This window comes from Micromonospora sp. NPDC051925 (assembly GCF_044548625.1).
In the GTDB taxonomy this organism is placed as follows: Bacteria; Actinomycetota; Actinomycetes; order Mycobacteriales; family Micromonosporaceae; genus Micromonospora.
In genome coordinates this window covers 1-42271 of record NZ_JBIUCH010000034.1, presented here as the reverse complement: position 1 = coordinate 42271, position 42271 = coordinate 1, and the positions used below count along the sequence as shown (strand labels likewise).

Here is a 42271-nt window from a genome sequence, read left to right as displayed (position 1 = left end):
CTCGCCCCATCGCCGCCGTCCAGTTAGCTCCTCGAGTAGCCCCCGAAACCCCGGTCAAACCCTCGGCGGACGAAACCTCTCGAATCAACCTCTCACGCCGTTACGCGGAAAGGCTCACTGCCATCCCGGCTACGCTGAGAGCCTGAAGTTTCGGGCCAGGGCCGCCGTGATTGTCAGGGCTGCGCTACCGAATGTAGCCGGTGCACCGGCTACATTCGGTAGCGCAGCCCTTCTGGTTACGGGGTCAGCACGCCCTCCCGCAGGGCACCAGTGAGGGCCCCCGTCACCGCGATCTGGCCACCCTGTGGGTTCTTGCTGTCCCGGACGAAGACCGCATCCTGGCGGGCGAGCAGGTTCGTCGCCACCTCGACGCAGTCTCCTCCGTTGCCGCTGCGGGTGCTCTTGCGCCACCTGGCGCCAGCCGAGTCAGCCACTCGCGTATCCCTTCTTCCGCGTTTCCTTACCGCTCTGGTCGACACCGCTCGGTTCAGGGCGTGCCTCTCCAGGTCGACCAACGCCAGCCAGTGGGACGAACGACTGGTCCCGCTACCGGCTGCTGCTGCCCAGGCTTGCGGTGAACGCCTGCCACGACGCAGGCGCGAACGCCAGGACCGGCCCGTTCGGGTCCTTGCTGTCCCGCACGGCCACCACACTGGGCAGGTTGTCGGCCACCTCGACGCAGTTTCCCTGGTTGCCGCTGCGGGTGCTCTTGCGCCAGCGGGCCGTCGTCATGTCAGCCACGGGTGAATACCTCCATCACTTCGGTGATCAACTTCCTCGACGAGTGCTCGTCGAGTGCTCGTGAGGTCACGTCGTTCCAGGCCAGCTCGTAGGCCGCAACCTCGGTCAGCTTGTTCAGATAGAGCGCGCCAGTGAGGCTGTCGACATAGACCAGCGGGGGTTCGAGGGGCTCCGAGCTGCCCGGCAGGGCCGGGAACTGCAGGATGGTGAACGCCGAGTTCATTCCACCGTGCACGCCCGCCTCGAAGGAGAGAACCCTGAGCGAAACGCTCGGTGACCGGGTTACGTCGAGCAGGTGCTGTAGCTGAGCACGCATCACCTCGGGACCGCCGACGGCTCGGCGGAGGACTGCCTCGCTCAGGACGATCGAGAGATGCGGCGGGCGGGGGTTGGACAGCAGGCGTTGACGCTCCACGCGGAAGTCGACCTGACGATCGACCTCCTGCTCGTCGATGAGCCCCTGCGGCACACCGGTCACCTCCCTGGCGTACGCGCGGGTCTGGAGGAGGCCGGGCACGGACTCCGGCTCGTAGTTCCGGATGCGGTCGGCGCTGGCTTCCAAGCGAACGAACAGGCCGAACCAGCTCGGCAGGCTGGTGTTGGTGTAGTCGTGCCACCAGGCACTCGCGCCATTGCTGCGAGTCTCGGCGGCGAGCGCGAGCAGGTCGGCGCGGTCGTCCGCGCTGGCCTCGTACAGCTCGCACATGGCCTTGACTTCGATGTCCCGAAACTTGACGCGGTGGTCACCGGCCTCGATCCGATGGATCGTCGCGGGGCTGCGCTGGAGAAGCGCAGCCGCCCTTTCCTGACTCAGCCCGGCCTCCTTGCGGAGCGCCGTCAACTTGCGCCCGATCCTCCGCCTCAACAGGGCTGATCCGTCCGTGTCAGGCACGGAGCCTCCTATCACCGATTTGCCAAACAGCAGCATACAAACGAGGGGCCACTTGATCACAGGGCGATGTTTGCCGCCCTGACCAGGACTAACATCCGGCGATCACCCGAAACATGCATCCTCTCTCACGATTTCCCTCATCATGATGCCTTGCATCCTGCCTAGTTGCATCACACGATGGCAATCAGCAAGCCGTTGCCGCAGCACCCCTCGACGCAGCAGCGGCACCTCGGGCAGGAGTGCGAAGTGCGTCCCGTGACCAGAGACCACTCTCCTGAGGATCTGCGGCGTGAAGAAGTCGGATGCGGCCCCGCGCGGGCGGTCCCTTCTCCCACCGTTCGAGCTGCACGGCCACTGCCGGAAGGCCCGGTCGCGCATCCACAGAGGAAGGTGAGGGCGTTGACCCGTGTCAAGTGGTTCGTTCCTCGGGACGGGCAGGCGTACCAGCCGTTCGGTATCGATCGGGAGGGCGCGGCCACCCTCTACGGTCACCGGGGCGGTTGGAGCCGAGCCGACGAGGCCACGGCCCAAGACGTGGCGCGGGACAACCGGCGCTTCTGGGCCGGCCTCGGCCGCCCGGCGCAGGCCCCGGCCCGCCCGAGGCGACTCCGCTGGCGTTGGTGGCCGCGCGCATGACCGGCAGCAACCTTCCCCCGCCCCGGGTCGCCCCGGGCACCCTGCTGCAACTCGACGGCGACGACTGGTCCTTCGGCCGCGACCTGATGCCCGGCACCCACGTCGATGTCGTCCTGGTGCGGTTGCGCACCGACCTCGCCCATCTCAGTGACGAGTGGATGTGGGTCCTCGGCCACCGTCCGCAGTGCGAGTACCCGCACGTGGAGCAGCACCCGCCCTGCCTGGAACTGCGGGTCCGCATCACCGCGCTGCGTCGTTACGGCAGCGCACGATGACCGGCGCCCACGAGAGCGCCCACCCCGCAGCCCGGTACGACTCGGCCCGCAGGACGGTCCTGGGCCACCTCGGCCGCACCTGCTTCGAGTGCCGCGACGACGGGTGCGCGCAGCACCGCTGGGCCATCGCGGAGCTGCGTCACCACCCGATCGGCCGTGGCCTCCTCGAACGTCACGGCCTCCTCGACCCCTCCGACGACGACCCATCCGACGACCCGACCCAGGAAGGCCAGCAGCGGTGAACACCTCCCCCGCCGTCGGCGACGAGCACACCCGGCCCGCCCACCAGCCGGTCCGTGCGGTCGCCACCGCCCACCGTCCGCCGCCGCTGATCGCCAACGACTTCTACCTCCTGGCCCACGACGATCAGACCGGGCAGCCTCGCCTGTTCCACACCGCGTTGTCCCTCGGGCTGGCCGCCGGGCTGCTCATGGAGCTGCACTACGCCGGCCGGATCAGCTTCTCCCGGGGCCGCGTCCATGTCTGGCGCGACGGCCCCACCCCGGCGGACTGGCTGCAACACAAGATCCTCGACCGGATGCTCACCGAGCCGCAGGACACCCCCGTCCGGGAGTGGCTGTCGTACCTCGCCACCACCGCCGGCGAACAGGTCGCCCACCGCATGACCCAGGCCGGTCTGCTCCGGGAGCAGACGACCGGCCGGAGGTGGCGACGGCGCACCGTCTACGTGCCGACGGACATCAACGCCGCCGCCTGGCCCTGGGCCCGACTGTCCCAACAGCTCCGCAACCGCCGCGACCTCCACGAGCACGACGTCCTGCTCGCCGGTCTGGTCCTGCACACCCAACTGGACACGGCGCTGCTCGACGGAGCCTCCTGGGCCGCCCGTGACTACCTGGGCCGCCTGGTCGGGCAGCTCTGGCCGCCCTGGCCGGAACTGCTCGGCGAACTCGGCGCCGCCGTCGGCGCAGCCGTGCTGAGCCACCGCACCTCCTGAGCGTGCGCGAACCACTGTCTGCTGCCGCCCGCCGGCAGCATCCTGCTCGTCGCCGCCGCCGTCAGCGGCAACGACCCGAGCGCGAACCTGGCCGGTGCGCCCTGGCAGCTCGCCGCCGCCCAGGCCATCGGCGTCCTCGCCTACACCTCCGTGACCCGCGTCCTGGCCGCCGTCGCACCCGCCGCCCTGTTCCCGCCCCACCCCACCGCCTAACCCCGTCCCGATCTCCCCACATACCTGCGCGGAAAGAGGCCCCATGTCCCCGACCCCACCCGACACCATCTCCGCGGCCCTGGCGCGTGGTCGACTCGGCATTCCCGCCGTGGTGTTCTTCGTGATCGCCGCCGCCGCGCCGCTGACCGTCGTCGCCGGCGGCGCGACCACCGGGTACGCCGTCACCGGCGTGACCGGCATCCCGGTGGCGTACCTCGTGGTCGCCGCCGTGCTCGCCTTGTTCGCGGTCGGCTACGTGGCGATGTCCCGACACATCGTCAACGCCGGAGCGTTCTACACCTACGTCACCCAGGGACTCGGCCGCCCGGCCGGCGTCGCCGCCGCAGCTGTCGCGTTGCTGGCGTACGCCGCCATGCAGATCGGCTTGTACGGAGGCTTCGGCGCGGTCCTCGCCCAGTTCCTCCACGACCGGTACGGGTGGGGCGTCACCTGGTGGCTGTGCGCCATGGCCGCCTGGGCGGCGGTGGCGGTCCTCGGGGTGCTGCGCATCGACCTCAACGGCGCGGTCCTGGCCGTCATGCTGATCGCCGAGTGCGCGGTGGTGGTCGTCTTCGACGCTGTCATGGTCACCCACCCCGCCGGCGGGACCGTCACCGTCGACACCCTCGCCCCGACGCACGTCTTCGCCGCCGGGATCGGCGCGGCGCTGGTCACCGCGATCACCGGGTTCGTCGGCTTCGAGGGGACGGTGGTGTTCTCCGAGGAGACGAAGGACCCGCGCCGCACCGTCGCCCGCGCCACCTACCTCGCCGTGACGGTCACCGGCCTGCTCTACGGCCTGTCCGCGTGGGCGATGTCCGTCGCCACCGGCCCGGACCGGATCGTCGACGCCGCCCGCACCGACGGCACCGACCTCATCTTCCACCTGGTCTCCCCGCACCTCGGCGGAAGCGTCGTGACCATCGGCCGGGTCCTCTTCGTCACCAGCCTGTTCGCCGCGCTGCTCAGCTTCCACCACACCGTGGCCCGGTACCTGTTCGCCCTCGGCCGGGAACGGGTCGCCCCCGCCGCCTTCGGCCGGACCAGCCGGCGCACCGGTGCGCCGAAGGTCGGCTCGATGACCCAGAGCGGCCTCGCGCTGGCCGTCCTCGTCGGCTACGCGGCGGCCGACGCCGACCCGATCGTGCACCTGTTCTTCTGGGTCACCGTCACCGGTGGGCTCGGCGTCCTGATCCTGATGACCGTCACCTCCGCCGCCGTCGTCGGCTACTTCGCCCGGACCAGCCACCACGAAGGCTGGTGGCGGGCCACGGTCGCGCCGCTGACCGCCACGCTGGCGCTGGGCGCGATCCTCACCGTCACCATCCGCGAGTTCGACACCCTGCTCGGCGTCGACCCGCACTCCCCGCTGCGCTGGCTCTTCCCCGCCGCCTACGCCGCCGCCGCGCTCCTCGGCGCGGTCTGGGCGCTGACCCTGCGCACCACCAACCCGCCCGTGTACGCCGCCATCGGCTTGGGCGCGGACAGCCACACCCGGCCCCTGCGCAACGACCCGATCCGCCAACCCGCCTGACCCAGCGAGGAGACACAATGACCCACACCGACACCGTACGTCGTGCGACACCCGAGAACGCGGGGCCGCTGATCGCCGTCCTCGCCGAGGCTTTCCACGACGGACCCGTCGCCGACTGGCTGATCCCCGACCCCGCCGACCGCCGCGTGGTCTTCTACCGCTACTTCAGAGACGTCTTCCACCACGGCCTGGCACACGGCCACGTCGACACCACCGCCGACCTGTCCGCCGTGGCGATCTGGTACCCCCGGCTCAACCCACCCCAGAGCCACGCCCGGGAACGCCAGGAAGCCCTGGAACGCGCCACCGGCCACTATGCGCCGAAGTTCACCCTGATGGAAGCCATGTTCGACGCCTTCCACCCCGACGAGCCACACCACTACCTCGCCTACGTCGCCGTCGACCCCGAGCAACAGAACCGGGGCATCGGCGCAGCCCTGCTCCACGACCACCACCGACACCTCGACAAGCTGGGCCTACCGGCGTACCTGGAAGCCAGCAACACCCGCAACCGCCAGCTCTACCGCCGACTCGGCTACACCGCCGGCCCACCGCTGATCCTGCCCACCGACGGCCTACCGATCTGGCGGATGTGGCGCGGCCGACAAACCCCCACCGGCCGATCACCATTCCCACCCGACCCGCAGCCCCGACAGCCGACCCGGTGAACCCGATGGCCGCGCTCCGACCCGCACAACCCGGCGACGTGCCCACGATCACCGCACTGCTCGTCGAGGCCATCACCGCCGACCCCGTCACCGAATGGTTGGTGCCCGACCCCGTCGAACGGCAGACGGTCTTCCACGGCCTGCTGGCCATGGAGATCGACCACGCCATCGAGTGGGGCCACATCGACGTCCCGCTCGACCTGACCGCAGTCGCGGTATGGCACCGCCACCCCGTCCCCGACACCGCCGTGCTCTCCGAACACCACCTGGACGTCTTCGCCGGCCGAGCGCTGACCCGGTTCCGGCAACTCCGCGCACTGACCGGCAGCTACCGAGCGGACGCGCCACACCACTGGCTGTCCTGGCTCCACGTCACCCCCACCCGACGGGGACAGGGCATCGGCGGACACCTGCTCGACCGACACCACCACCGTGCCGACCAGCTCGGCGACCCGTACGACACGGTCGTGACGACGGAGACGGCCCGGGATTTCCTGCGCGGCCACGGCTACCGCGCCGGCCTGCCCCTGCACCTGCCCAGCGGGCCCCGACTCTGGCCGCTCACCCGTAGCAGCAACCCGGCCAGCACCCGTCGGACCACACCCCACGCCGCCGGCTGATCGGACACCTGACCACCCGCGACGGTGACCGCCAACAGCGTCACGGCCACCGTCGGCGGATTCGACCCTGCCCCGCAAGGCCATCGCCCGTTGGCCCGGCACCTGATGACCGTTCCCTACAACCTCCGCAGAGGAAGCGAGAAGTCCGTGAGCAACACCTCCGTTCGTGCCGTAGTAAGACCTGGCAGCACCATCTGGATCGCGCCAGCCGACTATCACGGCGGTACCGACGGCCTGACCGTCGTCGTCGACGAAGTCCCAGAGGATCTCGGCAAGCTGGAGTGGGTCGAAGTCTCGGTCCGCAGCCCCGGGGACAAGCCGTCCGCCTCCCGCAGGTTGCTCGTCCGCAGCGATGCTCTTCGCTCGCCCCGCTCTCCCAGCACCTCCACCGAGCTACCAAAGCGCGGGGAGGACTTCTTCCGTGGCATCGCGTCCTACCCACCCCCGCAACGGCGAACCCAGGGGCCGGTGGCCGAGCGACTGACCCGCATCCCCCGACACCCCGGGCGTCAGCGAGGGCATCCCGCTTCCACGTCGAGCCAATGACCGCACGGCAGCCGGCAAAATCCGACAGAAGGCATCAACCATGACCGCGGCCCGAGCCCCCTCCACCCGCGCCTTGATCTTCGCTCTCGTTCTCGCAGCCACCGTGCCCACCGCCTGGGTCGCCGTCCGACCTTCCACGCCGTCCGCCGACATGGCCGTGCGGCCGTCTGTCTCGCCGACGCCGACGAACGAGCCGCGTACGGCGCAAGATCGGCTGCGTCTCCTGGCCGACGCGATCACCCCGGTCGCGGCCGACGCCGAGCCCGGCCCGCACACCTACCTGCACATTCAGTCGTGGTCCCGAGCGACGACGCTCGTCAGCCGGTGGGACACCCGTCGCTGGAGCCAGCCGGCCGGGTCCGGTCGGGTCATCGAACGCCGGCTGCCCGACCGGGGAAACCTCACCCGGCTACCTGACGGCAGCGACCGGGATGCCCTCGCGGCGGCACCCGTGGTCTCCGACGAGACGTACAGACGCGGCGGCCTCGTGCGCCCCGGCTCCGAACCGATTCACGGCGACCGTGCTGGTCTGGAACAGCAACTCAGCACCATATCCCCGCCCGAGAACGGCCCCGACTCGATCATCGCCGGCGTGGTGAGTCTGAACAACGAGCACTACCTCGGCCACCACCAGCGCCAAGCGATCCTGCTGATCCTGGCCGACCTGCCCGGCATCACGATCGACACCACCGCCACCGACATCGCCGGCCGTACCGGAATCGCCGTGAGCCTCAACCGCGACGGGTCCACCAAGCGCCTGATCGTCCACCCGACGAGCGGGGAACTCCTCGCTTTCCAGGAGACCTTCAACGCCTGCCACCCGCCCCGAGGCGGCAAGCCATGCCCCCGGCCCGGACTGTTCGATTACCGGCTCTACCTCGAACGCAGCCGCACCGCACCGGCCGACGTATCAACCACAAACACAGCGCTGAACCCGGCACCGGGAAGCCGTCGACACCACCTCGCGGTGATGCGCGCCCCGGTATCCCTCAGTCTCCCCGCGTTCGTCGCGGCGATCCCTGCGACACGGTGCCGGAGGGGAACGAGAGAGAACCCATGAAGATCACCCTGTACCGGCCGATCGCCACCGGCGCGACCCTGCTCGGCCTGCTGGCCAGCGCCGTGCCAGCCTCGGCAGCACCGCACGATCAGCAGCCCTCGCCCGCGGAGGTCACGCCGTCCGTCGTCGGTGGACACGACGCCACCGAGGACTACCCGGGCATGGCGACGTTGCAATACAGCCGCAACGGACCTGATCGAGTCCGGGAGCCACGACGAACTCGTCTCCGCCACTGGGCGGTACGCCGAGCTGTTCGCGATGCAGGCCGCCGGCCGCGCGCGACCCGAACATGTCGCCGGCCGGCGACGCGCTGGGGCTCACATGGGTGACGAAACAACAGTCGAGTTGGTACTGAGTCCCCGCGACGAGGCCGTGCAGAGCGGGCTTTCCGACGCGCCGGGGTGGAGTGCCTTCGTCACCCAACTGCGGGACACTCTCCGGGAAGTCATGGTGGCAAACAGGGTCGACTCCCTAGAGGTAGACGAGTTGCTGGTGAGCCAACCCCTTCCCGATCGGTATTCGCATCTGCGCAACGGCGTGCAGGTAGGCCCGGGGAAAGCGATCGACCTCATCGTGGGCATGGTCGACGGCCGTGGGCCCTACTGCCGGTTGTCGAACGCCGAGGGGCTTCGGGTCGACGTCGGGTGGGACGGCGCCATGCACCTGTCCATGACGCAGGAGGCGGCCAGGAGCCTGACTGACCTCGCCGGGGGGCAGGTCCAGGTGGAGTGGCGTCGGGTGCGGCCGGAACCGCCGAACGATTCGCGGCCGGTGCGGGCCGCCGCTGACGAGGAGTTCTGGAACGCGGTGCGGTCGGCGGCGGAGGCCGAGTTGACGCTGCTGTGCGAGCGTTGGGCACACGGGGCCCACGGCAACACATGGTTCAGGGTGACACCGGATAACCTCACCCAGGTAGCCGGCTCCATCCGACCCAGGTCCCTCGTCTCCATTGTCGTGAACCCGGATCTGCGGCTCAAGGTGGAGATCATCGACGACGGCTTCGCCGCTTTCAAGGCCCCTCTCCGGCCCGGCGAGTTGGATTCCCGCTCCTATTTCGGTGGGGCGGACAGCCTCGATGAGGTGACGAGTCAGGGCTATTCGTTGATGCTCGGCGACTCGGTGCTCTCTCGCTGGTGCGCCGTGGTGCCCGACCCCGACGGTGAAGTGCGCGGCTCCTGGAAGGACCGCGAGGACAGTTGTGCCCTGGGTCCGCTGTCGATCGCGGCCTGGGCCTGAGGAGTTGAGGAAGGCGAGATCTCTCGCTGTAAGCGATCAGGGTGTGCCAGCCGTAGGGATCACACCGCGAACAGCGGAGTGGGTGTGAGGGGTCGGACTGCTGGCGGGCTCATCGGCGGAGCGAGCTTCGGTTTCCAGGAGACCTTCAACGCCTGCCCGGCCCGAGGCAAGCCATGCCCCCGGCCTGGCCTGTTTGACTACCGGCTCTACCTCGAACGCAGCCGCACCGCACCGGCCGACCTATCAACCGCAACACAGCGTTGAACCCGGCACCGGGAAGCCGTCGACACCACCTCGCGGTGATGCGCGCCCCGGTGACCCTCAGTCTCGCCGCGTTCGTCGCGGCGTCCCCTCCGGCACGGTGCCGGAGGGGACGAGAAAGGAACCCATGAAGATCACCCTGTACCGGCCGATCGCCGCAGGCGCGGCCGTGCTCGGCCTGCTGGCCAGCGCCGTGCCAGCCTCGGCAGCGCCGCACGATCAGCAGCCCTCGCCCGCGGAGGTCACGCCGTCCGTCGTCGGTGGACACGACGCCACCGAGGACTATCCGGGCATGGCGACGTTGCAGTACCGCCGCAACGGAGTGTTCGGGCATCAGTGTGGTGCGATCCCCGTCGAGGGCCGTCACGTCGTCACCAACGCGCACTGCGTGACCGAACCCGACTCCACCGCCGTCGACCCAGCGCTGTTGTAGGTCCGGATCGGCTCAACCGATCGGACCAGCGGCGGCGTGGTCGTCGGCATCGATCGGGTCCTCCCCCACGCCGAGTGGGACTGGGGCACCGGTACCGACCGGATCGCGGAAGTGGCCGTGCTGCGCCTGAACAACCGTGTCAACCTCAAGCCCTTCACCATCGCCCCTCGTGTCACCGACCGAGGTACGGTCACCCGCATCCTCGGCTGGGGATCGACCACGGCATCGGGCGAGGGACCGCTCCCGGTCACCCTCCAGGAGCTGGACACCACCATCACGGGCAAGACGGCGTGCACGGCAGCGGGCATCACCGCTGGTGAGATCTGCATCGCGAACGTCAACGGCACCAACGGTGTGTGCTACGGCGACAGCGGCGGCCCCGCCCTCCAACGGCTGACCCCACGCACGTGGGTCGTCATCGGCGGCGCGAGCCGCGAAACCGATCCCGTCTGCGGAACTGGCGCAACCGTCTACACCTCCCTGCCCTACTACGCGGGCTGGATCAACCGGGTGATCACCACCGGCAAGGTCCCGCCACGCACCACCCCCGCCGACAACACCCCCTCGGCAGCCACCCGATCGCTGCGCTGGAGCAGCGCGGCGTAAACACCTGCGGCCCGGCCCGCCCCGGCAACCCCTCGCCGGGGCGGGCTGGCAGCAGCGAACCTCGAACCCAGGAGGCAGACCGTGATCGACCCTCGTGATGTCCGTGTTCCACCGAACCGTTCCGACCGATGGCCGAGCACCGTCTCCAACCTGGAGCATGCCCCTGATGCCGCTGCGATGAGCGGAGGCTCGTCGTGATCGAGCTGGTCACCGCTGCCCTCCCCGAACGGGCCGAGTTCTTGGTGGTGCTCGATCGGGACGGTGTGATCAACGAGCACGTTCCCGACCCGGCGGGCGGTCTACCCGAAGGCCCGTTGGCACCGGAGCAGGTCCGGTTGTGCCCCGGCGCGGCGGACGCAGTGCGGGCAATCACCACATACGGTGGCGTGGTCGTCGTGGCATCAAACCAGCCCGGCGTCGGGATGGGTCAGGTGACCGTCCGGACCCTGACCCGTGTACACGCGGCCGTAGACCGGCAACTCGCTGCACACCGCGCCACCGTGCCGCGCTACCTCTACTGCCCGGACCACCCCGATGCCCCGCCCGCGCTCCTGCGGCAATGGTGCTACTGCCGCAAGCCGAGGCCGGCCATGCTACGCCGGGCGTCCCAGGTGACGGCCCGGCTCGGTGTCCGCTCCCGCTGGATGGTCGGCGACTCGGACACCGACATCCAGGCCGCCGACGCCGCCGGATTTCGGAGTGCGCTCGTGCTCAACCCCGACTCGGCACACCGCCGCCACGGAAGCGTGCACCCCACCACATCGGTCAAATCTCTCGCCGAAGCCATCGATCACATCCTCCGAGCCGAGGCACGGTAGGCGACACGGTAGGCGACACGGCAGGCATGTCGAGGGAACACCCCAATGTGCGTGGGGGAGGACCACCGCATCAAGACCACGTACGCGCACGGCGACGGAACACCCCCACCTGCGTAGGGAGGACGCGCCGAAACAACGCCCGAGGCGCAGCGTCAACGGAGTACCCCCACGTGCGTGGGAAGGAATCCTGCTCGGTGGCGTTCGGCTTGGTGGTGACCGGAACACCCCCACGTGCGTGGGGAGGACATCATGGAGGACCCGACCAGGGTCGCCGCACACCGGAACACCCCCACCTGTGTGGGGAGGACGCGGACGTGGCCACCTCGGGCATCGAGGACACCGGAACACCCCCACGTGCGTGGGGAGGACTGGGTGGCCGAGTACGGGTTGACCCCGGACGACGGAGCACCCCCACGTGCGTGGGGAGGACACCCTCCGCGCGGCCGCCGCGAAACGGCGCATCGGAACACCCCCACGTGCGTGGGGAGGACGCCCCCGGCGCGGGCGGCGGAGCCCCGGCATGCGGAACACCCCCACGTACGTGGGGAGGACGGCCCGTCCGGGGCGGGCGAGTACTTGTCGGACGGAACACCCCCACGTGCGTGGGGAGGACAAGCCCAGCACCGGGTTCGGCCCCGCCGGCCCCGGAACACCCCCACGTGCGTGGGGAGGACACCCGGAAGGTGGTGCTCGCCCGCTCACGAGTCGGAACACCCCCACGTGCGTGGGGAGGACAGGCCCTCGACCTGCTCGCCCGTGGTGGTCGACGGAACACCCCCACGTGCGTGGGGAGGACAACCCGCCGCCGCCGATGAGGGTCGGCAGGGCCGGAACACCCCCACGTGCGTGGGGAGGACGGCCCGGTTCCTGTTCAACCTCCGGCGTCGGGCGGAACACCCCCACGTGCGTGGGGAGGACCTGCTCGACAAGGGCGTACATGCGGTGATCACCGGAACACCCCCACGTGCGTGGGGAGGACAGGTTGCCTAACCGCTCGACCTCGCGCAGGGTCGTAACACCCCCACGTGCGTGGGGAGGACGCCACCCGCCACAGCGCCGACCAGGGGTTGTCCGGAACACCCCCACGTGCGTGGGGAGGACCACCACCGACGCGGAGCAGGCGGCAGGGTTGCCGGAACACCCCCACGTGCGTGGGGAGGACCCGTCCGGTACCGGCCGCACCGACTCTCGGGCCGGAACACCCCCACGTGCGTGGGGAGGACATCTCCATCGACCCCGCGCCCGAGCTGGTCGACGGAACACCCCCACGTGCGTGGGGAGGACGTGGTGACGAGGACGTCGACCGATCCGGCGGTCGGAACACCCCCACGTGCGTGGGGAGGACCCGGAGCTGTCGGAGAACAGCTGGGCGGCGAACGGAACACCCCCACGTGCGTGGGGAGGACATCACCGGCACCTGCAACTCCATCGCCAGCAACGGAACACCCCCACGTGCGTGGGGAGGACGGCGGCCTCGTCGGCGGCGGCCCGCTGGGCGGCGGAACACCCCCACGTGCGTGGGGAGGACGTCGACTGGTCCGACTTCGAGTACGAGCGCGGCGGAACACCCCCACGTGCGTGGGGAGGACGTCGACTGGTCCGACTTCGAGTACGAGCGCGGCGGAACACCCCCACGTGCGTGGGGAGGACTACATGGTGCTGCCGCCGGCTGTAGCAGACCACGGAACACCCCCACGTGCGTGGGGAGGACCGAACCGGTGGCAGCCGCACCAGGTGTTCAGCCGGAACACCCCCACGTGCGTGGGGAGGACTGGATCGAGGGCTACGCCTACCGCATCCACGCCGGAACACCCCCACGTGCGTGGGGAGGACGCAGCCTGAACAGAAACAACGCCCGGTCGGGCCGGAACACCCCCACGTGCGTGGGGAGGACGAGCAGCCGAGCGGGGCGCGGTGGGCTCACGGCGGAACACCCCCACGTGCGTGGGGAGGACCTCTGGGCGTCCCGCCGTCGTGCTGGGTTCTCCGGAACACCCCCACGTGCGTGGGGAGGACAGGTCACCGGGGCGGGTGATGACGTCGACCTGCGGAACACCCCCACGTGCGTGGGGAGGACCCGCCACCGCCACCACCGGGTCCGTGTTGGAGCGGAACACCCCCACGTGCGTGGGGAGGACCGGCTCAACGACTGGACGAAGTACGTCAACGCCGGAACACCCCCACGTGCGTGGGGAGGACACTTCGCGACCTGCGGGTTTATCGGGTCTGGGTGCAGTTTCTGGCGGGTCGGCTGGGAGTGTCGTATGGCTGTGGTTGCATGCGGTCGCCGTTGTTGTCGGGGGTGTGGTGGGGGGCATCGAGGTGAGTGTCGATCAGGTGCGTGTCGATGCGGGGCTTTGGGGGAAGTCTAGGGGTCTTCCGCTGGCGTATCCGCTGCTGTGGCACTTGATTGATGCGGCTGCGGTTGCTGGTGTGTTGTGGAGTCGGTACCTGGCTCCAAACCAGCGCAGGATCATCGCGGAGGGTCTGGCCGTCGATGAGGGGCATGCCCGGTTGTTGATCATGTTCTGGGCTGGGTTGCATGATGTCGGTAAGGCGAGTCCTGGTTTCCAGAAGCAGGACGGGCGTGCGTTCGCCGCGCTACGCCGTGGTGGCTCGTATGAGGATGTGTCTGGCGGCTGCTCGTTGGGGCATGACATCGCTGGTCAGTTGGCGCTGCCGGAGCTTCTGGGCGCTCTCGGGTATCCGCAGCTGGGTCGGCGTGCCAGTAGTCGTGTGGCGTATCGGGTGGCGCAGATCGCTGGTGGTCACCATGGGCGTTTCCAGCAGAGCAGCGGCCCTCACGGTGGTCGTCTGCAACTGGGTGGGGGTGCCTGGGCTGGGCAGCGTGAGGCCCTGGTGGGGGTGGTTTATGGCGCGGTGGGTTCGCCGCGGCCACCTGTGGCGGTGGATGCTGCGGCTTGTGTCCTGATCACGGGCGTGGTGATCTTGGCGGACTGGTTGGCCAGCCAGGAGCATTTCCTGCGTGAGCAGCTGTCGCGTGTGCCGCGGTCGATGTCGGTGGAGTCTGCTGCGGCGCATCTGTCGGCCTTGGCGGGACCGGCTGCGGCTCTGCTTGACGAGGCGGGGCTGGTGGCGCCGTCGTACCGTGCGGCTGGCTTCGAGGACCTGTTTCCGCATTCTCCGAACGCGCTGCAACGGTCGCTTATCGACGAGTTGTTGCCGGTGGTGGATGGTCCGGGGTTGTTGGTGGTGACGGCGGCGACGGGGGATGGGAAGACCGAAGCGGGGCTGGTGACGGCTTGTAGGTTGGCCGAGGTCTGCGGGGCGAGTGGCTTCTTCTTCGCTTTGCCGACGATGGCGACTTCCGACGAGATGTATCGCCGGGTCCGGAAGTTCGTTGTCAAGCTCGCCGACGGACCGGCTCCGGTGACGCTGTTGCACAGCATGTCGTGGCTGAACGCCGAGTATGAAGCACGGGCGGTTGCCGGGGTGGGTGAGCAGATCGGGGTGTTGTCGGACGGCCCGGCCGGGGATGTGGTGGCTCCGGATTGGTTGCGCGGCCGTAAGCGTGGGCTGTTGGCGCCGATGGCGGTCGGTACTGTCGATCAGGCGCTGCTGGCGGCCTTGACCACCAGGCACAATGCGTTGCGGTTGCTCGGCCTGTCCGGGAAGGTGTTCATCGTCGATGAGGCGCACGCCTACGACGAGTACATGACTGCTCTGTTGCGGCGGCTGATGGGCTGGCTGGGACGGTACGGATGTCCCGTGGTGTTGCTGTCGGCGACGTTGCCGTCGTCGCAGGCATCGGCTCTCGTGCGGGCCTATCAGGAGGGTGCCGGAGCGGAGCCGACCCGGGTGTCGGTGCCGTATCCGGGCTGGATGTTCGTGCCGGCCACGGACAAGGGTGCGGTCACGATCTCACCGGCGGCGCGCGAGCGGGTCGTGGCGGGCAGGAGGATGCGGTTTCAGCTCGACGTGCGTCCGGTCCGTCACCTGTCGGGACCGGAAGTCGACCCGATGGACCGTCGGACTGTTGTGCGGCAGGTGTTGGCGCCGCTGGTGCAGGGCGGTGGCTGCGCCGCGGTGGTGTGCAACACGGTCAACGATGCCCAGCAGACCTATCGCCTCGTTCGTGACTCGGCGCCGGCCGGGGTGGACGTGCTGTTACTGCATTCCCGGTTCCCGGCGCGTCGCCGGGAGGAGATCACCGCCGAGATCACTGGCAGGCTGGGCAGGGACGGTGACCGGTCGGTTCCGCTGATCGTGGTCGCGACCCAGGTCATCGAACAATCACTGGACCTAGATGCGGACCTGCTGGTGACGGATCTTGCGCCGATGGCGCAGCTGTTGCAGCGGGCGGGCCGGTGCCAGCGTCACCGTCGGACGAGGCCGTCGTGGGCTGAGCGGCCGCGGGTGGTGGTCCTCGACCCGAGAGGCGGCACATCCGGAGATGAGCACGTGCGCCCGAAAGCGTGGGGGGACGTGTATGCCCGCTATCTGCTGCGGGCAACGCACCTTCGCCTGGCGGGAATCGACACCATCGCCGTGCCGCAGTCGGTGCAGGAGCATGTGGAAGCGGTCTATGTGCCGGGATTGATCTGCGACGACCCTGTGCTGAGTGCGGAGTATGACGAGTACCGGGCTCAGGGGATGGCGGTGCGGGGAGCGGCCGAGCTGGGCGTCATTCCTGACCCGGCGGAGGTGGCCGACCTGGCGGTGTTGAGCCACAACGACACCCCGGAGTGGCAGGCGACCACACGTTTAGGAGCGGACTCCGACCGTGTCCTGTGCTGTTACCTCGACGCCGACGGCCAGCAGTGGTTGGACCCGAACCGGCACACGCCGCTGCCTCAGCGTGGCTCAGGCGCTGGCGGTCGGTTCCGGCAGAGTGAGGTAAGGGCGATCCTGCAAGAGACGATCCCGGTACGTGCGGACCTCTTGAAGGGATATGACCCGCCCCGGGAGTTACCGGCGAGCTGGGGTGACAACAGCTGGCTCAAGGACCTACGACCACTGTGGTTTCCCCTCAAGGCAGCCGGCCCGGAACCCGCCGTGTGGGGTGGCAGGACGGCCCGCCTTGACCACGAGCTCGGTCTTGAGGTGCTGTCGACTGGGGGAGCGTCGTAGCTCCGCTTCGGTCATCCATCCGACACGAGGCTTTGCGTCGAGCTGTGGGTTCGGCAGCCTCAGGCCGGCCTGTTCTCAGGGAGTGTCATTTCATGACGATATCGTTCGATTTAGTTGATCGGCCGTGGATACCGGTGGTGGCCGGAGGTGAGTCCGTGCGGGTCGGGCTCCGGGAGTTGTTCGTACGGGCGGTGGAGTTCGACGATCTGGTTCTGCCGGTGCCGCCGGCGGCGTCGGGGTTGTGGCGGATCCTGTATGCGATCACCGCCCGGGTGACCGGGCTGGACGCTGTGACTGGGCTGCGGTGGCGGGAGCGCCAGGAGCAGTTGCTGGATTGTGGGGCGTTCGTTGCGTCTGATGTGGACGCCTATTTCGCGAGGTATCAGGGGCGGTTCGACTTGTTCGATCCTATCCGTCCGTGGATGCAGGATCCTCGGTTGGCGGTGGAGTGTCCCAAGTCGTCGGGGGTGAACAAGCTGGTGTTCGACCGGCCGGCCGGCAACACGCAGGTGTGGTTCGGTCACCACACGGATGCTGGTGCGGTGGCTGTGGCGGCCGGTGAGGCGGCCTGGTATCTGATTGCGCAGTTGTATTACGGCGCGTCGGGTCGGTGTAGCAGCCGTGAGGTGGGCGGGCAGAAGTTCGCCAACAGCAACGCCGGCCCGTTGCGGGGCGCCATGTCGTACCACCCGCTGGGGGAGAATCTGTTCGAGTCGCTGGTCGTGGGCGTTCCGCGGCGGGCGTCGGGGCAGGACGAGGGACCTGACCTGTGTCCCTGGGAGCGCGATGAGCTGCCGGATCCGCTGGGCGTGCCGTGGTCGGCGTCGGGGCCGTGTGGTGCGTTGACCGGCCGGGCCCGGCATGCGGTGCTGTTGGTTCCCGACGCGACGGGTGAGGCCGTGACCGACGCCTACGTCACGTGGGCGTGGCGGCTTCCTAGCCCGGAGCAGGTCGACCCGTACGTGGTGCGTCGGCAGAACAAGGAGGGCGGCTGGTACCAGCTTCCGGCCGACGGTTCCCGTGCTCTGTGGCGTGATGTGGATGCCCTGTTGGGTGGTAACACGGAGGTCACGGCCCACCGTCCGGACATCATGATCGCTGCGGTCGACCTTGAGTTGGGTGGTCGGGTGCGGGCGTACGGGTTCGACCAGGACGGGCAGGCCAAGGACCGGCAGTGGTTCACCGCGGTGACCCCCCCGGTGCTGGGTTGGCTGCGGGAACGCGATCCGGTGACGGCTAACGGGGTGGCACTGCTGACCCGGTCGGCCGAGAGGACCGGTCGACGGATGGGTGCGGCGTTGCGGCAGGCGTGGCGGGACGTGGCGAACGTCAGGGACCGGGATGGTCCGTGGGCGCGGGCGGGTGAGGCGTACTACTGGGCGCGCGCGGAGGCGGTGTTCTGGGAGTGCGTCCGCGAGGGCCAGTTCACCGAGGGCGGCCGGGCCTTCGCGCGGCTCGGGCATGAGGCTATCGACTACGCCGCGGACGGGGAGGCCAGCCCGCCTCGGATGGTCCGGGCCGTGCAGACGGCGCACCGGTTGCTGTCCGCTCCCACTCCGGCGAAGAAGGGATCTACCCCGTGACGTCTGCGGATATCGCACAGAGGCATTCCGACTGGTTCGTCGGGCGGGTCGCCGAGCAGTGTCGGCGTGATCGCGGCCGGCGGGCGGCTCTGCGTCGCGGCCTGCGTCGTCCTCCTGAGCAGGCGTACACGATGCATGCCGTCGTGGCGCCAATGCTCCCGGCTGAGGTGTCCAGGGATCGCGAGTACGCCTACTACGCCGTGGCGGCGATGATCGCGGCGGCCACCCGTGACCGGCCGGACGCCGGCACGAGCGACGAGGCGCCCGAAGAGGCGGCGGTCGAGGACACGACCGGGCCGGGCGCCGACGGTGAGCCGACCGCCCGGCCCAACCTGGGGGCATCCCTGGCTTGGGCGGTATGCCGACCGGGCAAGGGCCGCCGGGCGATGAACCGGGCCACTGCGGAGAAGCGGCTTCACCTGCTGGTCCGGCAGGGCTACCCGGGCGTGTACCAGCAGCTTGCCGGGGTCGTGCGGCATCTGGGCGCCGTGGAGGTCCCGGTGAGCTGGGGACAACTTCTCGACGATCTCTGCCAGTGGCGGCACCGGCGCGACCGGGTCGCCAAACAGTGGCTCCAGTCGTACTACCGCATCCTGCACGACGCCGACCGCCGTGCCGAGAAGCACCACCAGAACCTGGAGGAATCCGCATGACCGCCCGTTACGTCGAGATTCACCTGCTGCAGACGATCCCGTACGCCAATCTCAACCGCGACGACCTGGGCTCACCCAAGTCGGTACGTTTCGGTTACGCCGACCGTACCCGCGTGTCCAGCCAATGCTGGAAACGCGCTGTGCGGCAGGAGGTCGAAACCTCTACCGGTGACACGGCCAAGCGCACCCGGCGGCTTCCCCAGGCCATCCAGGGCCGCCTGACCCACCGGGGATGGGAGTCCGAGCTGGCGACCTACGCGGCGGCGCAGGTCATGGCCACGCTCGCCACGATCGCGGGTAGAGCCGACGGTTTCAAGGTCGACAAGGAGACCGGCGAGGCGCAGGTGCTGTTCTACCTTCCCGAGCGGGCCTTCGACGAACTGGCCGACCTCTGCGTCGTGCAGCGTGAGCGGCTCATCGGTCTGCGGTCGGGAACCGTCAAGCTCAAGAAGGGCGAGGCGCCGCTGCCGGCCGACGGCGTACGCGAGGTGATGGGTCGACGCAACGACGTGATCAACCTGTTCGGGCGGATGCTGGCCGAGTTGCCCGGCACCAACGTCGACGGCGCGGTCCAGGTCGCCCACGCCTTCACCACCCACGCCACCGACCCGCAGGTCGACTTCTTCACCGCCGTCGACGACCTCAAGGCCGACGCCGACCAGACCGGCAGCGGACACATGAACAGCGCCGAGTTCAGCACCGGCACGTTCTACCGGTACGCCAGCGTCAACCTCGACGACCTGAGCAACAACCTCGGCGACCCCGCCACCGCGGTCGAGCTCACCACCGCGTTCCTGTCGGCGTTCATCACCGCCATGCCGCAGGCCAAGAAGAACTCCACCGCACCCTTCACCGTCCCCGACCTGGCCTACGTCACGGTCCGCGCCGACCGGCCGGTCTCCCTGGCCAGCGCCTTCGAAACCCCGGTACGCGCACCCTTGGACAGCGGCTACGCCGAACCCTCGCGGCAGCGGCTCGCCGACTACGCCGGCCGGATCCACCGGCTCCTCGGCGACCGGGGCCTCATCTTCCACGGGCACGCCACGATCGACGACAAGGGCCTGGAGCAACTCGGTGACGCGTGCCAGAGCTTCGACAGCCTGATCGCCGCAGCCGTCGACCACGTGAGGACGCGGTGACCGGTCTGTTGCTGCGGCTGGCCGGGCCGATGCAGTCCTGGGGGGACCACAGCACCTTCAGCGTCCGGGACACCGCCACGGTTCCGACCCGATCGGCGATGATCGGCCTCATCGCCGCGGCCCTGGGACGACGTCGCGGCGAGTCCCTCCACGATTTCGCCGCGATGGGCTTCACGGTCCGCGTCGACCGGCCCGGCACGCTCATGTACGACTTCCACACCGTCGGCGGCGGCCTCCCCGCCGACCGGACCGTGCCGACCGCCGAGGGCAAACGACGCCCATCCGGCGCCGCGACGATCGTCTCACGCCGGTTCTACCTGGCGGATGCGGTGTTCACCGTGGCCGTCACCGGACCCGACGACCTCATCCTGCGAGCGCACGAGGCGTTGACCACGCCCGTCTGGGCCCCCTACCTCGGACGCCGATCCTGCCCGGTGGAGCACCCCTTCCTGCTGACCGGCCCGACCAGCGACACGGTCGACCACCTGGACCACCTCCCGCTGCACCGGCGTCGCCCCGCCGGCGAGAACGCCACGGTCACGGTCGACTTCGTGACCGAGGCACCCGGCGACGACGGCGCCGCACACCGGATGACCCTCAACGACGTACCCGTGGACCTGCACCCGAACCGGCGGCGCTACCTCACCCGCCACGTCCACGTCACCACCCGTACCCTGCCGGCCGACCTGTGCGCCGGCACCGGAACCGACTACCTGGACGCCCTCGACAAGTACCTGCAAGGAGCCGGAACGTGACCGCCTGGCTGACCCGGATCTCACCCGACCTCCGACACCCGGCGGCACGACGCGACCTACGCGACATCACCGCCGTGCACCGCCGGGTGATGTCACTGCTCCCCGACGACCTGGGCGAACAACCACGCCACCAGGCAGGCGTGCTGTTCCGACTCGACCACACCACCACCGGCCCTGCACTGCTGATCCAAACCACCATGCCCCCCGACCCCAGCCGGCTGCCCGACGGCTACGGCACCGTCCAGACCCGCGACATTCTTCCGCTACTCACCGCCCTGACCAGCGGGATGACCGTGCACTACCGCATCGCCGCCAACGCCTCCAAACGCGCCTGGAAAGGCGACAACGCCGGCAAGGTCGTCGCCCTCTCCGGCCCACACGCCGAACAATGGTGGCAACGCAAAGCCGACGCCAGCGGCCTGCGCCTCCGCCACCTGCACACCCAGCCACAACCCGCCGCGATCGGACGCGTCACCCCCGTACGCCACGCCATCACCCTCTTCGAAGGCCAAGCGGTGATCAACGACCCGGACCAGGCACGCACCGCCATCCTGTCCGGGATCGGCCGCGGACGATCCTTCGGCTGCGGCCTACTCAGCCTCGCTCCCGCCCGATGACATCCCCCGCACGACGGCGACTCGCCGCCCCCACCCTGGCCATGCTCCCCCGCATAGCGGACTCACTCAGCTTCCTCTACGCCGACATCGTCCGCATTGTCCAAGACGACACCGGAGTCCTCGCCCAAGTCGACACCCCCAAAGGCACCGAACGCGTCTACCTCCCCACCGCCGCCATCAACTGCCTCCTCCTCGGCCCCGGCACCTCCATCACCCACCGCGCCATGTCCACCCTCGCCCGACACGGCACCACCATCGTCTGCGTCGGCTCCGGCGCCGTACGCTGCTACGCCGGCATCACCCCCACCTCCCTCACCACCACCTGGCTGGAAAAGCAGGTCCGCTGCTGGGCCGACGACGACAAGCGACTCCAGGTCGCCACCCGCATGTACGAACGCCGCTTCGGAGAACCCGTCCCCGACGGCACCACCCTGGCACAACTCCGCGGCATGGAAGGCCAGCGGATGAAAACCCTCTACCGACTCCTGGCGCAGAAATACCGCACCGGCAAATTCCGCCGCAACTACGACCCCGACGCCTGGGACACCCAAGACCCCGTCAACCTGGCCCTATCATCAGCCAGCGCCTGCCTCTACGGAGTGGTCCACGCGGTGATCCTGGCCCTCGGCTGCTCACCAGCCCTCGGCTTCGTCCACACCGGCACACAACACGCCTTCGTCTACGACGTCGCCGACCTCTACAAAGCGAAAGTCACCGCGCCACTCGCCTTCTCCATGAGCACCTCCGCACAACCCGAACGCGACGTCCGACGCAAACTCCGCGAAGAGTTCCGCCTACTGAAACTCATGCCCACCATCGTCACCGACATCCAACACCTGCTCGACCCTGACAGCACACCCCAGCAACGCCAACCCGCAGCCGAGATCACCTCCCTGTGGGACCCCGACACCGGCACCATGCCCTCCGGCATCAACTACAGCTCAGACTCCTGGGACTGAACCATGGCCTCAATGGTCGTCCTCACCACCACCGCCGTACCCGACCACCTACGAGGCGCACTCAGCCGCTGGATGATCGAAGTCACGCCCGGCACGTTCGTCGGCACCCTCTCAGCGAAAGTCCGCGACGAACTCTGGAACGCCGCGAGCGCCGTCGTCGGCGACGGCGCCGCCGTCCTCATCCACCCCGACAACACCGAACAAGGCTTCACCCTGCGCACCGCAGGCCAACGCCGACGACGCCCCATCGACTTCGACGGACTCACCCTCGTAGCCATGAGCCCCCTCGAACCCCAAGAGCCCGACACCACAACCCCCGAGAGAATCTGGCCAGACGGCTGGTAAACCCGCAGGTCGCGAAGTGTCCTCCCCACGCACGTGGGGGTGTTCCGGGTTTCCGCTCCGCTCTAACCCTGAATCCCTTGTCCTCCCCACGCACGTGGGGGTGTTCCGATGGCGGCGAACGCGGCGGCGGTCATGATGGGGTCCTCCCCACGCACGTGGGGGTGTTCCGCTCCACGGGCCACCCTCGTCGCCCTGGGCGGCGTCCTCCCCACGCACGTGGGGGTGTTCCGACTGCGGGCACCCAGATGCTCCCCTGGGGAGCGTCCTCCCCACGCACGTGGGGGTGTTCCGATGCTGGTGTCGGTCCACCAGACGCTGCGCCGGTCCTCCCCACGCACGTGGGGGTGTTCCGTTGCCCGACCCTGACAGCCGTGCGATGGCGGTGTCCTCCCCACGCACGTGGGGGTGTTCCGGTGCCCGACGTGCCAGTGCCCGGCGACCAGGTGTCCTCCCCACGCACGTGGGGGTGTTCCCCCCTGACCAGCGCGGACGCCGATCAGGGGCGCGTCCTCCCCACGCACGTGGGGGTGTTCCGACCGGCATCCCCCTGACGGGGTCGGTGAGCTAGTCCTCCCCACGCACGTGGGGGTGTTCCGGTCCGTGAATTGTTTCGACAACTGCCGGGAATGTCCTCCCCACGCACGTGGGGGTGTTCCGCCTGTCGGGTGGTTCAGGGTGTCGCGCGTGACGTCCTCCCCACGCACGTGGGGGTGTTCCGGCGGCCGACAACCGCAGCCCGGCGGAGCAGCAGTCCTCCCCACGCACGTGGGGGTGTTCCGCACGATGTCGATCTCGCCGCCACTGGCGTCCCGTCCTCCCCACGCACGTGGGGGTGTTCCGACGTGGGCGGGTCGGGCAGGGGCGGCGGGGCAGTCCTCCCCACGCACGTGGGGGTGTTCCGCCCAGCTCTTCGAGGTCGTCGCGGCCGGACCAGTCCTCCCCACGCACGTGGGGGTGTTCCGCCCATCGGGATCTGCACCAGGCCCAGGTCGATGTCTTCCCCACGCACGTGGGGGTGTTCCGTGGTGGATCGACCAAGCCCGGGAGATGTGACCGTCCTCCCCACGCACGTGGGGGTGTTCCGGCCACCGGGCGTAACGGCGCTGTCCGCATCCCGTCCTCCCCATGCACGTGGGGGTGTTCCGGTCACCACCAAGCCGAACGCCACCGAGCAGGAGTCCTTCCCACGCACGTGGGGGTGTTCCGAACCTGGACCGGGCGGAGTCGGATGCTGCCAGGTCCTCCCCACGCACGTCTCCTCTGTTTCGGTTGGGCGTGTTTTCCGTTCTATGCCACCAATGTTGTCGGCAGCGGTCCGCTGGTGTGCGGCGGGACCGGGCGGGCTGTTCGGTCGAGGGCCCGTGATGCGGGCGTGCGGTGCGGGTCGACCCTTCCGTGTTGTCCGCGCGGCGAGCGTCGGTCGGAAGGGAATTGCCCAGCCGTTGCCGCTGTGAAGCGGCGGGTAGCGGGGCGTATCAGCTCACCGCCTGGCACGCGCATTGGCGGATCAGCCGACGTCGGCATGTACGGGGGGCAAGCTTCGCGGCCCGCTTGGCTGACCACGATCGTGTTCGAGGTCAGCCTCTGCGTAGGGCTTGCGCGATCTGCCGCGCCGCCTTGGGAGCGACGACCGTCACGGCCACAGCAGCTGCGGTGATGGCGACTCCGCCGATAACCACCATCTTGTTGGACAGCTTGTCGGAGAGCGAGCTGAGCAGGTTCCTGCTCTCGGTGTCCTTTGCGCCTTCCATCTGCACAAGCTGCATCAGAAGGTCGAGCACATGCCGCTGCTGCGCCCATTCCAGATCTTGCATGAGCACAACTCGGAAGATGTCCCGAGTGTCCTGGCAGGCGCGGTGGAACCGCTCCTGACTTTGGCTGTTGGCCCCGAGCGTTGCGTGGTGATGCCGTTCCAGAACGTCGAGCGCGTCAGTGGCAAGTTCCCTGAAGTTGTCCATTCCCCCGACGCGCCGGCGTACCACGTCGATGTCCGCGTCCTGCATCGTGGACGCAATGTGCAGCAGTTCGTTGCCCTCGTACGGGTTCGCTCCGGGACCGGGGACTGCCGCCTTGACTCTCTCTTCGTCCTCTTCGCCCACGCAGCTTCCCCGATCTAACAGACAGCACCGATTCAACAACAGTGCGCGAGCTAGGTGATCTGGCTCCTCGCAGGACAGAGTGTACGTAGAGCAAACCAGGCCACACGAAGCGAGACCGCCCGTACGGGTCCGCGATCGTGGAGTTTAGCGTTGCTATCCGCCCGTCGAGGAAGGCCGCCGCGCCGTCGGCCGGCAGCGGCGTGACCGTCGCGGCCCTGGCGATGGAAGCGGAGATGCGGGCATGACGCTCTGGGCTCTTACCCGGCTCGCCGGGCTCTTGGTCGCCGCCGGGTGCCGACACCCGGAGTAGACCTCTGGTGGTCCGGCAAGCACGACAACCACGGCGGGAACGTGCAGGTCATCACCGCACCGGACGGCTGGCCGCTGTGGACCTCACCCGTATGTCCCGGCCGGGAGCACGACACCACCGCACTGAGCCGCCACAACATCCTGCCTCTGCTGGCGGCCTGGACCGACGCTGATCTACGTGTGCTCGGGGATCTGGGCTACGAAGGCGAGCAGAGCATCATCACCGTCGCGTTCAAGGAACCGAAAAAGACGGGCCTGCACCCCCCCGTCGAGCAGCAGTTCAACCGAGCCCACAAGTGGTCCGGGCAATCGGCGAGCGCGGAAACCCGCTACTCAAGACCACCTCCAAGGCCCTACGCAACGTCAGCCTCTGCCGATGGACCATCGGCCGGATCACCGCCGCAGCCCCCGTGATCCTGCACCCACACTCGGCATTGCTGTCTTCGCCAGCGTGCACCCGGACCCCGAGATGCGCCAGGACTCCCGAGCCATGGTTGATCGACTGCGGCCCCTCGTGCCTCTTCTTTCGTTCTTCGGCCAACACGGATGCCCCCGCCGATCCGATCGTGGGGGATTGCCCTCCAGTTGGTCTATACCCATCTCCTCGACGTTCAGTGCCCGTGACCGCTCGAACGGGGTGACGGAGGATTCCAACGCGAGGTGGCGGCGTATGCCTAAGAATTTGTTCCCCGTCGCGTGTGCTTGTGACCCTCAAGATAGGCGGCAACGACTGGTACGCCTTGGTGCGGTGTGAGTCGTTCGGCAAGCTCGTCAAGCCGTTGATCGAGTCGCTGCGATTTAATCCCGGGGGCGATCTGCTGGATCGGCCCCGCTGTTTCGACGGCCCCATCCAGGTTGCCGCGCTCCGCTTGAACAGAGGCGTGTAGTACGGAGTGAAGGGCACGGGTGCGAATGTTGGTGACAGGGAGGTTCAGAGCGCCTGTTGCATAGGTTTCGGCAGTCTTGAAGTCGCCCAAGTCGCGTAGGGCGTGCATGACACTTCCGTGAAAATGGGCTGGCGTGAACACGCCAAGCCAGTCGGGGTCGGTGGCGGGGTTGGAGCGGTCCATGGCTCTATCCGCAGCGATGAGGGCGCGGTGGGTTTCGTGCACGTCGCCGATCAACGCATGAGCGCGGGCCTCGGTGGTGATAATTCGGGCGGTAAGGGTAGGCGTGATCGCCCGGCCACCGGTGTTTCGAGCAGCACGGGCAAGACGGACAGAGGTTCGAGCCTGGCCGACGAAGAGGGCCTGGGTGGCGAGGTTGCCGAGCACATACGCCCCGTAAGCCGAGTCTCCCGCGTGTTTTGCTAAGGCTGTTGCCTGCGTGTAGCACCGCTGGGCGAGTCCCTGGTGGCCGGCGTCCATTGCCATCCATCCGGCCATGTCGGTAAGGGTGGCTGCCACAACGAACAGGTCCGCACCGACCGCATTGGTGTATCGGCCGCGGAGCAGCGGCGCGACCTCCGTGTCGAGGTACTGCGTCAGCCATGGCAGCGCGTATCCGCCCCCATGGAGGTGATCCAGCCGGCCGAAGTCCTCCCGAACCTCATACAGCCTTTCGACATCAGCAGTGGTAACGGTGCGCGTCCCCGTCTCACGATGCACCGATCCCTCGGCTGGAACGTCGCGCCAGTCTAGCGCCGCCTCGACGGCCAGCGCGCTGACGAAGATGTCTTGCAGGAAGGTGCGGCGCTCCACGCTGGCTCTCCAGAGTTCGGTGACCGTCTCGACGCTGTTGGCGGGGCTTGTTGGTATGGCGAGAGTGCGTCGGATCATGTCGCCGTGATCGAAGCCGAGATCGCGTGTGGTGACCGACCTGTTTAGTATCCGGGAGAAGACCGTGGCGAGCACGGCGGGAGCTGGTGGTTCGGGGACTGATCCGCGGACCCAGCGGCCGATTGATCGGTAGTCGTAGGCGAACCGCATGCCGTGCTCAGTCCAGCCGATGTGCACGACTTGGCGGGCGAGGGCCGCGTGGGAGCGTCCCGACTCGGCGATGAGCGCGGTCAACGCGTGGTTCGTATGCCGGACCACCTTCGCTCCAGCCCTCCGGATCGGTTGAAACCTCGGATCAGAGTATGCCGGTCAGGTCTCTCAACGTAGGTCCGTCGATGCGCGCACACGGGGGTTGCACCCCCGGTACTTGCGGCACCGGGATGCGACAGGCACACACGTTCATGCCAACGGCAGAAGAGCCCACCCTGGGGTCAAGACGGCTCGCCGACCGCCCCTCGCGGTTCGTTACGGGCGGGCCGTGGTTGCGCCCCGCACGCGAGGCACCCTCAGGGGAGGTCAGGATGCAGGCTGGAACACAGGTAATCGCCCGATCGATCGTGGGTGACCATGATGATCAGAGCGAGGATCGGTCACGTCGACCGGTAGATCGGCAGGCCGCAGAGACGGCCGTCGCCGCGTTGCTCACTGCACTCGGCGTTCAACCGGGCAGCGAGGTCGCTTTGAACACGCCGCGCAGAGTAGCGGCGGCGTTCGAGGAGATGCTGACGGCACCAAAGTTCAACCCGACGACCTTTGCGGTCGATCAGGTGCAGCAGGACCTGGTGTTGGCGCGCAACGTGCCCTTCAGATCGGTATGCGCCCACCACCTGCTGCCGTTCGTCGGTATGGCTCAGGTTGGGTACCTGCCGGGCAGCCGGATTCTCGGCCTGTCGAAGTTCGCCCGGGTGGTGGACATGTTCGCGCGTGGGTTGCAGGTTCAGGAGGAACTGACGCGACAGGTCGCCGACTGGGTGGACGCCGAGCTGGGAGCCCGAGGCGCGGCCGTCGTGATTACTGCCGAACACCTGTGCATGACTGCGCGGGGGGTTCGCGCAGCCGGCACCTCGGCGTCCACAGTGGCGTGGCGCGGGGCGTTTCGTCATGATGCCGCAGCTCGTGCCGAGTTCCTGGCCGCCATCCAGACGGGTACTCCGGCATGACACCCGAACTGACGAGGTCTGAGGAATCCGTGCTGGACCTGGCGGTGGTTCCGCGCCGGGCCGTCCTCTCAGTCAGCGGTGGCCTCGACAGCACGGTGATGGCCTATCTCCTGCACTCTCGGGGATCAGAACTAGTGATCTTGTCGGTCGACTACGGACAGCGGCACGTACGTGAGTTGGAGTCGGCGACCGCGACCGCGCTGGCGCTGGGTGCGCGCCAGCACCGGATCGACCTGCGTGGGATCGGCGCGCTCCTGGCAGGGTCCGCTCTGACCGATGAGCAGGTGGCAGTTCCGGATGGGCACTACACCGACGAGTCGATGAGGGCGACAGTTGTCCCCAACCGCAACGCGCTGCTGCTCGACCTGGCGGTGGGTGTGGCCGTATCGGTGGAAGCCGACGCTGTGGTCTTCGGCGTCCACGCCGGTGACCACACCGTCTACCCGGATTGCCGGCCGGACTTCGTGCGGGCCTACTCGGCAATGGCGCTGGTGGCGAACGAGGGGTTCCTGCCGGACGGGTTTCGGGTCATGGCTCCGTTCCTCCACGCCACCAAGACGCAGATCGTCTCCCTGGGTGCCGAGCTGGGTGTGCCGCTTGAGCGCACATGGTCGTGCTACCGGGGCGGAAAGCTGCACTGCGGTGTCTGCGGGACCTGCGTCGAGCGACGCGAGGCGTTCGTGCTGGCCGGAGTCGTCGATCCGACGGAGTATGCCGTCGCCGGGCAGGAGGGCTGATGTACCGGATTGGGAAGACGTTCGCCTTCGAGGCGGCGCACCGGTTGCCGTTGCCGAGTACGCACAAGTGCTCTCGTCTGCATGGGCACTCGTACCAGGTCGAGGTGGTGCTGAGCGCGCAGACGCTGGTCGAGCCGGGGTTCGTGGTCGACTTCGCCGAGTTGGCCCCGCTGAGAGGACGTCTGATTCACGTATTTTGTGTGTGTTGTGGTTGTAGGGGTTCTCGCCAGGTTGGGGTGGTTTCGGTGGTGAGGCGTTTGGCGATGTTGTCGATCATGGCGAGGGTGATCATGCTGGCGGAGTTGTCGGGTCGGGTTTCGTAGTCGCGGACGAGTCGGCGGTGGTGCATGAGCCAGCCGATGGTGCGTTCGACGACCCATCTGCGTTTGACGACGCTGAAGCCCTTGATCTGTGGGTCTTTGGTGACGATCTCGACGTCGACGCCGAGGTGTGCGCCGTGTTCGACGACGCGGTTTTTGAAGCCGGCGTCGACCCAGGTCTTGGCCAGGGTGGGGTAGGTGGCGGTGGCCTGGTCGAGCAGGTCCATGCCGATGGTGTTGTCGCTGGCGCTTGCGGCGCAGACGGTGACGGCGAGGAGCAGGCCCAGGGTGTCGGTGATGATGCCGCGTTTGCGGCCGACGATCTTCTTCCCCGCATCGGTGCCCTGTGTGGACAGTGGGACGTTGGTGGAGGTCTTCACGCTCTGGCTGTCCATGATGGACGCGGTCGGTGCGATGGCACGGCCGTGGTGATCACGAACGAGGCCGGTGAGCTGGTAGTTCAGCTCGGTGAAGATGCCTTCCTTGCTCCAGGCGGCGAAGTAGCCGTAGACCGTCGGGTGGGGTGGGAAGTCGTGGGGCAGGTAGCGCCAGGCGATGCCGGTGCGGTTGACGTAGAGGATGGCGTTGAAGATCTCGCGTAGGTCGTGGCTGGGGGTGCGGCCGCTGACGCCGGCGTCGGTGCGGGCCTGCCGCCACGCGGTCAGGCGGGGTGCAATCAGGGCCCATCGGGCGTCGGACAGGTCGGATGGATAGGCTCGCCGCGCGGTCATGATTCAGGGGTACGGCGTCTGGAGGCCGGATCGACGGACCTCATGTACGTCGATGTCGGATGAAAGTGAATAAGACACGATCGCAGGCTGAAATACTCTGATTCTGGTCAACTGGAGCTGGCCACGATATGCGCCTTCCGGGTCAGGTCCGACATATTGCCCTGACGAGGCCGAGGCGTAAATCGGTCGCTACTAACGCGAACGCGAAACAAACGTCCAGTGAGGGCGTATCTGGCGGAGCGGTTCGACCACCGCGACGTCGGGGAGGTTGTGGCGGTGCCGTCGAGCGAGAACATCGCTCGGCACCTTTTCGACTGGTGCAGCGGAGGCGGCTTGCATCTTCGCGAGGGTGTGCGGGTCGAGGCGGTCCGGGTAGGGGAGACGGGGTCGACCTGGGCGGAGTACGCCCCTGGCGATAGGGCCAACCCGTGAGCGCTGCGGTGGTACGGCCGCTGCTGGTCGCGGAGATGTTCACCTCGACGGTTCAGGGCGAGGGGCCGTCGACGGGCAGGCAGGCGACCTTTGTGCGGCTGTCGCGGTGCAACCTGGCCTGCCCTTCGTGCGACACCCCCTTCACATGGGACACCCCTCGATACGATCTTCGGGCCGAGACGCGTCACCTGACGCCGGTCGAGGTCATCGAATGGGTCCTGTCGATGCCGGCCGACCTCGTCGTGATCACCGGTGGCGAACCGCTGTTGCAGCACGAGACCCTGACGCCGGTCGTGGTGGCGCTGACGGCCGCCGGCCGGCGGGTCGAGGTCGAGACCAACGGCACCGTCGCTCCACCCAGCGAACTCACCGCCGCCGTAGCGACATTCAACGTGTCACCGAAACTGATGTCGTTCGCGGCGTCCAACGACGCTGCCCAGCGCATCAATCCGGCGGCGCTGACCACGCTGAACGCGACAGGCAAGGCGGCGTTCAAGTTCGTGGCCACCTCCGTCGATGACCTTGATGAAATCGCGGCTCTGGTCGAGAGGTTCGGGCTCGCGCCGGTGTGGGTGATGCCGGAAGGCGCGACCGCTGAGGTCATCCTGGAGCGGCTTCGGCTGCTGGCCGACCCGGTGATCGCCCGAGGCTGGAACCTGTCCGCCCGGCTGCACATCCTGCTGTGGGAGGACGAACGTGGCCGCTGACGCTCATGGGACGGGGCCTGGACAGGGCCGTCGTTTCCCGCCGCTCAGCCCGCGCGTGTCGGATAGCGAGCCATGTAACAAGCCGGGAATCGTTCCTGCTGCCCAGGCAACCGCCAGCATACTCGCGGATCCGCACCTGTGGATACCGGTCGAGGGAGGGCTGCTGCCCGGCACTCGGTGGCGTCCGGACACACAGGTGGCCGACCTGTTGTGGTTGCCAACGCCCGTCACGGCGGCGATGGCCGCAGGCGGCCGGTGGAAAACCGCGGCACCATCACCGACTCCTCGAACGCCCGAGGGCGACAGGTGCCCGGTGACGGGGCTGACGTGGACACAGGCCACGAGCCTCGCGCGAGCCCTCGGCGGCCGGCTGCCGACCGCACCGGAGTGGGAGTGGATGGCTGGCCGGGGCGTGCGGCGCTACCCCTGGGGCGACGGCGACCCCGCACCAGGTCACGCCAACCTGCGGGACCTCGGCCCTGGGGCACCGACCCCGGTAGGCGAACATCCCGCCGGCGCAACCCCGGAGGGTCTTCATGACGTGGCCGGCAACGTCTGGGAGTGGACGGCCACGACGGTCCCGGGCAGCGGCGCGGTCGTCCGCGGCGGCTCGTACCAGTCCATCAGCCTCTACGCCCGCTGCATCTTCGACAACGAGGTACCTCAAGCACTCGCGTCGCCGGGAATCGGACTCCGGGTGGTGAGGTCGCCATGATCGGGCACATCGTGCACGGGCCTAACTCCGGCGAGGTGGACCGAGGCCGGTTGGTGATCGTCGGTTGCTGCAAGAGCAAGACGATCACGGCTGTCCCGGTGCCGGCGCTGGACCTGTACTTGAGTGGCCCGGTGCCGACGTTGCGGGCACACCTCGGGCATCAGCCCGACCGGCGGTCGCGGATTCGGATCCTGTCCGCCGAGCACGGCATCGTCACCGCCGACACCCCACTGCTGCCCTACGACCGACCCCTCGACCCCGATCGGGCTGCCGCACTGCGACCTGTGGTGGCCCACGCCATGCGACAGGAGATGGACGCCAACGGCGTGCCGAGCGAGGTGCTCGTTGTCGTCGAACCGCTGTACCTGGTGCTGGTCGCGGACCTGCTCGCCGTTCCCGGGATCCGGGTCCGGTGGGTCCCAGACCCGGTGGCTGGTTGGCCGGAAGCCGAGAACATCTTGAAGGAGTGGAAATGGTGACGTCCAGGACCTTCCTCGGCGCGCAGACCTGGGCGATGCCCCGAGGTGCGTTCGCGTCGGCGGCAGCTCTGATCGCGCAGGCGGAGGCACCTCACGCGCCCGAGGTTGCGGTGGGAATCGAGCGCGGCGGCCGGGAACTGGCCTCCCGGGTCGCCGGCCTGCTGAACATACCGGCGGCGTTCGTGCCCGCGCGGCACAACGACAGTGACCAGGTCGGCATCCAGGCCAGCGGCCGGGTCCGCGTCGAGGCGAGGGCTATCGAGCAACTGCCCACCGCCGGTCGGCTCCTGCTGCTCGACGATATCTGCGGCAGCGGTGCCACCCTCCGCACGCTCATCGCCGTGATCACCGGGTTGCGTGCCCCGACGTCGATACGTACCGCAGTCCTGTGCCGCAACGTCGGCGCCGGGTTCACCCCCGACTCCTGGGTGTGGGACGTCTCGGACTGGGTCTGTTTCCCGTGGGAGGACCAGCCCACGCATCGGACCGAGCCGCTACCGGCCCCGAGGTTGGTGCACCACCCATGAACATCGCCTTCGTGCTATTGACCTATCGGCCCGACGCCCCGGCCGGTATCGAACGCAGCATCGCCGCGCTCGCGACCGGGCTGCGCCTCCTCGGTCACCGCGCGCTCATCCTGACCGCCACCCTTCCTCCCGACGTGGACGCCGCCCGAATCGAACCGGACATGATCCGACTGCGCGGCGTCCGGCTGCCGGACCCGGCGACCGAGGCTGATCTCCTCGCTGCCCTTGCCGATCCTGCCTCGGTCCAGGCCGAGGTCACCGACCTACTGGGCCACCACCAGGTCGACCTGGTCTGCTGGGCGGACGCCTCGTGGGGCCTGGGCTACCTCGCATCCGCCCCGCCAAGGGTTCGGACCGCGCTGATGGTGCGGGTGCCGCGATCGGACGAGCTGTTTGATCAGGCCCTACGCAGCCCCGATGTGGTGCTCACCAACAGCCGGTTCATGGTCGATGAGTGTGCTCGTCTGGGGTACGACATCGGTGGCTGGGAGGTCATACCAAATGGTCTGCTCGCGCTCGGCACTCCCGCCCCGTCCGAGGTTCGGGAGGCCCTGCGACGTGCGGGACCGGTGCGGGTGGTGGCCAGGGCGGAACCGCACAAGGGAGTCCGCGAGCTGGTCGACGCCATGCCCGCATCGCTGGGCAGGCCGTTGGAAGTGGTGCTCGCGGCGGCGAGCTTCGAGTATTGGCCGGGCATGCAGGCCCAGGTTCTCGATGAGTGCCGGCACGCTGCCACGCTGTCGGCGGGCGAGGTGCGGATCCTGCCGCCGCTGCCGTGGCGCGAGGTCTCCCCGTTCCTCGGTGGCGCGGCGCTGACCCTCGTCGGCAGCACCAGCCCGGAAACATTCGGCAACGCGGCAGCGGAGGCGTTGGCGGTTGGTACGCCGGTCGTCGCGTACGGCATCGGGCATGTGCCCGAGTTGGCCGGGCCAGCGGGTGTCATGGTCCCCCTTGAGAGTGGCCCCGGCCAGCTGTGGGAGGCAGCTCAGGAGCTGCTCGCGGATCCGCGTGCCTACCACCGTGCCGCTGCCAGTGCCCCGGCCCGGATCGCCGGCCACACCCCGCAGGCCGCGGCGAGGGCATTCCTGGCCGCCGTCACGCCGGGGAGTGGCGATGCTTGATCAGCACCGGGTGCGAGTGGCCCTTGTCATCGCGCCCCATCCCGACGACGAGACCCTCGGTGCCGGCGGCACCATCGCGAAACTCGCGGCCAGCGGCACTACGGTGCACGTCCTGGCCGTCACCTGTCGAACCGCGCAGATGCGGCAGGGGCACAGCGATCCGCAGCTACGCGTGAAGGAGTTCGAAGCCGCCTGCGACGCGTTGGGCGTGACCGGGCGCCAGGTCGCCTGGATTGACGACGACCGGGCACTGAACCCCGGTCGGCACCCTCGGGAGCTGGTCGAACTCATCGAATCGGGAGCGAAGATCTCCCTGGCACGCACTCGTCCCGATCTACTGTTCATTCCCGCCGAGCAGGGGTTTCACCAGGATCACCGTGCCGCGTATCACGCCGGGATCGCCGCCGCCCGGCTCGGCGGGACTCCCTACCCCGCACCGCACATCGTCCTCGGCTACAGCGGGCCGGAGGAGCAATGGACAACCGGCACCGACCGGTTGGTCTACGTCGACACCAGCGACCGGTGGAACGCCAAACGGGAAGCCCTTTCGGCCTACCGGTCCCAGCTACGAGAGGCCCCGCATCCCCGCAGCATCGCGGTCATCGACACCTTCGACACCGCCACCGGGCACAAGGTCGGGGTCACCAGGGCCGAAGCATTCGTCCCCTACCGGATGGTGTGCTGATGCGCTCGGACGTTCTCGTCGCGCACCAGCCGGCCTACCTACCCTGGCCGGGCTACTTCGCCCGCCTGCTCGACGTCGACCGCCTGGTGCTGCTCGACCATGTGCAGCTCGCCGAGCGTGGCCGTCAGCACCGTAACGTCATCCTCGCCCCCACCGGCGGGGAACTGCGGCTCACGGTGCCGGTTCGTCACCGCTTCGGCCAGCCCATCAACGCGGTCCAGATCGCCGAGAACGACGGGTGGGCCGATAGGCACTGGCGCGCAATCGAGCATTCCTACCGCCGCGCACCCTACTGGCAGCACTACGAACCGCTGCTCCGGGTGATCTACGACCACCCCTGGACGCTCCTGGTCGACCTGAACATCGCGCTCATCCAGCTCGTTCTCAGCGCGCTCGGGCTGCCCGCCACGCTGCTCCGGTCCTCGACGATTCAGCCGGACGGCGCGAAGACCGCCATGCTGGTCGACCTCTGCCAACGGCTGGGGGCCACCACGCTCCGTATCGGCATGGGCGGCTCCCAGCGCTACCTCGACATCGAACTCCTCCACTCCGCCGGCGTCACCGTCGAGTCTGCGGCCTACACACAACCGGTCTACCGGCAGAGACGCGGCCCGTTCACACCGAACCTCGCCGCGCTCGACCTGCTTCTCTGGTGCGGTCCACACCACGCCCTCCAAGTCCTCCACCGCGGTACCCATCTGCGGCCAGGGCTGGCGGAAGTGCGCTGATGAGACACCCGGCCAGTCACACCCTTATGCCGCTGATCGCAGACCCCCACCGGCTCAAACACGCCGCCCGCGCACTCATGCGACGTCCCGGGGCGCCAGGCGCCGACAAGATCACCTGGGGGGAGTACCGGCGCGATCTCGATGAACGCCTCAACAGCCTGGCCGAGCGGCTGTGCACCGGCGTCTGGCAACCAGGACCGACACAGGCCAGAAGCTGGCCGTCCTGGGGCAAGGTCATGACCGTCTACGTGTCCACGGTCGAAGACCGCATCGTCCACCGGGCCATCCGTGCGGCGATCGAACCTGTGCTCGATCACGACGCCTACCCACCCTGGCTCTACGGCTGGCGGCCCCGCGCCGGCCGCGTGGAAGCGATCACCGCTGCGACTCGGCACCTCGACGCCGGCCGCACCGCCGTGGCCGATCTCGACGTCGCCGCAGCCACCAACGGCGCCACCACCCGCGGCCTTATTGACCAGCTCGCCCGCTGGGTTCACGACGGCACCCTGCTCGCACTTACTCAGCGCATCCTGGACGCCCTACCCATGCCCCTTGCCCCCGGCAGCGGACTTACCCCGATGCTCACCAACCTGAGGCTGGTCCCGGTCGACGAACAGCTCGCCGAGCTGACGCTGATCCGCGTCACCGACAACTACACCGCCTTCTGCCACAACCCGGAAGCCGCCGAGGAAGCTGCCTGTCGCATCAGCACCGCCCTTGCCATGTACGGGATGCGCGCCAACCCGACCAAGTCGAAGGTGTGGCACCCCAACCCCGAAGACCTCTACCTAGCCGGGTAGCAAAGGAGAGCCGAAGATGCGCCGCGCCCTGCTCTACGCCACCTTCAACGGCGTAGCGAACTGCACCAACGGCATCGGCCGGCAGACCCAGACACTGCTGTCGACCATCGCCCACCGCTGGGACGAACTCACCACCGAGACAGGTCCGATCACCCCATACATCGCCACCCCCACCCCCGGTTTCCACACCTGGGCCTACGAACCAGACCGGCTCCGCACCACCACCCGCATCGTGGAGGAAAGGGAAGGCCGGGTCCTGCACCTACCCCACGACACAAACAGCCCGTTCTGGTCCCCGCCGGTCTGGGACCAACTGTCTACGGCAGCAGCTCAAGCTGCCGTCACCATCGCAGACGACCATGACCAAGTCCTGGTGATCGCCGTCGACACCCCGTTCCTCGGCACGGGCCGGGTCTACCACGCCCTTGACGCAGACCCTGCCGGGAAGATCCAGACACTGCTCACCCCGTACGGCACCAGCTACATCCACAACCGGCCCCCCGACGACCAGCGGCTCGCTTGGGAACGCGCCGGCCTCGCCGCCGCTCACGGCCGCGTCCACGTCGCCGACATCGGCCACTACCTCACCCGCCACCTCATTGAACGCTTCGCCGTCGACCCGACCCGCTTCATCCCCTGGCGGTCCAGCCTCGACCTGACCGCGCCCGACCTCGCCCCGATGCACGTCGACCAGGCCATCGCCACGATCGCCCGCTTCGGCATCCCGGTCGACCGGCCGATCGTGCTGTTCGTGGGCCGAACGGACCCCACGAAGGGATTCGACCTGCTCATCGATGCCCTACGCCCCATCGCTGACGACGTGCATCTGGTAGCCATCATCGTGCCCAACGATGGATACGACCCGCTGTTGCAGACCTACCGTGACGGCATAACGTCCGCCGGACTCCGCGCAACCCTCATCGCCCGATTCGAGCGCGACCTACCCCGCGCGCTGGCCGGTCACCCCGCCACCCGGGTCGCTGTCTGCCCCTCCCGAGGCGAGACTCTGGCCAACCTCCCCTTCGAGATCAGCCTCTGGGCACGTCACGCCGGCCCGGTCCTGCTCGTGCCCAACCACGACGGATTTCCCGAGCAGGTAGACGACGGCGTGAACGGGCTGGTCTACCACGCCGATCAGATGACTGGTCTGACCGACGGCATCCGGCGTGCGATGACCCTGACCACGGACGCCGCCGCTGCGTTGCGCGCAGCCGCCTACCAGCGGGTCATCAAGCACCGCGACGTTGTGCCCAATCTCGCCGACACCCTGCGCCGGTGCTACCACTCCTGGCCTGCCGACGGGTAACCTGCTCCCGTTCGTGAAACGAGCACCCGGCCGCCGCGGTCACTGGCGATCATCCCCAAGGGGAGGTCAACGGGTGGCCCCACCTCTGTTCGTGGTCGACGGACACAACGTGATGTACCGGGCATGGTTTGGCTTCCCGGCCCGGATCACCAGCCGGGACAAGATCCGCGACCTCACCGGCGTATTCGGCTTCCTGGCGCTTGTCCGCAAGGCGCATCTGCTCCGCGCTCCAGACAGCGAGATGCTCGTCGTCTTCGACGGCGAGAACGCCACCGCAACCCGCACCAACGCCGACCCCGACTACAAAGCCAACCGGGCCGACGCCGACCACAGCCCGATCAAGTCGCTGCCGTGGATCAAGCAGGCGCTGGATGCCGTTGACATTCGCTGGATCGAACTTGAAGACCACGAAGCCGACGACGTCATCGCCTCCGCGACCACTCACGCGGTGGGACGGGGCCGGGCAGTCGTCTGCTGCTCCGGTGACCGCGACTTCTACCAGATGCTCGACCATCCCACCGTCAGCATCCTCACGCCGAACCGCGCCGAAGTGGCCGGAGCCGACGTACACCGCCGATTCGGTGTCCTGCCTCGTCAGTGGCCCGACTACCGGGCCTTGACCGGTGATCCCGCCGACAACATCCCAGGTATCCGCGGAGTCGGCCCCAAAACCGCCGCGGGACTACTCGCCGACGGCTGGCACCTCGACGACCTCAAAGGCTCGCCACGCCTGCGCAACACCCGCGCCGCGGCGGTCACCGAAAACTGGGAACGCCTCCTCGTCTGGCGCGACCTCATCCGCCTGCAACGCAACGTCGCCCTGCCCCCGGATCTCCTCACCGAACGGATGACTCCGCCCCTGCCGCTCGCTTCGAAGATCCTGGATCAAATCGATCTCTGGTAGCAGGAAGAACCCTTTCATTCGGCGAGCAGCAAACACTTTCGCACAAGGGGCACTTTCGTGACGACAACCACGTCTGCTGATGGCACAACCTCCAGGAAAACGGACACTTTCGATCGGGTCGTGGGTGTGCCTTCGACTGAGTCTGTGCTGCCGGAACTTCGGACTACTTGGTGGGAGACCGGCATCCGGGCACGTGCCGACGCTGGTCTGTTGGCCGTGTTCGCCGAACTGCCCCGCCTGGTCGGCAGGGCACTCAGGATTAGCTGGCGCGCGGACCGGATCCGTACCTCCGTCGTCGCCGCCGCGACGGTCGGCGCCGGGGTGATGGCAGCCTTCGGACTGCTGGCTACCCAGCGCGCCCTGGTGGAACTGTTTGCCGGGGGCCCAACGCCCGACCGGGTGACCGCCGCCCTGCCCGCGCTCGCGGTCCTCGCGGCGGCCACCGCCGTGCGCGCTGGCCTGGGCATCGCCACCGGATACGCCCAAAACGGCCTTACCCCTCGTGTAAGCCGGGAGGTCGAGCGCAGCCTGTTCGAGGTGACCACAGTCGTCAGGCTGGACGCCTTCGACCAGGACGCGTTCGCCGACGATATGGAACGAGCCTCGCGAGGCACCGACTCGGCGATCGAACTCGTGCAGGGGGCAATGAACCTGGTGGCCGGACTGGTCAGCCTGCTCGCCGTGACCGTCGCGGTCATCGTGATCCACCCCCTTTTGCTGATCGCGCTGCTAGTCGCGACCCTGCCCACCGGCTGGGGTTCCCTGCACGCCGGCCACCAGCGCTACCAGACCTACATCGCCGGCTCGGTACGCCGACGCCGGCTGTGGATCCTGCACCGGCTGATGGCCGAACGCGCCTCCGCCCCGGAACTCCGCTCGTACGGGCTGCGCCGCTTCCTGCTCGACCAATACGACCGCATCATGGCCGTCGAAACCGACATCCAGATCGCCCTGGCCCGGAAGGTAACCACCACCACCAGCATCGGATCAGCAATCGGCGGAGTCGCGACCGGCATGGTGTATGTCCTGCTCGGTGTGCTGCTCCTCGACGACCAGATTCCGCTGGCCGCAGCGGCGACATGCGTGCTCGCGGTGCAGGCGGCACAGCGCTCGCTGACCACGGTCACCTTCCAGATCGACAGGATCTACACCGATGGCCAGCACTTCGGCGACTACACCGGGTTCATGAAGCGGGCTGCCGCCTACCTCCCGGCTGGCGGAGGCACCGCCGCCGTCACACCACTGGAAGAACTCGTCGTGCGCGCAGTGAGCCTGCGCTACCCCGAGCGCGACACCCCAGCGGTCGACAACGTCACGCTCACCATCCGCGCCGGGGAGACAGTCGCGTTCGTCGGAGAGAACGGATCGGGCAAGACCACCCTCGCCGCCATGATCGCCTCCCTACGGACACCGAGCCAGGGCCGAATCGAGTGGAACGGGCGGGCGCTCGACCAGTGGGACCCCGACGAGTTACGAGCGCGCATCGCCGTAGTGACCCAGGAATACCACAAATGGCCGTTCACAGCGGCGACCAACATCGCCATCGGCGACACCGACACCGAGCCACGGCAGGACCGCATCGAACTCGCAGCCGAGCGCGCCGTCGCCCACGAAATGATCCGGGACCTGCCACACGGCTACGAAACCCTCCTGGACCGCACCTTCGCCAACGGCCAAGACCTCTCAGGCGGCCAGTGGCAACGAATCACCGCAGCCCGTGGATTCCTGCGCGACGCCGAACTGCTGATCATGGACGAACCATCCTCGGCGCTGGACCCACGCGCCGAAGACGCGCTCTTTCAAACGATACGGGACCGCCAGGGCAAGGCGACCACAATCCTGATCACCCACAGGCTCGCCAACGTCCGCCACGCCGACCGGATCTTCGTCATGGACAACGGCTCCCTCATCGAATCCGGCAACCACGAAGAACTCGTCTCCGCCGCTGGCCGGTACGCCGAACTGTTCGCGATGCAGGCCGCCGGCTACGCGAACAGACCCGAACGCGAACTTCGCACAACACCTATCGACCAAATAGGAAGGATGGATCCACGTGGAGACCATCACAGAGCAACCCCTGATCGGCCCGAACTCCCGGTTCCGTGCGCTGTTCAACGAGACGGAGTTCGAGGCCCTGCACCTCGGCAGTCAGCGCCAGTACACGCAGGCGCTACCGGCGATCGACCGATGGCGCAACGGTGAACCACCGACCGCAGAGGATCACGCCAGGCGTGAATCGTGGCTGAACGACCTCCGGGCCGCCCGCGCGCGCCGCGTCGAGGTGCACCGCGTGTGCGTCCTGGGCGGCCCGCCCCTGTCCGACTTCAAGGCGTGGCAAGTCGCAACCATTCAGCCAAACATCGACGCCGGCGAGCAGGTGTCATACGTATGGCGGAAGCACCTGACCGCCCTCTTCCTGCCCCCTTCGACTTCTGGGTGCTCGACCGCAAGATTGCCGCCGCTATCGAGTACGACGACAACGCCACCGAGATCCGGATGCACATCATCGACAAGCAGGATCTAGTCGCGGGATACCTAACCGTGTTCGAAGACGTGGCGAAGCTAACGACCCCGCACAAGCTGTTCTATTCGGCGCTACCCCAGAGCTGATAACTGGCAGGTACGCCCCCCACCGGGACCATCCGAATAGCCCTGCGTGGGACTGCTTCAAAGGACTGGTCTGTCATCGTCACAGCTATGGCCGGACTGTCTCGGTGGTTGCGCTAGCGCTGTGACCGCTTCCGCTGGCTCCGTCGCTGCGGTCTGTTGCGTCTGCTTCCGCTTCCGGCTGTGCTGGCACCGTGTGGGCTAGTTGGAAGCGGAAGCAGAACTTCAACGCTGGTGCGGTTCAGGGAGTCTCGTGCGCTCGGACTTTCGCGCCTGGAAGAAAACGCTATCGAAGGCGTTCGAGCGCTGATCACGGTCGTAGCGCGGGGTCGGGGTGTCCTGTCGATCGTGAATTCGCGCGATCGACAGGACAGGCTCGTCAACTGCTTCGGCGTCGGATCTTGCTAAAGGCGTCCACGGCCTCGTCGTCCGCCTCCGGCAAGCTGCCGAGGTACTTTTGAGTCGTGAGAATGCTGCCGTGCCCGAGGCGTTCCTTCACGATCTGGATGTCGGCCCCGCCTGCGAGCAGCCACGAGGCGTGGGCGCTGCGAAGCCCCTTGACTTGCACGGTCGAGTCGAGACCGGCAGCCGCCCGGGCGGGCAGCCAGACATTCTGACGGAACCAAGACCGGGGAATGTGCCCATCGGTGGTCACTGTCCGCCTCTGTCGTGGTTTGTCCTTGCCAGCAGCCCGCCGCTCGGCGCGGTAAATCGCGACGGCCGCCCTGCAATGCACACAACGGCATCTGGCGGATGCATAGGCAGTCGTGGTCCCATGCCGGTACTGGCGTCCCTGCGCGTTCGGCTCGGTCAGTCCCAGCTCATCTGGATTTGGAACCACTCGAAGACGGGGTGCCTGAAGGTTTTCTGGCTCGCGGATTGCAAAGAGCAGGTCATCTGGCTGGAGATTGTTCTCTCTGATGTGCGCGTCAATCTTTCTGGTGATCTGAGCGCTGAGTCCGAGTTCCCTCTCCTCCTCATCTTTCGGGTACTCCTTGACGACGAATCGATTACCGTCCGTCTGGAACCGCTTTGTTAGTTCGACAACCACGCGGCTGACCATAAGCTTCCTGGTTGACCGATTCAGGTCTTTGACGCGAAGCTCAGTCAGCTCTCCGTATCGCAGGCCACTTTCGATGTCGGTCTCGACTAGTAGGCGCATGTCGTTGTTGGGGAGCGCTGCGTATAGGTCGTCGAACTGCTCGGGGGTGATGATTCGGCGAACTCGCTTCGGTACGGCGGGCGTCTTCACTCCCTTGCAAGGGTGGATCGTGATGACCTGATCGGTAAGTGCCGTCGTGAAGATTGCGCTAAGGATGACCATGCAGTATTGGATTACTGCCGGGCTGTTGCTGATCTTTGCCCGCTGACCCTTCTGCCTTTCCGCCGGAACTAGTGTCGCGTGTCTGAGTTCTTTTGACGGTTGGCTTTGGTGAGGATCTGGTCGGCGGTCTTGGTCCAGACGAACGGCTGGCAGCGTTCGTTGT

Annotated in this window: 41 protein-coding genes, 4 pseudogenes and 2 CRISPR repeat arrays; of the genes and pseudogenes, 38 read left to right on the top strand and 7 right to left on the bottom strand. The window is 68.1% G+C overall.

The features are described 5' to 3' along the window. Positions 1 to 236 precede the first annotated feature (236 nt). The 3 genes from ACIG87_RS30890 to ACIG87_RS30880 form a co-directional block, all read right to left on the bottom strand. Positions 237 to 434 (bottom strand): DUF397 domain-containing protein, encoded by a 198-nt coding sequence (locus ACIG87_RS30890; RefSeq protein WP_396855146.1) that lies wholly within the window; start codon positions 432 to 434, stop codon positions 237 to 239. Between the two features lie 112 nt (positions 435 to 546). Further along, positions 547 to 732, bottom strand: coding sequence for a DUF397 domain-containing protein (locus tag ACIG87_RS30885; RefSeq protein ID WP_396855150.1), 186 nt, complete (start codon positions 730 to 732; stop codon positions 547 to 549). A gap of 1 nt (position 733) precedes the next feature. Beyond that, on the bottom strand, positions 734 to 1669 hold the full coding sequence (locus ACIG87_RS30880; protein ID WP_396855145.1) for a helix-turn-helix domain-containing protein: 936 nt from the start codon (positions 1667 to 1669) through the stop codon (positions 734 to 736). A 363-nt stretch (positions 1670 to 2032) separates the two neighbouring features. Between ACIG87_RS30880 and ACIG87_RS30875 the strand changes: the two genes are divergently transcribed. The 21 genes and pseudogenes from ACIG87_RS30875 to cas2e all read left to right on the top strand — a co-directional run bounded on the left by ACIG87_RS30875 (position 2033) and on the right by cas2e (position 22639). Beyond that, positions 2033 to 2269: a hypothetical protein gene (locus ACIG87_RS30875; protein ID WP_396855144.1), complete on the top strand. Its 237-nt coding sequence runs from the start codon at positions 2033 to 2035 to the stop codon at positions 2267 to 2269. Next, a complete protein-coding gene (locus ACIG87_RS30870) occupies positions 2254 to 2544 on the top strand; it encodes a hypothetical protein (RefSeq protein WP_396855143.1) in 291 nt (96 codons plus the stop codon). The genes ACIG87_RS30875 and ACIG87_RS30870 overlap by 16 nt, the downstream gene beginning before the upstream one ends. Further along, a complete protein-coding gene (locus ACIG87_RS30865; protein WP_396855142.1) occupies positions 2541 to 2786 on the top strand; it encodes a hypothetical protein in 246 nt (81 codons plus the stop codon). Before ACIG87_RS30870 ends, ACIG87_RS30865 begins: the two co-directional genes overlap by 4 nt. Then, positions 2783 to 3502: a GPP34 family phosphoprotein gene (locus tag ACIG87_RS30860; protein ID WP_396855141.1), complete on the top strand. Its 720-nt coding sequence runs from the start codon at positions 2783 to 2785 to the stop codon at positions 3500 to 3502. The genes ACIG87_RS30865 and ACIG87_RS30860 overlap by 4 nt, the downstream gene beginning before the upstream one ends. A gap of 256 nt (positions 3503 to 3758) precedes the next feature. Further along, entirely contained in the window at positions 3759 to 5249 is a 1491-nt protein-coding gene (locus tag ACIG87_RS30855) for an APC family permease (RefSeq protein WP_396855140.1), read from the top strand. A gap of 17 nt (positions 5250 to 5266) precedes the next feature. Then, positions 5267 to 5917 carry a GNAT family N-acetyltransferase gene (locus ACIG87_RS30850; RefSeq protein WP_396855139.1) on the top strand — a complete coding sequence of 217 codons (651 nt, stop codon included), beginning with the start codon at positions 5267 to 5269 and terminating at the stop codon, positions 5915 to 5917. A 5-nt stretch (positions 5918 to 5922) separates the two neighbouring features. After that, positions 5923 to 6537: a hypothetical protein gene (locus tag ACIG87_RS30845; protein WP_396855138.1), complete on the top strand. Its 615-nt coding sequence runs from the start codon at positions 5923 to 5925 to the stop codon at positions 6535 to 6537. Positions 6538 to 6561: 24 nt separating this feature from the next. After that, positions 6562 to 7083 (top strand): hypothetical protein, encoded by a 522-nt coding sequence (locus ACIG87_RS30840; protein WP_396855137.1) that lies wholly within the window; start codon positions 6562 to 6564, stop codon positions 7081 to 7083. A 451-nt stretch (positions 7084 to 7534) separates the two neighbouring features. Then, on the top strand, positions 7535 to 8143 hold the full coding sequence (locus ACIG87_RS30835; protein WP_396855136.1) for a hypothetical protein: 609 nt from the start codon (positions 7535 to 7537) through the stop codon (positions 8141 to 8143). Then, positions 8140 to 8472, top strand: a complete 333-nt coding sequence (locus ACIG87_RS30830; protein ID WP_396855135.1) for a hypothetical protein — start codon at positions 8140 to 8142, stop codon at positions 8470 to 8472. Before ACIG87_RS30835 ends, ACIG87_RS30830 begins: the two co-directional genes overlap by 4 nt. Continuing rightward, positions 8465 to 9379, top strand: coding sequence for a hypothetical protein (locus ACIG87_RS30825; protein WP_396855134.1), 915 nt, complete (start codon positions 8465 to 8467; stop codon positions 9377 to 9379). The genes ACIG87_RS30830 and ACIG87_RS30825 overlap by 8 nt, the downstream gene beginning before the upstream one ends. Positions 9380 to 9767: 388 nt before the next feature. Next, a pseudogene (locus ACIG87_RS30820) lies at positions 9768 to 10679 on the top strand (S1 family peptidase). Between the two features lie 194 nt (positions 10680 to 10873). Continuing rightward, entirely contained in the window at positions 10874 to 11497 is a 624-nt protein-coding gene (locus ACIG87_RS30815) for a D-glycero-alpha-D-manno-heptose-1,7-bisphosphate 7-phosphatase (RefSeq protein WP_396855133.1), read from the top strand. 33 nt (positions 11498 to 11530) lie between these two features. Further along, a CRISPR array of direct repeats spans positions 11531 to 13696; the repeat unit is 29 nt; unit sequence CGGAACACCCCCACGTGCGTGGGGAGGAC. A gap of 108 nt (positions 13697 to 13804) precedes the next feature. Further along, positions 13805 to 16588: a CRISPR-associated helicase Cas3' gene (gene cas3 / locus ACIG87_RS30810; RefSeq protein WP_396855132.1), complete on the top strand. Its 2784-nt coding sequence runs from the start codon at positions 13805 to 13807 to the stop codon at positions 16586 to 16588. A gap of 92 nt (positions 16589 to 16680) precedes the next feature. After that, the gene (casA, locus tag ACIG87_RS30805) at positions 16681 to 18171 is read left to right on the top strand and encodes a type I-E CRISPR-associated protein Cse1/CasA (protein ID WP_396855131.1); all 1491 of its coding nucleotides are present in this window, start codon (positions 16681 to 16683) and stop codon (positions 18169 to 18171) included. Positions 18172 to 18182: 11 nt separating this feature from the next. After that, positions 18183 to 18824 carry a type I-E CRISPR-associated protein Cse2/CasB gene (gene casB, locus ACIG87_RS30800; protein ID WP_396855149.1) on the top strand — a complete coding sequence of 214 codons (642 nt, stop codon included), beginning with the start codon at positions 18183 to 18185 and terminating at the stop codon, positions 18822 to 18824. Next, the gene (gene cas7e / locus ACIG87_RS30795; protein ID WP_396855130.1) at positions 18821 to 19963 is read left to right on the top strand and encodes a type I-E CRISPR-associated protein Cas7/Cse4/CasC; all 1143 of its coding nucleotides are present in this window, start codon (positions 18821 to 18823) and stop codon (positions 19961 to 19963) included. The genes casB and cas7e overlap by 4 nt, the downstream gene beginning before the upstream one ends. After that, a complete protein-coding gene (cas5e, locus tag ACIG87_RS30790) occupies positions 19960 to 20718 on the top strand; it encodes a type I-E CRISPR-associated protein Cas5/CasD (protein ID WP_396855129.1) in 759 nt (252 codons plus the stop codon). The genes cas7e and cas5e overlap by 4 nt, the downstream gene beginning before the upstream one ends. Next, complete coding sequence (locus ACIG87_RS30785) at positions 20715 to 21335, top strand: type I-E CRISPR-associated protein Cas6/Cse3/CasE (RefSeq protein ID WP_396855128.1); 621 nt, start codon at positions 20715 to 20717, stop codon at positions 21333 to 21335. Before cas5e ends, ACIG87_RS30785 begins: the two co-directional genes overlap by 4 nt. Beyond that, on the top strand, positions 21332 to 22294 hold the full coding sequence (gene cas1e, locus ACIG87_RS30780; protein ID WP_396855127.1) for a type I-E CRISPR-associated endonuclease Cas1e: 963 nt from the start codon (positions 21332 to 21334) through the stop codon (positions 22292 to 22294). The genes ACIG87_RS30785 and cas1e overlap by 4 nt, the downstream gene beginning before the upstream one ends. Before the next feature lie 12 nt (positions 22295 to 22306). Further along, the gene (gene cas2e, locus ACIG87_RS30775) at positions 22307 to 22639 is read left to right on the top strand and encodes a type I-E CRISPR-associated endoribonuclease Cas2e (protein ID WP_396855126.1); all 333 of its coding nucleotides are present in this window, start codon (positions 22307 to 22309) and stop codon (positions 22637 to 22639) included. Positions 22640 to 22657: 18 nt separating this feature from the next. Further along, positions 22658 to 23845: a CRISPR direct-repeat array (repeat unit 29 nt; unit sequence GTCCTCCCCACGCACGTGGGGGTGTTCCG). Between the two features lie 371 nt (positions 23846 to 24216). Here the strand turns inward: cas2e and ACIG87_RS30770 are convergent. After that, positions 24217 to 24738, bottom strand: a complete 522-nt coding sequence (locus ACIG87_RS30770) for a hypothetical protein (protein ID WP_396855125.1) — start codon at positions 24736 to 24738, stop codon at positions 24217 to 24219. A gap of 300 nt (positions 24739 to 25038) precedes the next feature. On the opposite strand from ACIG87_RS30770, the pseudogene ACIG87_RS30765 reads away from it, so the two are divergent. Beyond that, positions 25039 to 25469, top strand: a pseudogene (locus ACIG87_RS30765) (transposase family protein); the annotation flags it as partial. A gap of 252 nt (positions 25470 to 25721) precedes the next feature. Here the strand turns inward: ACIG87_RS30765 and ACIG87_RS30760 are convergent. Further along, positions 25722 to 27059, bottom strand: coding sequence for a hypothetical protein (locus ACIG87_RS30760; RefSeq protein WP_396855124.1), 1338 nt, complete (start codon positions 27057 to 27059; stop codon positions 25722 to 25724). 287 nt (positions 27060 to 27346) lie between these two features. On the opposite strand from ACIG87_RS30760, the gene folE reads away from it, so the two are divergent. From folE to ACIG87_RS30745, 3 genes and pseudogenes are all read left to right on the top strand, one after another. Then, entirely contained in the window at positions 27347 to 27985 is a 639-nt protein-coding gene (folE, locus tag ACIG87_RS30755; protein WP_396855123.1) for a GTP cyclohydrolase I, read from the top strand. Beyond that, positions 27982 to 28722 (top strand): 7-cyano-7-deazaguanine synthase QueC, encoded by a 741-nt coding sequence (gene queC / locus ACIG87_RS30750; RefSeq protein WP_396855122.1) that lies wholly within the window; start codon positions 27982 to 27984, stop codon positions 28720 to 28722. The genes folE and queC overlap by 4 nt, the downstream gene beginning before the upstream one ends. After that, a pseudogene (locus ACIG87_RS30745) lies at positions 28722 to 28880 on the top strand (6-pyruvoyl trahydropterin synthase family protein); the annotation flags it as partial. The gene queC and the pseudogene ACIG87_RS30745, both read left to right, overlap by 1 nt. Before the next feature lie 29 nt (positions 28881 to 28909). Here ACIG87_RS30745 and ACIG87_RS30740 read toward each other — a convergent pair. After that, entirely contained in the window at positions 28910 to 29773 is an 864-nt protein-coding gene (locus tag ACIG87_RS30740) for an IS5 family transposase (RefSeq protein WP_396855121.1), read from the bottom strand. Between the two features lie 219 nt (positions 29774 to 29992). Here ACIG87_RS30740 and ACIG87_RS30735 point away from each other — a divergent pair, with 219 nt between their 5' ends. From ACIG87_RS30735 to ACIG87_RS30675, 13 genes and pseudogenes are all read left to right on the top strand, one after another. Next, positions 29993 to 30205, top strand: coding sequence for a 6-pyruvoyl trahydropterin synthase family protein (locus tag ACIG87_RS30735; RefSeq protein WP_396855120.1), 213 nt, complete (start codon positions 29993 to 29995; stop codon positions 30203 to 30205). Continuing rightward, complete coding sequence (locus ACIG87_RS30730; RefSeq protein ID WP_396855119.1) at positions 30202 to 30912, top strand: 7-carboxy-7-deazaguanine synthase QueE; 711 nt, start codon at positions 30202 to 30204, stop codon at positions 30910 to 30912. Before ACIG87_RS30735 ends, ACIG87_RS30730 begins: the two co-directional genes overlap by 4 nt. A gap of 238 nt (positions 30913 to 31150) precedes the next feature. Beyond that, on the top strand, positions 31151 to 31627 hold the full coding sequence (locus ACIG87_RS30725; RefSeq protein WP_396855148.1) for a formylglycine-generating enzyme family protein: 477 nt from the start codon (positions 31151 to 31153) through the stop codon (positions 31625 to 31627). Beyond that, on the top strand, positions 31624 to 32106 hold the full coding sequence (locus ACIG87_RS30720; RefSeq protein ID WP_396855118.1) for a DUF6884 domain-containing protein: 483 nt from the start codon (positions 31624 to 31626) through the stop codon (positions 32104 to 32106). Before ACIG87_RS30725 ends, ACIG87_RS30720 begins: the two co-directional genes overlap by 4 nt. Further along, the gene (locus tag ACIG87_RS30715) at positions 32100 to 32633 is read left to right on the top strand and encodes a phosphoribosyltransferase (RefSeq protein WP_396855117.1); all 534 of its coding nucleotides are present in this window, start codon (positions 32100 to 32102) and stop codon (positions 32631 to 32633) included. The genes ACIG87_RS30720 and ACIG87_RS30715 overlap by 7 nt, the downstream gene beginning before the upstream one ends. Then, positions 32630 to 33754, top strand: a complete 1125-nt coding sequence (locus tag ACIG87_RS30710; RefSeq protein ID WP_396855116.1) for a glycosyltransferase family 4 protein — start codon at positions 32630 to 32632, stop codon at positions 33752 to 33754. Before ACIG87_RS30715 ends, ACIG87_RS30710 begins: the two co-directional genes overlap by 4 nt. After that, positions 33747 to 34439 carry a PIG-L deacetylase family protein gene (locus ACIG87_RS30705; RefSeq protein WP_396855115.1) on the top strand — a complete coding sequence of 231 codons (693 nt, stop codon included), beginning with the start codon at positions 33747 to 33749 and terminating at the stop codon, positions 34437 to 34439. Before ACIG87_RS30710 ends, ACIG87_RS30705 begins: the two co-directional genes overlap by 8 nt. Beyond that, positions 34439 to 35167, top strand: coding sequence for a WbqC family protein (locus ACIG87_RS30700; protein WP_396855114.1), 729 nt, complete (start codon positions 34439 to 34441; stop codon positions 35165 to 35167). Before ACIG87_RS30705 ends, ACIG87_RS30700 begins: the two co-directional genes overlap by 1 nt. Before the next feature lie 26 nt (positions 35168 to 35193). Next, positions 35194 to 35967 (top strand): reverse transcriptase domain-containing protein, encoded by a 774-nt coding sequence (locus ACIG87_RS30695; RefSeq protein ID WP_396855113.1) that lies wholly within the window; start codon positions 35194 to 35196, stop codon positions 35965 to 35967. A gap of 16 nt (positions 35968 to 35983) precedes the next feature. Then, on the top strand, positions 35984 to 37273 hold the full coding sequence (locus ACIG87_RS30690; RefSeq protein WP_396855112.1) for a glycosyltransferase family 4 protein: 1290 nt from the start codon (positions 35984 to 35986) through the stop codon (positions 37271 to 37273). A 73-nt stretch (positions 37274 to 37346) separates the two neighbouring features. Continuing rightward, positions 37347 to 38177: a 5'-3' exonuclease H3TH domain-containing protein gene (locus ACIG87_RS30685; RefSeq protein WP_396855111.1), complete on the top strand. Its 831-nt coding sequence runs from the start codon at positions 37347 to 37349 to the stop codon at positions 38175 to 38177. A 120-nt stretch (positions 38178 to 38297) separates the two neighbouring features. Beyond that, positions 38298 to 40379 carry an ABC transporter ATP-binding protein gene (locus tag ACIG87_RS30680; protein ID WP_396855147.1) on the top strand — a complete coding sequence of 694 codons (2082 nt, stop codon included), beginning with the start codon at positions 38298 to 38300 and terminating at the stop codon, positions 40377 to 40379. Further along, positions 40285 to 40787 (top strand): annotated as a pseudogene (locus tag ACIG87_RS30675) (DUF6879 family protein). Before ACIG87_RS30680 ends, ACIG87_RS30675 begins: the two are co-directional and overlap by 95 nt. Positions 40788 to 41163: 376 nt before the next feature. Here ACIG87_RS30675 and ACIG87_RS30670 read toward each other — a convergent pair. Beyond that, positions 41164 to 42108, bottom strand: coding sequence for a tyrosine-type recombinase/integrase (locus ACIG87_RS30670; protein ID WP_396855110.1), 945 nt, complete (start codon positions 42106 to 42108; stop codon positions 41164 to 41166). Between the last annotated feature and the right edge of the window lie 163 nt (positions 42109 to 42271).

Bases quoted from the DNA above. Each gene is read 5' to 3' on its own strand.
- casA (WP_396855131.1), top strand. From the start codon at position 16,681: ATGACGATATCGTTCGATTTAGTTGATCGGCCGTGGATACCGGTGGTG.
- ACIG87_RS30705 (WP_396855115.1), top strand. From the start codon at position 33,747: ATGCTTGATCAGCACCGGGTGCGAGTGGCCCTTGTCATCGCGCCCCAT.
- ACIG87_RS30850 (WP_396855139.1), top strand. From the start codon at position 5,267: ATGACCCACACCGACACCGTACGTCGTGCGACACCCGAGAACGCGGGG.
- ACIG87_RS30855 (WP_396855140.1), top strand. From the start codon at position 3,759: ATGTCCCCGACCCCACCCGACACCATCTCCGCGGCCCTGGCGCGTGGT.
- ACIG87_RS30845 (WP_396855138.1), top strand. From the start codon at position 5,923: ATGGCCGCGCTCCGACCCGCACAACCCGGCGACGTGCCCACGATCACC.
- cas1e (WP_396855127.1), top strand. From the start codon at position 21,332: ATGACATCCCCCGCACGACGGCGACTCGCCGCCCCCACCCTGGCCATG.
- ACIG87_RS30830 (WP_396855135.1), top strand. From the start codon at position 8,140: ATGAAGATCACCCTGTACCGGCCGATCGCCACCGGCGCGACCCTGCTC.
- ACIG87_RS30715 (WP_396855117.1), top strand. From the start codon at position 32,100: ATGGTGACGTCCAGGACCTTCCTCGGCGCGCAGACCTGGGCGATGCCC.
- folE (WP_396855123.1), top strand. From the start codon at position 27,347: ATGCAGGCTGGAACACAGGTAATCGCCCGATCGATCGTGGGTGACCAT.
- ACIG87_RS30700 (WP_396855114.1), top strand. From the start codon at position 34,439: ATGCGCTCGGACGTTCTCGTCGCGCACCAGCCGGCCTACCTACCCTGG.
- ACIG87_RS30740 (WP_396855121.1), bottom strand. From the start codon at position 29,773: ATGACCGCGCGGCGAGCCTATCCATCCGACCTGTCCGACGCCCGATGG.
- ACIG87_RS30690 (WP_396855112.1), top strand. From the start codon at position 35,984: ATGCGCCGCGCCCTGCTCTACGCCACCTTCAACGGCGTAGCGAACTGC.
- ACIG87_RS30725 (WP_396855148.1), top strand. From the start codon at position 31,151: ATGGCCGCAGGCGGCCGGTGGAAAACCGCGGCACCATCACCGACTCCT.
- ACIG87_RS30865 (WP_396855142.1), top strand. From the start codon at position 2,541: ATGACCGGCGCCCACGAGAGCGCCCACCCCGCAGCCCGGTACGACTCG.
- ACIG87_RS30695 (WP_396855113.1), top strand. From the start codon at position 35,194: ATGCCGCTGATCGCAGACCCCCACCGGCTCAAACACGCCGCCCGCGCA.
- queC (WP_396855122.1), top strand. From the start codon at position 27,982: ATGACACCCGAACTGACGAGGTCTGAGGAATCCGTGCTGGACCTGGCG.
- ACIG87_RS30885 (WP_396855150.1), bottom strand. From the start codon at position 732: ATGACGACGGCCCGCTGGCGCAAGAGCACCCGCAGCGGCAACCAGGGA.
- ACIG87_RS30825 (WP_396855134.1), top strand. From the start codon at position 8,465: ATGGGTGACGAAACAACAGTCGAGTTGGTACTGAGTCCCCGCGACGAG.
- cas7e (WP_396855130.1), top strand. From the start codon at position 18,821: ATGACCGCCCGTTACGTCGAGATTCACCTGCTGCAGACGATCCCGTAC.
- ACIG87_RS30880 (WP_396855145.1), bottom strand. From the start codon at position 1,669: ATGCTGCTGTTTGGCAAATCGGTGATAGGAGGCTCCGTGCCTGACACG.
- ACIG87_RS30670 (WP_396855110.1), bottom strand. From the start codon at position 42,108: ATGGTCATCCTTAGCGCAATCTTCACGACGGCACTTACCGATCAGGTC.
- ACIG87_RS30710 (WP_396855116.1), top strand. From the start codon at position 32,630: ATGAACATCGCCTTCGTGCTATTGACCTATCGGCCCGACGCCCCGGCC.
- cas2e (WP_396855126.1), top strand. From the start codon at position 22,307: ATGGTCGTCCTCACCACCACCGCCGTACCCGACCACCTACGAGGCGCA.
- ACIG87_RS30720 (WP_396855118.1), top strand. From the start codon at position 31,624: ATGATCGGGCACATCGTGCACGGGCCTAACTCCGGCGAGGTGGACCGA.